A 57,671-nucleotide genomic window follows, 5' to 3' on the forward strand; every position below is an offset into this window, starting at 1 on the left:
GGCCCCTGGCCGAGGTGGGCACGGCGCACCGGTTCCAGGGGCGGGAGTTCGACGTCGTCATCTTCGACACCGTGGAGGGGGCGGACAGCAGGGAGCTGTGGATGGCCCTCGCCCACCGGCAGCCCGGAGCCGACGAGTGGAGGCGCAACGGCGTACGGCTCTTCAACGTAGCCGTCACCCGGGTCAAGACCCGGCTCTACATCATCGGCAGCTGGGAACGTATCCGCGGGGCCAAGGCGGGAACCGCCCTCGCGCAGCTGGCCGGGATGATCGGCACCCCGGGCGTCCGACGCCTCCAGGCCAAGCACCTGGTCACCCCACCGCACGCGCCCACCACGTACCGGGGCGAGTTCGGGGCCGCGCTCGCCGAGGTGCTGAGCCGGCACGTGGAGGTGACGGGGATCGACGACGAGCGGGACTTCTACCGGGCCTTCACGGACCAGATCCGGCAGGCGCGTGAGTCGCTGTGGTTGTGGGCCCCGTGGGTGGCGAACCGGCTCCGCTCCCTGCTGCCCGAACTGCGGGACGCTGTCGGCCGCGGAGTCCGCGTCACCGTCTTCATCCGCGACGACACGGACAAGCTCCAGCGTCAGGACAACAACCAGTCGCTCATCGCGGACCTGCGTGCCGTGGTCCACACGGTCGTCCCGATGTACGTGATGCACCAGAAGATCGCGGTGATCGACGAGCGCACGGTCATGCTCGGCAGCCTCAACGTGCTCTCGCAGCACGACACACGGGAGGTGATGCTGACGATGCGGGGCTCCCACTTCGCCCGGAAGCTGCTGGAGCACGAGCACGCGGAGGTGTTCGCCCGCCCGCCGAAGTGCGGTCGGTGCAAGGGCACGGAGATCGAGATCCGCCGCTACAAGCAGCGCAACTGGATCTGGCGCTGCTATGCCACCGCCTGCAAGACCACCGCGAAGGGCAGCTCGAACGCCTGGACCCAGGACATCCGGCTGCCGGGCTCGCGCTGAGCACGTGTTCAGTGGAGGTACGGCTGCTCCAGGCGCAGGGGGCAGTCGGCCCACACGGTCTTGCCCGGCCCGACCCGGTCCCGTACGCCCCACCGGAGCGCGAGGGCGTCGACGATCACCAGACCCCGGCCGCCGTCCTCGCCGGGAACGGGTGGGTGCTCGGCGGGCGGCGCCTCCGGCCGACGGGGGTGCGTGTCGGACACCTCGACGCGTACGGCGCTGCCGCCGGGGGCGAGCAGGAGCCGCAGCTCGAAGTCCCGCCCCGGAACCCGGCCGTGCAGCCCGGAGTTGGAGGCGAGCTCGGCGACGACGAGCGTGAGCGCGTCGAAGGCCGCCGAGCCACGCGGAATGCCCCAGGCGACGGCCTCGACCTCGGCCAGCATCCGGGCGAGTCGCGCGCCGCGGCGGGTGGCGGAGAAGCGCTGGGTGAACGTACGTACGGTGACGGGAGCTTGGGTGTGAGGAGCGGTCATGGGCCTCAGCGTTCCGGCCGTCGGCGCCGCTCGGCAGGGACGACACTGGTACAGATCGCTCTGTACTGGTTCACCCGCTGGACTGGGCGGGTAACCGTCCGTGACCATGGGTCGGTCGGGCGGGTGCGCGTGCGGAGGGGCGGCTGTGTGATGAACGAGGACCACGGCGGCGGTACCAACAATGAACCAGAACTCTCGGACAGCCTCAAGACCTTCGGGGCGGTGCTCAAGGTCCTGAGGGAGGAAGCAGGCCTCACCCAGGAGGAGTTCGCCCCTCGGGTGCGGTACTCGGCGCACTACATCGCCAAGATCGAGCAGGGCAAACGCTTCCCGCCGGGCGATCTGTCGGAGCGGGCGGAGGAACCTCTGGGGGTGGTCGCGACGAAGGTGCTGGCGGCGGCTGCGCGGAGCCTGACGCGGAAGGCGGGACTGGCGTCGCGGTTCCATCAGTGGGCGGGCATCGAGGAAGAGGCGGTGTCGCTGTACGCGTACGAGTGCCGGGTGATTCCGGGGTTGTTGCAGCCGGAGCCGTACATCCGGGCGGTCTTCCAGCGACACCTCCCACCACTTACGGAGGACCATTTCGAGCGCCAGGTCGCCGCTCGACTGGCCAGGCAACGACTACTGACCGAACGCCCGAACACCGCCTTCTGCTTCATGATCGAGCATGCCTTGCTCGAACGCCGATTGGGTGGTGTTGAGGTCACGAGGGCTCTGGTGGACTGCCTGCTGGAACAAGGCCGTCTCCGCAACGTGGAGATCCTGATCATGCCCCTACGCCAGGAGGATCACTCGGGCTTCGAGGGGTCGATGTACCTCGCCGAAACTCCACGCAACCAGTGGCTCGGCTACGTCGAAGGGCACGACAGCAGCACAGTCATCAGCGACCCCAAACAGGTCAGCCCCATGCTTCAGCGCTATGGCAAGATGCGCTCACAGGCTCTGAGCCGTCAGGATACCGCGAGCCTGTTGGAGCAGATGCGAGGAGCGCTATGAGCACCACTGAACTGACCTGGTTCAAGAGCAGCTACAGCGGCGGCGGCGGCGACAACTGCGTCGAGGTCGCGCTGTGTCCCGAAGCCATCCTCGTCCGGGATTCCAAGGACACCCACCTGCGACCGCTGGCCGTATCACCCGACGCATGGTCAGCCTTCGCGGCACACGCAGCTGACGCCCACTTCTGAGACAGACCAACCGGGTGGCGGCGTGGACACCGCCACCCGGTTGCCGGGCCCTACTCGTCGTCCAGCGCCGCCTGCCGGGCAGGCTTGCGCCCCCGCGACTTCTTCACCGGTCGCCAGGCGATCAGCTCCGCCGCACCGACCTGATGCTTGCGCAGCTGTTCCTCGTACTCGGCCACCAGCTCCTCCGCCGGGACGTCGCCCCACTCGTCGTCGTACTCACCGTGCCACTGAACGACCCACGGCATGACCTCACGCAGGCCGGCCAGCAGCGGAACGATCCGCTCGGTGTCCCAGCCGTCCCGGGTAGTACGCGCCTTGAGCAGGTCGAACAGCGCTTGCGCCTGATCTTTGTGGTCCCACCCGGCCCACCCCAGCATCAGCGTCGAGTCGGCGTCCGGACCGGCCTCGGGATACGAGATGAACCGCTCCTTGGGCACGTCGAGCTTGCCGCGGTTCGACCAGTAGGAGGCGCGCAGGAAGTCCGAGGACTTGTACTTGGCCGGCGGATCGATGTCGAGCCGCTCCCCCGTCCGGTCCTCCTTGCGCTGCAGCTCCCAGACGTCTTCCCACTCCTTGCGCGTGCGCAGACCGGAGTCCTTGTAGCGCATCGCGGCGAGGTAGGGCACGTGCTCGTCCGCGACAGCCTCGGACAGCACCTGCGCGAGAGGCAGATCGGGCTTGCCGAGGTGGTCGGCCGCATAGAGCGCGGCGACGGAGGTGAAGTCCTCGTCCGTGCTGAGCTGGTCGGCGAGGTTGTTGACGGTCATAGGACGAGGACGCCGGAGCCCATCACGGACCTCGAACCAGAGGTCCGTGTTCTCCATCCGGTCCAGCAGCCAACTCCGCAGCGCGGCGCGTTCTTTCTTTTCCCACGGCTCGGCCGCCCAGCGCCGCTTATGCTCGGGCCGCTCGATGAGACCGATGCCCTTGGGCTGTCGGTTGATGAGGTCGATCCGGGCCTGGACGATGTCGCGGTACCAGTCGGGCCAGCGGGCGGGGATCTCGGTGACGGGGGTAGATCCGTGACGCTTGAACCAGGCGGTCTCGGCCTCTCCGGCTTCCACCTTGCGCGCGAGCACGATCTCAAAGGCACGCTCGCCGAGGCGCACCTCCGGGGTGGCATCGCGCTTGTCCTCAGGCACGGTAGTCCGCGCGACCTCGCCATTAGTGAGCAGCCCATAGAGGCCATATACCTGCCAGTCCAGGTTCTCTTGTAGGGCGATCATCCGCTGCCGAATGCAGGAGTGCTGGCCGCGTGTCTCATCGAGATCCGATCGGCTAGGCACCGTGGATTTCACTACGCCACTGGGCTCATTCCCAACTAGCTGCTCAGCCAGCAAGCCGATCTCTCGCCCGAGTACGAGTGGCAGTTTGTTCGGGAGGGGAAGCTCCTGGAGCTTGGTGCCGGTGAACTCATAGCGCTCCTCCCAGCTCTCATCTTGCACCCCGCGACCCAGGCCGCTACCACCCTTTCCCTGACTAACCTGCTTCAGCCAGAAGCAGGCTGTCGAGGAGTTGAGGGCCCCGAGGAGCTGAAGGTACCCATCCTCCTCACTCTCTTTCAGCTTGATCACAGGAGCCGAACGATTGAATACCTTGCCACCGCGATCCAATACGAAGTGGTTGTGCGTCGAAACGAAAGCGAATGCTAGTGACAAGGGGGACCGGAAGCGTCGGGGAAAAAACATGCCATGATCGAACCATCGCAACCCACGCTGCTCCGGCGTCTCACCGAAATCTACCCGCTCACGCAGCACTGTTCTATTAGGCCATAGAAACCTCTGCTCGGCCACGCTGATCTCGCGAATTTCAGCCGTTTCGGAATACGGAAAGAAGGTGCTATCCGGCGCCGAAAGAACATAATCGCGCAGGCCATCCCCCAGAACCGCCGGGACAGTGCCGTCTTCAAATCCTCTGGTCCTCGCAGCCTTTTGGGGTAGGAAGAAGGCGTCATCTAGGCCTGTGTGCGTAGTTCGACCACTCTCAAACAGGTGGTCGATCAATCTCGCCTCCTGCTTTTCCAGGCTGGCCAACAGTGCGCCTGCGCCACCACCCGACAGTGACCACGGATGCGCCGCGAAGGCGTGCGCCACTGAGTTCTCGACAGACACCCAGTCCGACTCACTCCCCGGCGAATCCACTTGACGAAGAATAGCCCGCCACACGGCCCCTTCTGCTGCAACCGCCGGCTGCCCCGGCTCCCCCCTGACTCCCAACACAGAACGAACCATTCGATCCGGGTTTGGAATCCTATTCCGGCCCACCAGAATCACTGTGGGGGTGCCATGCCCAGGAATAAAGGCACCCGAGCTATCAATGACGTGCGACAGCTCGACCCGGTTCCGAAAGACCACCTGAATCAACTTCTTACCGAACTCCCTCTTCATAAAGGAATTCGATGTAATCTGACCAACGAATCCGCCCCCACCTCGACGACCGCCCGCCCCTTTCGCTGCGAGTTCAAATAGACGTTGCGCGAATGGGACGGAAAGGGCATATGCGCCGGAGCACGCGTCGTACGCCGCCCGGTAGTTCTCGTTCTCCTGCTTGTCCTTCACCGTGATATACGGCGGATTCCCCACCACCACGTGGTACGACCCCCGCCCCAGTAGGTCCACCCGCTTCGCGTAGTCCCACACGTCCTCCGTCGAGTACGCGAAGGCACCCTCCTCGCGCCCCACCGACATCTCCGCGAACAGCGTGTCCAGGTCCGTCTGGATACCCGCCGCATCCCGCCCGTGCAGCAGCGAATCCCCCACCGCCACGTTGATCGGGAACGACGGCGCGTCCACCAGCCGCCGCGAGTCGGCAGCCCGCATCGCCGCCACCAGCAGCCGGAACCGCGCGATGCTCACCGCGAACGGGTTCTTGTCGCACCCGTGCACGGACTCCAGCGAGCGGCGAACCAACGTCCAGACGTCCGTGCCCGGTTCAGCCGCGCGCCACTTGTCCATCAGGCGGTGGAAGATGCCCAGCAGGAAGTGGCCCGACCCGCACGCCGGGTCGATGGTCCGCAGGCCCCGCCGCTCCTCACCATCCGGGCCGGTCCATACCGGGTCGAGGCCGAACTCGTACTCCGAGACCGCCGGCTCAAGGGTGAGGTCGAGGATGAACTCCTCGACGAACTCCGGGGTCTGGAGCAGCGCGTACGTCTTGCGGGCGTGCTCGCTCAGGTCCTGGTAGAGGTCGCCCAGGAAGCGGGTGTCCCACTCCGGGTCGGTGAAGTCGTAGCGGATCTCGCCGCCCGCACCCCACCGGCGCCAGAAGGACAGCAACTCGGTCGCCGCCTCGTACCCGGGCATGATGTCCCACAGCGGGTTGTGGTCGCGGTCGAAGAGGCCGGCGGCGGTGGTGTTCGACTTGGCGAGGTGGTCGAAGGCCGCGAGCAGCCAGTCGCGGTTGTTGAGCCTCGGGTTCTCGCGGAAGAACGCCTCGTGGCGGGCCTCGGCCACGGCCAGCCGGTCGCCGGGGCCGGCGATGAATGGCTCGTCGATCAGGCCGTTGTCCTCGCAGAAGCGGACGAACACGCAGGCCAGCACCCAAGCCGCAGCGGACTGCGTGACACGCTCGTCGCGCCAGGACTCGTACCGGGCCGCCGTGCGACGGGACTCCTGAGCCTGCCGGTACTCCGTCTCCAGGCGGGTGCGGATCTCGTCCTCGGACTCTGTGCGCGCCCGCAGGTCGTCCTCCAGAAGCAGGACCTGCCGCTTCAGATCCTTGACCAGATCCTTCAGGCGTTCCGCCCGGTCCGCACCGGCCGTGGTGTCCGTCACTGTTCGCTTCCTTCTCGCCGCACTGCGTCATCCGCCGCATGGCCTGCGGCTGAGGTACTCAATCCTGCCAGCCTACGGACCGCTGTCGGAGCCCCACGGCCCCCGCAAAACCCCCACCAGGTCCTTGATCATCCGGATAAAGTGATCGTCGTGACGGCTCCGACCACCCCGACGCGCCCCCGGCACACCTTCCTCAAGGCGGGCCACGACCTCTACAAGGCTGCGCTCCAGCTCTCGAACGGCGGCGCGCTCCCCGGCCCCACCGATCACCTGGCCGGACTGGCCGCGGAATGTGTGGCCAAGGCGATGCTCATCGACTTCTTCGGTTCGGTGCAGGAAAGGCCCACCGCCAAGCCGTACAGCCCGACGATCGAGAACATGCCGGGGATGGACAAGTTCAAGGCAGCACACGGCCACATGCCCGGCGCGTGGGAGCACCTGATGATGGTGCTGGACGGTCGGAGAGGGGCCGAGATCCGTAAACACATCCCGCGGCAGAACCCGTTCAAGACGCCACACGACAAATGGCACGAGGGGCACCGCTATGTTGATGGCGACACCCTGTCCCCCGAGCGCGTCGCCAGGCATCTCGCAGCCACGCTCAGCCTGATCACCGCGTACGACCATGCGAAGTAGAGAAACGACCTGACCTGATGACCTCACTTCCTCGTTTCGACGAAGCCTGGGAAGCCGCGTGCGATCTCGCCCGCCTTGCCGCCCGGGACGGACGGGACGTCGTACTCGTCCGTGATCTGTCCGGTCAGTCCACTCTCCTGGTCGACGACCGCGCCGATGCCGAGCCGCTGGACCCCGAATCCGAAGCGGTCGTGTCGCTCCGCGAGGGGTTCGCCTCCAAGGTCCGCCCCTTCGCCGGGGACGATCCTGTCCAGACGGCCAGCTCGCTCTTCGTCCCGGAGATGTTCTTCGGCGCGGCCGAGCTCATCGTGCTGGAGGAACGGGAGCAGGACGGCCCCGGCCAGGTCGCCGTACTCGAACGCACCGTCGTCGGCGGGGACTGGGCAGCCGTGGGCGCCGAGGTCGAGCAGCAGCCGGCTCGCCAAACCCGCCGCCTCGCCTTCTACGGATTCAAGGGCGGCGTCGGCCGCTCCACCGCCACCACCGTCCTCGCCCGCAACCTCGCCGAGCGCGGCCACTGCGTACTCGTCGTGGACCTTGACCTGGAATCCCCCGGGGTGTCCAACCTGCTCGCCGAGCCGGGGGCCACTCCCCCGCACGGCATCGTGGACCACCTGGTGGAGTCGGCCGTCGGGAACGCCGATGGTCTTGAGCTCGTCAGCCGTTCCTCCATCCTCCCGCCCGAGCAGGGCAACGGCGAGGTGTGGCTGGCTCCGGCTGCCGGGACTCCGCTCGCCGGACGGCCGTACGACTACCTCGCCAAGCTGAACCGCATCTACAGCGACCTTCCCGCAGACGAGCCGGGAGGCACGCCCCGCCCCTTCGCCCAGCGGCTGGAGGACGCCATCGCCGCATGCGAGGCACAGGTGGAGGAGAAGGGTCGCCGCCCCGACGTGGTGTTGCTCGACAGCCGCGCCGGCATCCACGACATCGCGGCCGTCACCCTGACCAAACTCTGCGACCAGGCCCTGCTCTTCGCGGTGGACAACCCGTCCACTTGGGACGGCTACCGGATGCTCCTGTCCCAGTGGAAGCTGCGGCCCGATCGTGCCCGCGCCCTGCGCGACCGGGTCCGGGTCGTGGCCGCCATGTTCCACTCCGCAGGAGACATAGACCGTCTCAACACCCTGCGGCGGCATGCCTACGACGTCTTCATGGACACGCTCTACAACCTGCCCGACGACGAGTACGAGGAACCTTTCCTCCCCGTCAAGGGCGAGGTGGACGACAAGCCCTACGCCCCCATCCCCATCCTCTTCGGCAACGATCTGGTGGGGCTGGACCCGCTGCGCAGCCGCAACTGGCCCGAGCTGCCGTTCGTCAGGGCCGCCTACCGCGAGTTCGTCGACACGGTGGAGAAGCTGGTGCTGGACCCGTACGAGGACAAGTCATGAACGACCCCGCCATCCAGGCGACCCGCACCCTGCTGATCGACGCGCTCAGCTCCGCCCCCGACGCGGACACCAGCACCCCCGACCTCCGAACGATGTTCACGCCCTCCTCGCACCGGCTCGCGCTGGACCCGGACGTGACAGTCGTCCGCGGAGCCCGCGGCACCGGAAAGACGTACTGGGCCAAAGCCCTGACCGACCCCGAGCTTCGCGAGGTCGCCTCGGCCTCCTACATGATGCCGAGGCTGGGCCGGATCGAAGTGATCACCGGGTTCGCCCAGGGCGGTGGCGACGACCCGGTGTTCCCCGGGAAGCGAGCGCTGGCCGCCCTGGTCTCCCAGGGTGTCGACGCCAAGGACCTGTGGTCAGCGGTAGTCCTCATGGCGCTCAAGGTGCCCGAGATCCTCGCCTTCGAGTCATGGTCGGAACGCATCGAGTGGGTCGGCCGGAACGGCGAGAAGTACGAGGCCGCACTGCGTCGCGCCGATCGCGAGACACGGGAGCGGGGCAAGACCCTCGTCCTGCTCTTCGACACGCTCGATCACCTGCACAACGACCGCGGCCAGCTCGACCGACTGTTGTCCGGACTCTTCGAGGTGGCTCTGGAGCTCCGGCTCACCACCGGAACGCTGCGCGCCAAGATCTTCGTACGGCCGGACCTCTACGAAAGTGCCCCCAAGGCTTTCGCGGACGCCTCGAAGCTCGGTGCGAACGCCACCGACCTCAGCTGGAGTCGGGAGAACCTGTACGGGCTCCTCTTCCACCAATTGGGCAATCACACCAGCGAGCAGGCGACGGCTTTCCGCAAGGCGACCGGTCAGTGGCGACCGGAGGGCGAGGGCCGCTTCATAGCTCCGGTCGATGTCATCGCCGACCAGAAGCGGCAGGAAGAGGTCTTCGTGACGCTGGCCGGCCCCTTCATGGGCACGGACCGCCGTAAGGGCCACACCTACACCTGGGTGCCGAACCATCTTCAGGACGGCCTCGGCCGGGTCAGCCCCCGCACGTGGCTGCACGCGCTCCTCCGGTCGGCACAGCTGACCGGAGAGCGATACGCCGGCCATTCGCTGCCCCTGCACTACGACGCGATCCGCGAGAGCCTGAGCAGCGCCTCCAAGAACCGTGTCGAGGAGCTGACGGACGACATCGGCTGGGCAGCACTCGCCGTGGAACTGCTCGAAGGCAGCCAGGTTCCCATGGAGCCCTCAGCCGTGCGCTTCGCGTGGGAGTCCAACCGGCTGTCGGCCAGGATCGCGGAGCTGCTGGAAGACGTGAAGCAGGGCAGCGGCCCGCGCAACGCCGAAAGTCCCTCAGCGATCCTTCAGGAGCTACTCGATCTGGGCGTCATGACCGAGCGCAGCAACAAGGCCATCGACCTGCCGGACATCTACCGGCTCAACTTCGACATCCGGCGCAAGGGCGGGGTTGCCCGTAAGCCGGTGATCTGAACCGCTCGGTGAGGGCGGGGTGCCGTCATCGGCCCGGGCCGGAAGCAGCACCCCGCCCTCACACCTTCGCCAGCGTCTCCAGGAACGCCCCGTCCAGGTGCGCCTGCTCCCCGTCCCCGCCGATCACCTCGACCGTCCGGCCGTCCAGGTGCGGCAGCTGCGACCGGGTCTCCACCGGGCACAGCAGCCACAGCCCGTGCGGGTTCTCGACCGGGCGTCGGGCCGCGCCCTGGAGGCCGACGAGGAAGGCGTGGCCGCCCTCGTCCCAGTAGCGGGCGATCAGGCCGGCGTCGTGCAGGAACAGGACCGTGCGGGGCAGGGCACAGCGGGTCTGGAGGTCCTCCCCGACGCGCTGCCAGACGGCGCGTACGAAGGTGGCCAGGCCCGGCTTGATCCGGCCGGGTGCGGAGGCGCTGTCCGCGCGCAGCACCGTCTGCCAGTCCTGGCCCTTCTCCTCCACCAGTTTCCGGAACTCCGCCAGGAAGACGGCGCCCACGTCGACGGGCAGGACCGGGAAGGCAGCCGCCACGGCGTCCGCGACGCCGGGCAGCCGGACGCCCTTCACGGTCAGGGCGAGGAAGCCGCCGCGCTTGGCACTTGCCATGAGGCGTTCACGGACTGCTCCGTGCGGGTCCTCCCGCTCCAGGCGCGTGACACGGCGCGGCGGCAGGAGACTGGTCAGGCCGCCGGAAGCCGTCACGGGGTGGGCTGTCCTGGCGGCGGGCAGCTGGAAGGTGTCGGAGTCGAGGTCGTAGCGGAGGTCGAACCGGGCCGCCTGCAGGGCGTCCTCCAGCTCGACGTGGGTAGGCTCACGGCCGCCCGCGAGCACCTGGAGTTCGGGGAAGCGTGCCTTGACCCGTGCCACCAGCTCGGCCGGGTTGATGCCCCGGTCGGCCCGTACGCCCGCGCCGGCCTGGGAGATGCGCAGCGCGCGCTCCAGTCCGAGGTCCCGCGGGTACAGCTCCAGACGCGGCGTGACCTCGACGACCGGGGCGATGGCCGCGGCGAGCGCGACGAGACGGGTGTCGGCGAGGGGTGCGAACCCCTCCGGCGTCGGTACGGCCCTCAGCTCACGGACCACCTCCGCTCGGCCCGGGAGCGGCTCCTGCCGGGCCAGGCGTTCGGCGGTGGCGCCGAGCGCCGACGCGTAGTCGGCCAGTTCCCGTGGGCTGGGGTCGTCGGTGCCCGGCAGGGACTCCGAGGCGAGAAGGACCGTGTCGCCACGCCGGTGGACGGCGAGCCTGGGCTCGTGTCCGTCCGTCTCGTCGCCGGTCTCCGCCTCCGCTGCGGCGCGTACGACGGCCAGCGAGCGCGCGAGGGTCCGCTGGGGGGTGTCGTCGTCGGCCCCGTGGCGGGCACGCAGTTCGACCGCCGCCTCGGGGGCGGTCATCACACGGCCCGAGCTCTCCAGGATGTCCGCGAGCTCCGAGCGGACCGGTGCCAGCCATTCCGCTTCCGCCCACTGCTTGATCTCGATGCGGTGGTGGCGGGAGACCGGCGGCTGCTTGATCTTCAGGTGATCGGCGATGCGGGCCTGCACGGGCCAAGGACCCAGCGGGGAGAGACCGCCGTCCTCGGGCGGGAGCCCCAGGGTGAGCCGTACGACCTGTTCCCGGTGGGAACCCTTGCGGCCGGCCGCGGGAGTCAGCAGCGCCGCCATGTCGTCTATCGAGAGGATGCGGGCCAACTCCGCACCTGGAGCGTCGGCGTGCCCCTCGGTCTGCCCGGCGGTCCGGGTCGGGGACGGTGCCGCGTTGCCCGGCTTGCCCCGGAGGGCGGCCGCCCACTGCTTGCGGCGCCGGTTGAGTTCCTTGCGGACGAGGGCGCCCGCCCCGCGAGCCTTGGAGATGGCGTACGGCTGGATCTCCAGCAGCTGGCCGACGGTCGTCGCACCGAGGCCGTTGGCGACGGAGACCGCGCGGGGGGACAGGCCCGCGGCTTCCAGCACAGTGGTGGCCTCGGCCGCCGCGGCCGCGCTGTCGCGTGCCTCTTCGGCGTCCTCGGCCACGGTCCCGACAGTGGAGGGAGTGGTAGTGGGACGCGTCGCGTCCGCGGCGCGGAAGACCTCCTGCCAGGCATCCCTCATCTGTCGCAGGGTGTCGAAGCGCTGCTCGATCTCACGGTGCAGCGCCCGTTCGAAGAAGGCCCGGAAGCCTTCCGCCAGTGCGGGTTCGAACAGCTCGCTCGCGATGTGGAGTTCGGCTGATTCGTTGGTGAGCGGATCATAGAGACCGTCGCCCCACAACGGGCGTTCGCCGCTGGCCATCTCGTGCAGGGTGACGGCTGCCGCGTAGTACTCGGCGTGATCGTCGTAGTGGCTGCGGCGCACCGAACCCAGGAAGGGATCGAGGTAGCCGCGGGTGCCCGCCTTCACATCCCGGTCCGAGGCGTCGGTCAGGGAGAAGTCGAAGAGCTTCAGCTGCCAGGTTCGGTCCTTGCGGCGCTGGATACCGAAGTTGTCGGGCTTGATGTCGCGGTGGCGCACCCCGTGGCCGGCGAGCTGGTCGAGCGCCTGGAAGAGGTCCTCGCCGAATCGCTCCAGCTCGTGGTAGGTGAGCTGTCCCTTGCCGCGGAGGCGAGCGCCGAGCGACTGTTCGCCGGCGTACTCCAGCTCGAGGATCGTCCGCCCGCCGATCTCGCGCAGCTCCTCGCCGCGCAACTGCACCACGGCTCCGCCGCCGACGAGTTTCAGAGCGCGGGCCTCGGCGCGCAGCCGCTCCGCCTTCTCCTCGTCCAGCGCCACCTTGAAGACGTGCTCGTCGATGCGGACGTTGCCGTCCTCGTCCTCGACCGCCCGCTCCACGAGGAGGGCACGCGCCGTGGCTCCGGTGCCGAGGACCCGGCGTACCGACCATTCGGCATCGATCGCCTGGCCTGGCATCGCCTCCAGCGGGTCGGCTGCGGCTGCTTCCGGGGAGTCGGGCAGGACACCGGCCCGTTCCGCCTCGTCGAGCAGGTCCAGGAATGCTTCGGCGGAGCTCAGCCGGTCGTTCACATCGGAACGGGTCGCCTGGTAGACCAGTGCGTCCAGTGCCTCCGAGACACCGTCGGCGACGGCGAACAGGTGCAGGCCGGAGTCGGCGCGCAGGCGCTCGGTCAGCACGCTGCGCTGCGGTGCGGGCGGCTGACCGGTCAGGATGAGATGGGCGACCGCGCCCAGACCGAAGATGTCGAGATCCGCCGGATCGGCGTACGGCTGGTCCGTCTCCGGTGCCAGGTAGACACGGGCCTCGTCCTCGATCAGGGCGGCATCGAGCGCCGAACCGCCGATCGAGCGGAAGAAGGTGGCATTGCTGTCGAAGTCGCGTGCGGCGGTCTGCCAGTCCGTGATCCGGAGCTCGGGGGCGGCGCCTTCGCTGCGGAAGGAGACGTAGACCGACCGCGCGGCCAGCGCTCGGTGGTAGAGGGACCGGTTGTGGGCGTAGCGGACGGCTTCGGCGAGCTGGCGGACCAGGTCGAGACGCATCTCGGGGGTGAGCTTGCCACCGTAGGTGTCCAGGTACTGGTCCAGGCGCAGATCGCTCTGCCGGTGGCGGAAGAGGATGGCCGGGCCGCCCTCGTGCTCCCGGAACTCGACGGCGTCGACGATGCCGCGGTGGTTGATGCCCTGCAGTACCTGGTACTCGCGGCGGGCGGCACGCTCCGTGGACCTGCGGGCCGCTTCGGTCGCCCCCTGACTGACCAGATAGATCCGGACCCGGCCCTCTTCCTGTACGAGGCCGTCGTCGCGAACGGCGAGACGGTCCTCCCAGGTGGCACCGGCATCGAGCGGATGCGGGCGGAGCTTCCAGGCATCACCGAACCGCAGGTGCCCGGTGGACTGCCGGATCCCGATGGTCCGCAGCAGCTGCGGCAGGGTCTGCCGGGCGAACTCGGGCGTGATCCGCCGCTCCGGCCGGTCGGGGGGCAGACCCAGGAAGTCCTGCCAGATGCGGTCAAGGCCGCTGCCGCCGTCGTCCCGCCCGTACACGCGGATGCGCTGGACCTCGTCCAGGTGGCTGACGAGGTCGGGCGCCGACAGGAACACGGCGGGCTCGATCCGCGGGACGATCCGCTCATCCATGCCGAGCTTGCGGGCGGCCCAACGCAGTTGGCTCCGGAGCTCCTTCGACTTGAGGTCGTTGAAGTGCAGCGGGTTGTTGATGGTCCGCGTGCGGTCGCTGCCGCGGAAGTTCCAGGTGGAGCCGGTGTTGTGCAGTTCTCCGGGGTGGCTCTTGATCTCGATCAGGAACAGACCAGCCGGGACCGCGACGAGAAGATCGCACTCATTGATCCGCCCCGAGTGCGCGGTGAAGGAGAAGGTGGCCCAGGCCCGGTAGGGCTCGGCAGCGGGCAGCAGTCTCCGTACGTGGTCCAGGGCCTCCTGCTCCCAGGCATAGGGGGAGGGCCGATCCTGGAACCACTGCTGGACGGGCTTCGGCGGGCCGGGCTTGGGTACCGGCCTTCCTCCCGCTGCTGTCACTTTCCGGCCTCCATCGCACCCCGCGCCCAACCAGACGGGCAAACCACCTGGTAGAGCCTATCGCGCGCCTACTCGAAGCCATGCGGTGTACATGGTCATGCACCCATCCCTTCGATCAGGTGCTGTCATCGCTCATCAGCTGCTCGATGGCCGCCAGCACCTGGCCCAGCGCCTCTGGCTGAGTGGCCAGTGCCGCAAGCGAAACCGACGGCCAGCCCTTGAAGCCCTTCGCCCGTTGCGCCGCGAGCCTCTGCTCAAGTCCGTCCACGGCCGGCAGGGCGTCCGCGAAGGCCGAAGTCGCGTCGCTTCCCAGGTGGTGGGTGATCGCCCCGAAGCTGAAGGCGAGATCGTCCTTCTCCGGATCCTCGCGCAGTGACAGCGTCCAGACGGGGACCTCCCTGCCCGAGGCCGGAAAGTAGACGGAGAAACTGGGGTACCCCGCTCTATTGCCGACGAGGCGCCCTGCCGACTCCGCGTGCTCAAGCAGCGCGAGGGCGACCTGCCGTTTCTCCGTGCTGCGGCTCTCCAGTGCCACGTCCATGTCGGCCCGCGTCCACTTCCGGCCCGCCTGGCCGGACCTTGACTGTGTCTTGTTGGCTGTGGCCACCTCGCCGTGGACCCTCGGGACGAGCACACGGTGATCACCGCTGCCCCGGTACTGGGTCAGCTCGACGGCATAGACATCCGTCTGGCGCAGCTGACGGTTCAGAAACTCGACGATGGCCCTCAGTTCCAGAGGTATCCGGTCTGCCACGAAGAGCAGCCGCATCCGTCCGGCCGCGAGCCGCTCCTCGACTGTCGCCCAGAACTCCTCGGGCGACTGGCCGCCCAGCAGCTCCTGGTACGCGTCCTCGAGAGGCCGCCCGTCCACCGCACACGTTTCCTCGAAGGTCCGCCGAAGCAGCGCGGCAGGCCAGTAACGCGCCCCGTTGGCGGCGTAGTCGAGCATCTGGCCCACGACTTCCCGTCGTATGCGGGTGTCGGCCGCCCGCTTGACCTCCACCAGGGTCGGCACACCGTCTGCGTCCACGAACAGGTGGTCCAGCCAGTACGCAGAGCCGCTCTCGTTACTGGTGGGGACTCTCATCTCGCGCGCCACGAGAACGAGCCGAAGGGGTCGGCCGTCAGCGAGCGAACCGAAGTCCAGGATCCGGGGATGGCGTGCGAGCAGCGCCTGGAACTCGGCCTCGGTATCGAAAGGGGCAGGCTCCAAAGCGTTCAGTCCCTCGCCCAGCAGAAACACCGGTTGTTCGGCCACTTCCGCCCCCATCCCCCTGAACGTCGATCACCACTGCCGACAGGCTTATCAAACTGCACTGACAACCGAGCAGGGATCGGTCGTGGCCACAGGTCGGTACCGTCGTCACGCAAGGTCGGACAGCAGTACGTCGAGGCCCGTCTCTTCCTCGACGCGGACAGCGAGTTCCAAGAGAGCCTGCTGTAGATCCGGGTCCCAGAAAGCCACGGCCCGCTGCCCTGCGAGTGGCGGCCCGTCAGGCCTCGCGAGCGCCGCGGCGCGGTAGTCGGCTGCCGTGTAGCGCCAGGGCCGCCGCGATGCAACAGTGCGGATGCAATACGGAGCCCGCCCCAGTCGAAGTCTCCGTGGTAGAGCAGTGCGGCCCCACGCTCGTGCAGGTGGCCTAGGAGGCAGCGCCGACCAGCCGGGCCGCGAAGGCGGGAAGCGAGACGAGCGGGCCTGCGGAGGGACACTCAGGTCAGTGGCCACTTGGCTGAAGAGGCCTTGAGCTGTGGCAGGTGCGTCGACGAGCGATGCACCAGGCCGTAGCCGCGAAGCCGGTCGGCTGCCCTCAGCACCGAGGCTACATCTCCGTCCGCGTACGCCAGTAATACCGTCTTCACTCCCCTGCGCCGCACGCAATCTGGAGTCACTGACACCTGAGCCGTAAGCAAAACGACCGAAGTTCTCAGAAGTGGCCAGCAAGTGAACGCTCGTCCGCTCAGGTCAGAGCCGCCACCCGCCCACCAAGCACCTTCTACATGCATGGTCACGCGCCAAGGCTTCATTAGGGGCGGTCTCCGGCATGCCAGCCGTCTCGTTCGAGCAAATACATGTGGAAGCGGCCTCCATCGACGGCCGAAGCTGACAGCATCTAGGCGCCGAACGTCCAAGGTGAGTTGGAGGCGGGCCATTGGAGCGGCAGGTCAATGAGCGTCAGCTTGCGGTACTGGAGTGGGTGGGAACAGGGTGCCCTGCTGGTGTTTGGGAGACAACCTCCTACAAGACCACGTGCCAGGCACTGCAGAACCGGGGCTTGGTCACGGTCTCGCGGAAGGGTGGGCAGTGGAGCGTCGTCCTGACAAGCGCCGGCCGGCACTATCTGGCGCACGGCACATACCCTCCCAATGGGTCACGCTCTCGGAAGGCCCGAGCCACAGTTGCGCAACCCCCGCCCATCCAAACGCAAGAAGCCCCAGCCACTACGCGAAAGCCAGGTTTTTCCCCACAGCCTCGCATGACCTTCTCGGAGCAGCTGCTGCAAGAGCTCGCGGAGGCGGGCGGCCGAATCGTGAAGAGCGGCAGCGGTCCGGAGTTGGAGAAGTGGCCCTCCCGCGTTGCCGCGGCGCGCAGATCCGGAAGGATCCCGGAGACGAAGGAGCTGTTCGGGGGCTGGTGCCGTGGCGGGTACGAGATCAAGCTCGTCGAGATCCCCGCCTGGCGCCTGGTGGCCCTCCAGCCCGTCCCCGTGCCCTCGCGGCTCACGCGGCCTCACACCGTGGTCCGGGCCATGCAGGACAAACCCCAGCCGCTGGGCCTGACCAAGCCCGTCCAAGGACGTGCCCTCCGGCTCATCCAGGCGCTGATCATCACTGCCGAGAACGAAGGACACTCCGCATCGGCAGGACAGACCGGCTCCGCGCCCCCGCCCCATCGCCGCCGCAGGGCAGACCCCCACTTCACCATCACCGCACAAGGACAGACGGTGGGGTTCCTCGTCCTCCAGGAACAGGACCGGACCGAGCACGTCGCCACCGACAAGGAGCTCACCGAGGCCAAGAAGAACTCCTGGATCAGGATCCCCCGCTTCGACTACACCCCGTCCGAACGGCTCCGCTTCGTCCTCAGTGGCGGCCAGCCGCACCGGGCGAGCGAATGGACCGACACCCCCAACCGTCCCCTCGAAGACCAGCTCGCCGAGATCGCGCAGGAGGTCACGCTTCGCGGCGAAGCCGCCGAACGCAGACGTCTCGACGAGATCGAAGCAGCCCGCCAGAAGCGCATCCGCTGGGAAGCCGCCATGAAAGAAGCGCGCGTCCAGTACGCCGAGGCTTACCGCTTCAGACACTTCGAAGCGCAGGAAGCGGCATGGCGCCACGCCACCCGACTCGCAGAGTACGTGAGCGCCGTACGCACCCGGGTCGAGACCATGCCCCCAGGCCAGACCAGGACCGAAGCCGAAACATGGATCGACTGGGCAGCAGCCCGCGTGGAGCATCTCGACCCTCTGAACACACCGCCCCGACTGCCCGACATCCCCGAACCACGAGCCGACGACCTCAGGCCCTTTCTCGGGCACTGGAGTCCCTACGGCCCCTGACACAACACGCACCGGACACCTCACCTAGCCTCACGGAACGTCACTACCGAGAAGCGGATGGGGCAGGGGCAGCCGACAGCTCGGCAGCCAGCGCCCCAGCCACCTCAACGCGCCTACAACCACACAGCTGAGGACTCCATTCGACGGTCGCCAATCACGCATGACGACCCATCAGAAACCGCGCCGTCCGTGCGTCAAACGTGCGTCACGTGCGTCAGATATGCGTCAAGATATCGCCCGTAACGCATGTAACGCCCATAACGCACACTCGGGGAAATGCCAGGTCAGCGGCCCTTTTCGGCGGGCTCAAGGATCGCGACGCACTCGACATGATGGGTCATCGGGAACAGGTCGAACGCCCTCAGCGTCCGGACCTTGTAGCCGCGTTCCGCGAAGTACGCCAGGTCTCGGGCCAGGGCTGCCGGGTCGCAGGCCACGTAGGCGATGCGGCGGGCGCCGAGGCCCGCCAGGTGGTGGACCGTCTGCTTGCCGGCGCCGGCGCGCGGGGGGTCCAGGACGATGAGGTCGACCTCCGTGATGCCGGTGCGCGGGAGGACCGCCTCGACCTTGCCCTGTTCGATGCGGACGCGCGGGAACCCTGCCAGGTTGTGGCGGGCGTCCTCGACGGCGCGCTTGCCGGACTCGATGCCGAGGACCGCGCCCTGCTCGCCGACGCGGTCGGCGATGGCGCCGGCGAAGAGGCCGACGCCGCAGTAGAGGTCGAGGGCCGTTTCGCCCTTGCGGGGGGTGAGGCCCTGCATGACGGCGAGCATCAGGGTCTGCGCGGCCTTCGGGTGGACCTGCCAGAAGCCGCCGTTGCCGACGCGGTAGGTGCGGTCGTCGGCGCGCTCGCGGACGAAGGCGCGGCCGTGGACGCGGTGGACTCCGCCGTCCTTCTCGTCGACGCGGAGGACGGAGACCGGCTTGTCCAGTTCGACCAGCGGGAGGCGGCCGCCTGGCTTCGGGGTCAGGATGACCTGGCGGTCGTTCGAGCCGGAGGCGGCGATGGCCTCGACCGAGGCCATGTTCTCCCAGTCGCGCTTCTCGATGCCCAGTTCCGAGACGCCCGGCGCCGCGATCATGCAGTGGTCGATCACCTCGACCTCGTGCGAGCGGTGCTTGCGCAGGCCCGCCTGGCCGTCCGCGTCGATCGCGTACTGGACGCGGGTCCGCCACTGCGGGACCTCGCCCTGCGGGAGCTTGTCGCCCTCGGCCGGCATGACCGTGCCGTCCCAGCCGGCCTCCTCGGGGGTCAGGCCGGCGAGCCGCAGGAGCTGCTCGGCGATGACCTCGCCCTTGAGGCGGCGCTGGGCGCCGGGCTTGGCGTGCTGCCAGTCGCAGCCGCCGCACTTGCCCGGGCCCGCGAAGGGGCAGGGGGCTTCGACGCGGTCCTTGGACGGGTCGAGGATGGTGATCGCGTCCGCGCGCAGGAAGCGGGAGGTCTCCTCGCCCTCGGTGACGCGGGCGACGACCCGCTCGCCGGGCAGCGCGTGGCGGACGAAGAGGACACGGCCCGCCTCGGTGCGGGCGATGCAGTGGCCGCCGTGCGCGACCGGACCGACCTCGACCTCGTACTCTTCCCCGACCAACGACGAAACAGGGGTGTTCTGCATGGTGGGGAAGCTCCAAGGGGACGCGACGGTGGGCTGCCGTTTGGACGGCAGCCCACCAGTCTAGTTGTTCTTTTCGAGTTGTTCTTTGCGCCCGGTATGCGGCGGCGCTAGTTGTTCTTCGCCGCCGGTTCCTTGTGGCCCTTCTCCACCGGGCCGCGGCGGACCGAGCCCGGCGCGTTCCACTCCTGGCGCTTCCTGGCCCGCTTCTTGGCGGCCTCGGAGGACTGGAGCTGGTAGGGGACGGAGGTCACCATGACGCCGGGCGTGAAGAGCAGCCTGCCCTTGAGGCGGAGCGCGGACTGGTTGTGGAGCAGGTGCTCGTACCAGTGCCCGACGACGTACTCCGGGATGTAGACGGAGACGGCGTCGCGCGGGCTCTCCCGGCGGATGTTCTTGACGTACTCGATCACCGGGCGGGTGATCTCGCGGTACGGGGAGTCGAGGATCTTGAGCGGGACGTTGATGCCGCGCCGCTCCCACTCCTCCCTGAGTGCCTTCGTCTCGACCGGGTCGACGTTGACGGTCAGCGCCTCAAGCTCGTTCGCGTGCATGAGCTTGGCGTAGGCCAGTGCGCGGAGGGTGGGCTTGTGGAGCTTGGAGACGAGGACGATGGAGCGGACCCGGGAGGGGCGCACGTACTCGTCGGGGCGTTCCTCGGCGGCGGCGATCTCGGCCGCGACCGAGTCGTAGTGCCGACGGATCGCGGACATCGTCCCGTAGAAGATCACCATGCCGAGCAGGGCGACCCAGGCGCCGTGGGTGAACTTGGTGGCGAGGACGACGACGAGGACGAGGCCGGTGAAGAAGGCGCCGAAGGCGTTGATCGCGCGGGAGCGGATCATGTGGCGGCGCTTGGCCGGGTCCCGCTCGGTCTTCAGGTGCCGGTTCCAGTGCCGGACCATGCCGGTCTGGCTGAGGGTGAAGGAGACGAAGACGCCGACGATGTACAGCTGGATCAGCTTGGTCGAGTCGGCCCCGTAGACCCAGACGAGCAGGGCGGCGGCACCGGCGAGGAGCACGATGCCGTTGGAGAACGTGAGGCGGTCGCCGCGGGTGTGCAGCTGGCGCGGCAGGTACCGGTCCTGGGCGAGGATCGAGCCGAGGAGCGGGAAGCCGTTGTACGCGGTGTTGGCGGCCAGGAAGAGGACGAGCGCGGTGGCGGCGGCGAGCAGGATGAAGAAGAACGTTCCGTCGCCGAAGACGGCGGCCGCGACCTGGGAGATGACCGGGTCCTGGACGTAGCCTTCGCCGACCGGCTGGCCGTTGACCAGCAGGTCCTGCGCCGGCTTCTCGGCCATCCGGACGTCGGTGGCCATGGCCAGGAAGATGATGCCGCAGAACATCGTGACGGCCAGGCCGCCCATGAGGGCGAGCGTGGTGGCGGCGTTCTTCGACTTGGGCTTGCGGAAGGCGGGGACACCGTTGGAGATGGCCTCGACGCCGGTGAGCGCGGCACAGCCGGAGGAGAACGCGCGGAGCAGCAGGAAGACGAGCGCGAAGCCCGCGAGTCCCTCGTGCTCGGGCTTGATCTCGAAGTCGGCGGTGGGCGCCCTCATGGTCTCGTCGAGGACGATCCCCTTGTACGCGCCCCAGGCGATCATGATGAAGACGCCGGCGACGAAGACGTACGTCGGGATCGCGAAGAGCGATCCCGATTCCTTCACGCCGCGCAGGTTCATCACCGTGAGCAGCACGATCACGCCGACGGCGCAGGCCACCTTGTGCTCGACGACGAAGGGGATCGCGGAGCCGAGGTTCTCGATGCCCGAGGAGATCGACACGGCGACGGTCAGGACGTAGTCGACGAGCAGGGCGCTCGCGACGGTCAGTCCGGCCTTCGGCCCGAGGTTGGTGTTGGCGACCTCGTAGTCGCCGCCGCCGCTCGGGTACGCGTGGACGTTCTGCCGGTACGAGGCGACGACCGTGAACATCAGGACGACGACCGCGAGCGCGATCCACGGGCTGAAGTGGTAGGCCGACAGACCGGCCACGGACAGAACGAGCAGCACCTCGCCCGGTGCGTACGCCACCGAGGACAGCGGGTCGGAGGCGAAGACGGGGAGGGCGATCCGCTTGGAGAGGAGGGTCTCTCCGAGCTTGTCGCTGCGCAGGGCCCGCCCGATCAGGATCCGTTTGGGAAGGTCGGTCAGTTTGGACACGGAGAGGATCGTAAGCGTTCGAAAACAGCCACGCGCACCGGCACCCCCGATAGGCACGGAATCTCCCTGACTACCACCTCGGATGCGGTCCCGGCCAACGTTGCCGCTTAAGCTCGGACCGGGTGACCCGGCAGGGTGTCGCCCGCCGCGACCCGGGCGCATCGGGTGAGGAAAGTTGTGAGCAGGGTGTTTTCGCAGGTCAGTAAGACGATCAGGAGTGCGGGGTAAGGGGACGTGCACATCGTCATCATGGGCTGCGGGCGAGTGGGAGCCGCTCTCGCGCAGACCCTGGAGCAGCAGGGGCACACCGTCGCGGTCGTGGACCAGGACCCGACGGCTTTCCGTCGTCTGGGGTCGGGTTTCGGCGGTCGGCGCGTCACGGGCGTGGGCTTCGACCAGGACACGCTGCGTGAGGCCGGCATCGAGGACGCGGGGGCGTTCGCCGCGGTGAGCAGCGGCGACAACTCGAACATCATCGCGGCGCGGGTCGCCCGCGAGATGTTCGGCATCGAGAACGTGGCGGCGCGGATCTACGACCCGCGGCGCGCCGAGGTCTACCAGCGCCTCGGCATCCCGACGGTCGCGACGGTCCGCTGGACCGCCGACCAGATGCTGCGGCGGCTGCTGCCCTCGGGCGCGGAACCGCTGTGGCGCGACCCGAGCGGGGGCGTGCAGCTCGCGGAGGTGCACACCTCTCCGGCCTGGATCGGCCACAAGGTGAGCCGGCTCCAGGAGGAGACCGGAGTCCGCGTCGCCTTCCTCACCCGGCTGGGCGAAGCGATTCTGCCGACCTCGCAGACGGTGCTCCAGGAAGGTGATCTGGTGCACGTGATGATGCGTACGGACGAGATCGCGAAGGTCGAGGAGGCCTTCGCCGAGGGTCCCGAGGAGGGCGGTCACTGATGCGTGTCGCTATTGCGGGCGCGGGTGCGGTGGGCCGTTCCATCGCGGGCGAGCTGCTGGAGAACGGTCACGAGGTCCTGCTGATCGACAAGGCGCCGACCGCCATCTCGGTGGAGCGGGTGCCGCAGGCGGAGTGGCTGCTCGCCGACGCCTGTGAGATCACCTCGCTCGACGAGGCGGCGCTCCAGCGCTGCAACGTGGTGATCGCGGCGACCGGCGACGACAAGGTGAACCTGGTCGTCTCGCTGCTCGCCAAGACCGAGTACGGCGTGCCGCGGGTCGTCGCCCGGGTGAACAACCCGAAGAACGAGTGGCTGTTCAACGAGGCCTGGGGCGTGGACGTGGCCGTCTCGACCCCGCGTCTCATGTCGGCCCTGGTGGAGGAGGCGGTGAGCGTCGGCGACCTCGTCCGGCTGCTGCGCTTCAGCCACGGCGACGCGAACCTGGTCGAGCTGACGCTCCCGCCGGAGTCGGCGGTCGCCGGCACTGCGGTCGGGGACGTGGCCTGGCCGCAGGACACCTCGCTGGTGACGATCATCCGCGGTTCGCGGGTGCTCACGCCGAGCGCCGAGGAGACCCTTGAGGCCGGCGACGAGCTGCTGTTCGTGGCCGCGCAGGCCCGCGAGGAGCAGCTGGAGGACCTGCTGCAGGTCCGCCGCGAGCCGACGGAGTCCTGAGCACCGGCCCGTACGCGGGCCCGAGTGGCGGGTGTACGAGGAGGGGCCCGGACCTGTTCGCCAGGTCCGGGCCCCTCCTCGTGCCGTCTCAGGCCTCCGGGTGGCTCTGCGCCGCGGCGGCGGCCGCCTTGCGCTCCTTCTCGGCGAGCTCCTCGGCCTCCATCTCGGCGAAGACGTCGATCGGCGGCGGAGCCTTCGCGAGGAACACCCAGGTGAGGTAGACCGCGAGCAGGAACGGCGGGATCTTCAGGGCGACGAGCACCCAGCCGAACTTGGTCGTGTCGGCCCACCAGTACATCGGGAAGAGGATCGCGCACTTGCCGAGCAGGATCAGGCCCCAGGCCCAGCTCGCCTTCGTGTACGCCTTCTTCCGGCCCGGGTTACGGGTCCGCCAGGAGAGGTTCTCCTTGAAGACCGGGCCCAGGATCAGGCCGATCAGCGGGACCCCGGCGAGCGCGGTGACGATGTACGCGAGGGCGAGGCCCAGGGTGTACAGCATGCCCGGCAGGTAGAAGTCCTTGGCGTTGCCCGTCATCATCGCGAAGACGACACCGAAGGCGACACCGAAGACGCCGCTGAAGGCGTGCTTCACGGTGTCCCGTCGGATGAGCCGGACGGCGACCAGGACCAGCGACACCGCGAGGGCGGCGATCGCGGAGATCTGCACGTTCTTGTTGATCGTGAAGATCGTGACGAACAGCAGGCCCGGCACGACCGTCTCGACCATGCCCCGCAGGCCGCCGAAGGCCTCGAACAGCGCGGCCTCGGTGACCTCCTTCGACGCCTGGGCGTCCTGATCCGTGGTGGTCGGCTTGTCGAGGGACGTCACCGGCTACTCCTGTCCGAGCGGTCGGAGCTCGTATTTGGGGTTGAAGAGGACCCGCCGGCCGTGGCTCATGGAGATCCGGCCGGAGGCGATCAGCTTGCGGCCCGGCTCGATGCCCACGATGGAGCGCCGGCCGAGCCACACGACGTCGAGCGGTGCGGTGCCGTCGAAGAGTTCGGCCTCCAGCGCGGGCACACCGGCGCGGGGACGCAGCGTGACCGTGCGCAAGGTACCAGTCACCTTGACTATCTGGCGGTCGGAGCAGTCGCAGATACGCGTGCACCCCGACGCCTCGGCGTCCTCCTGGAGCTCCTCCGACTCCAGGTCCTCCGGCGAGGAGGAGAGCCGGTCGAGCATCCGGCGGAACCTACCGGCCGGCTTCTCTGTACGTGGTGCAGCACTCATACAGAAAGCGTACCGGCCACCGCCCTCACCGGGACCTGACCCCGAACGGCCGCCGGTTCAGCGTTCGAAGCGGTAGCCCATGCCCGGTTCGGTGACGAAATGCCGCGGGTGGGAGGGATCGCTCTCCAGCTTGCGGCGGAGCTGCGCCATGTACACCCGGAGGTAATTGGTCTCCGTGCCGTACGAGGGCCCCCAGACCTCCTGGAGCAGCTGCTTCTGGCTGACCAGCCGGCCGCTGTTGCGGACCAGGACTTCGAGCAGGTGCCACTCGGTGGGGGTGAGCCGGACGTCCCGGCCGTCGCGGTGGACCTTCTTCGCCGCGAGGTCGACGGTGAAGCCCTCGGTCTCGACGACCACGACCCCGTCCTCGGCGCCGCCGACGGGCTCGGCGCGGCGGACGGCGGCGCGCAGCCGGGCGAGCAGCTCGTCCATGCCGAAGGGCTTGGTGACGTAGTCGTCGGCGCCGGCGTCGAGCGCCTCGACCTTCTCGTCGGAGGTCTGCCGGGCCGAGAGGACCAGGATCGGCACCCGGGTCCAGCCGCGCAGGCCCTTGATGACCTCGACGCCGTCCATGTCGGGGAGACCGAGGTCGAGCACGACGACGTCGGGGTGGCGTTCGGCGGCGAGCCGGAGGGCGGTGGCACCGTCGTGCGCGGCGTCGACCTCGTACTTCCGTGCCTTGAGGTTGATCACCAGGGCACGGACGATCTGCGGCTCGTCGTCGACCACGAGAACCCGGGTCATGGAGGGGGACCTTCCTTCTTCGGTCGCCCGTGCGGGCGGGAGCAAGACAGTACGGGAGCGGAGGGGGCGGCGCGCGGGGTACGGGAACGAACCGGGACGCCCTTCGGGACGGAGTCGGGTGGCGCGCCTCGGGGCGGGGGCGGGTGGTGCGCCTCGGGGCGGCCGGTTCAGGTCACGGCGTGCGCCGGGAGGTCGGGGGCCGATGCCGGCGGTCCGCCCCGCGCGGCCCTGAGGGTGAGCACCATGGTCAGGCCGCCGCCCGGGGTGTCCTCGGCGCCGAGCGTCCCGCCCATGGCCTCGACGAAGCCGCGGGCGACCGCGAGGCCCAGGCCGACGCCGGAGCCGCGCGGGGCGTCGCCGAAGCGCTGGAAGGGCTCGAAGATGCCGTCCTTGGCCTCGTCGGGGACACCGGGGCCGCGGTCCACGACCCGGAGCTCGACGCGGTCGCCGAGGGTGCTGGCGGCGACGGCCACGGGTATGCCCCCGGGGCTGTACTTGACGGCGTTCTCGACGATGTTGGCGACGGCCCGCTCCAGGAGGCCCTTGTCGACCTCGACCATGGGCAGTGTCTCGGGGATGTCGAGCTCGGCGCTTCCGTCGGGCACTCCCCCGAGCGCCATCGGGACGACCTCGTCGAGGTCGACGGTACGGATCAGCGGGGTGACGGTGCCGGTCTGGAGGCGGGACATGTCGAGGAGGTTGCCCACCAGGTGGTCGAGGCGGTCGGCGCCGGCCTCGATGCCCTCCAGGAGTTCGGCGCGGTCCTGTTCGGACCATTCGACGTCGTCGGAGCGGAGGGAGGAGACGGAGGCCTTGATGCCGGCGAGGGGGGTCCGCAGGTCGTGGCTGACGGCGGCGAGCAGGGAGGTGCGGATCTTGTTGCCCTCGGCCTGCTTACGGGCCTCCTCCGCCTCGCCCACGAGCCGCTGGCGGTCGAGGACGACCGCGGCCTGGGCGGCGAAGGCGCCGAGGACGCGCCGGTCCTCGGCGGGCAGCACCCGGCCGGACAGGGCGAGGGCCAGGTGGTCGCCGACCGGCATGTCCACGTCCGCGTCCTCGGGCCGGGCCGCCGGGTGGGGGCCGACGCTGGCGGCCCGTGTCCAGGGCTCGACGTCGTCCACCCGCTCCAGGAGGGCGACGGATTCCATGGAGAAGGTCTCGCGGACCCGTTCGAGGAGGGCGTCGAGGCTGGTCTCGCCGCGCAGCACGCTGCCGGCGAGATAGGAGAGCACCTCGGACTCGGCGCGCAGCCGGGCGGCCTGGTGGGTGCGCCGGGCGGCCAGGTCGACCACGGAGGCGACCGACATGGCGACGCCGAGGAAGACGGCGATGGCCACGATGTTCTTGGGGTCGGCGATGGTGAGCCGGTGGACGGGCGGGGTGAAGAACCAGTTGAGGAGGAGGGAGCCGGCCGCGGCGGAGGCGAGCGCCGGCAGGAATCCGCCGAGCAGGGCCGCCGCGACAGTGAGGGCCAGGAAGAGCAGCATGTCGTTGGCGAGACCGAGGTCGGCGTCGACATGGGTGAGGAGCAGGGCGAGGAGGACGGGTCCGGCGACGCCGACCGCCCAGCCGCCGATGATCCGGGAGCGGCCGAGGCGGGCACCCCGGGCGACCGGGAGGCCACGGCCTTTGGCGACCTCGCCGTGGGTGACGATGTGGACGTCGAGGTCGGGCCCGGACTCCCGGGCCACGGTCTGGCCGACACCGGGGCCGAGCATGTACTGCCAGGTGCGGCGGCGGCTGGAGCCGAGGACGATCTGCGTGGCGTTGACCCCGCGGGCGAACTCCAGGAGTGCGGAGGGGATGTCGTCGCCGATGACATGGTGGAACGTTCCGCCCAGGTCCTCGACCAGGGTGCGCTGGACGGCCAGCTCCTTGGGCGAGGCGGCCGTGAGGCCGTCGCTGCGGGCGATGTAGACGGCGAGGACCTCGCCTCCCGCGCCCTTCTCGGCCAGCCGGGTGGCGCGCCGTATGAGGGTGCGGCCCTCGGGACCGCCGGTCAGGCCGACGACGATGCGCTCACGGGCCTGCCAGGTGGAGCGGATGTTGTGCTCGCCCCGGTACTGCTGGAGGTACTCGTCGACCCGGTCGGCGGTCCAGAGCAGCGCCAGCTCGCGCAGGGCGGTGAGGTTGCCGGGGCGGAAGTAGTTGGAGAGGGCCGCGTCGACCTTGTCCGAGGTGTAGACGTTGCCGTGGGCCATCCGGCGGCGCAGGGCCTCCGGCGACATGTCGACCAGCTCGATCTGGTCGGCCCGGCGCACCACCTCGTCGGGGACGGTCTCCCGCTGCCGTACGCCGGTGATCGCCTCGACCACGTCGCCCAGCGACTCCAGGTGCTGGATGTTGACGGTCGATATGACGTCGATGCCGGCCGCGAGCAGCTCGGCGACGTCCTGCCACCGCTTGCGATTGCGGGAGCCGGGCACGTTCGTGTGGGCGAGCTCGTCGACGAGCGCGACGGCGGGACGCCGCTCCAGGACGGCGTCGATGTCCATCTCGGTGAAGGCGGTCCCCCGGTACTCCAGGGTGCGGCGCGGCACCTGCTCCAGGCCGTGCAGCATGACCTCGGTGCGCGGCCGTCCGTGATGCTCCACGAACGCCACGACGCAGTCCGTGCCGCGCTCCACCCGCCGGTGCCCCTCGGAGAGCATGGCGTAGGTCTTGCCGACGCCCGGCGCAGCGCCGAGGTATATCCGAAGCTTGCCGCGTCCCATGGCACGACCATACGTCCAGCCAATCGGACATTCCGTACGCGGGGAGGGGGCCGGAGCGGTCTTGACGTGTTTCTGATGTCGGACCGCACCGGCCGCCGCGGCAGGGACCGGCCGTGCCGCGTCAGTGCTCGATGATCTCGCCGTCGCTGAGTTCGAGAACCCGGTCCGCCAGGCCAAGGAGCTGCGGGTCGTGGGTGGCGACCAGGGCCGTACAGCCCTCGCTGCGCACCACCGCGCGCAGCAGCTGCATGACGGCGAGGCCGGTCTCCTGGTCCAGCTGTCCGGTCGGTTCGTCGGCTATGAGCAGCGCCGGCTTGTTGGCGAGGGCGCGGGCGATGGCGACGCGCTGCTGCTGCCCGCCGGAGAGCTCGCCGGGCCGCTGGTTCGCGTGGTCGGCGAGGCCCACCAGGCCGAGGAGCAGGGCCACCCGCTCCTCGCGCTCCTTCGGGTCCGCCTTGCGCAGCCGCATGGGTACGCCCACGTTCTCGGCGGCGGAGAGGATCGGGAGCAGCCCGAAGGACTGGAAGATGAAGCCGATCCGGTCGCGGCGCAGCTCCAGGAGTCCGTTCTCGCCGAGGGTGGCGAGGTCGACGCCGTCGATGACGATCGACCCGCCGTCCGCGCTGTCGAGGCCGCCGACCAGGTTGAGCAGCGTCGTCTTGCCGGAGCCGGAGCGGCCCTTGAGCGCGACGAGCTCGCCGCGCGGGATGTCGAAGGAGACCCCGCGCAGGGCGTGGACGGCTGCTTCCCCGGTGCCGTACGAACGGCGCAGGTTCTCCACGCGGACCATCGGCAGGCCGGCCGGGTCCTCGGCGACGGCCGTCGCGGACCGCGTGCTGCTCTCACTCACCCTGTGCTCCCCCTCCTCGAACATGTGCCCGCCAGTATGGTCCGCGGCCGGGTCCCAGGGCCAGGGCCCGTGGGCGGAACCTGTGGAAAACGACCGATGGGCCGCTTCCCGTACGTGTCGTACGGAAAGCGGCCCATCGGCCCTGGCGAGTGCGCGGCGTGCCCTGAGGCCCACCGGTCCTACGAGGTGTTCCTGCGATCAGGCCGCACACCCCGGAGCAGGGTGTCCCGGCGATCAGGCCGTACACCCCCGAGCGCGTACTAGCGGATCTCGGAGATCTCCGGACCGCGCTGGAGCTGACCCATGCCGCCGGAGAAGCGGGAGCTCTCCTGCTCCTCCTGCTGCACGCCGTCCGGCACCATCTGCGCGTCGTTCGGCAGCTTGAGGACGATCGGGTCGCGCGGGGCCATCGGGCCGTCGCCGCGGACGACCACGGTGTCCCGGACGATCTGCTCCAGGAGACCGGCCGCCTCGGGCTGGACCGCACCCTGCCCGGAGATCACTCCGCGCAGGAACCAGCGGGGTCCGTCGACACCCACGAAGCGGACCAGCTGCACACCGCGGTTGCCGTCCGGCAGCTGGACGGGGACCTGCGCGCGCAGCTCCCAGCCAAGCGGACCCTCGACCTCGTCGATGACCCCGCCCTGCTGGACGATGCCCGTGGCGATCTCGTCGCGGACCTCGCCCCAGATGCCCTCGTTCTTGGGGGCGGCGAAGGCCTGCAGCTGCACGGCGCTGTCACGCAGGACGACGGTGGCCGCGACGATCGCGTCGCCCGCCACCTCCACCCGCAGCTCCATGCCCTCGACCCCGGGGACGAAGACGCCGCCCAGGTCGACACGGCCGTCCTCGGGCTTGCCGACCTCGGAGATGTCCCAGGGTCCGTCGGGCCGGGGCGCCGGCGGAAGGTTCACACGGCGCGGGGCCGCGTCGTCCGCGTCCTCGCCGTCCACCGCGTCGACGACCTGCTCGGCCTCGCCCGCCGCGTCCTCTGCGGCACCGCTCTTCTTGCGACGTCCGAACACGTCACTGTCCTTCCCGGTCGGATACGACCGAAGCGTATCGATTCCCACCCGTTGTGCCGTCCACGGCGGCATGACCGCCGGTGGACCCGAAGCCCCCCTCGGCCCGCGCCGAGCCGGGAAGCTCCGCCACCTCGTGGAAGCGCACCTTCTCGACCTGTTGGACGACAAGTTGGGCAATCCGATCGAATCGTTCGAACCGCACACTCTCGCGCGGGTCGAGATTGACCACGATCACCTTGATCTCTCCACGGTACCCGGCATCCACCGTCCCCGGGGCATTCACGAGCGCCACTCCGCAGCGGGCGGCGAGTCCGGAGCGCGGGTGCACGAAGGCCGCGTACCCGTCCGGGAGCGCGATGGAGATCCCGGTGGGCAGCACGGCGCGCTCCCCGGGGGCCAGCACGACGGCCTCCGTGGTGACCAGGTCCGCCCCGGCGTCACCGGGGTGGCCGTAGGCCGGGATCGGCACGTCCGGGTCCACACGCCGGATCAGTACGTCGACAGGGTTGCTCATCAGGGGTTCACCTCGAAGGCGCGGGCGCGCCGGACCTGGTCGGGGTCGGACATGGCGGCCTGGATCTCCTCCGGGCGGCCGTTGTCGATGAAGTGGTCGACCTTGACCTCTATGAAGAGTGCCTCGGCGCGGACGGCGACGGGGCCCTCGGGCCCGCCGATCCGGCCGACGGCGGTCGAGAAGATCTTGCGGCCGCGCACGGCGGTCACCGCGGCCTCCAGGTGGAGCACGGTGCCCACCGGGACGGGCCGGACGAAGTCGGTCTCGAGCCGTCCGGTCACGGCGATGACCCGCAGCAGCCAGTTCAGGGAGCCGAGGGTCTCGTCGAGCGCGGTGGCGAGCACGCCGCCGTGCGCGAGGCCGGGGGCGCCCTGGTGGTCGGGGGTCACCGTGAACTCGGCGGTGACGGTCACGCCCTCACCCGCGCGCGCCTCCAGGTGGAGGCCGTGGGGCTGCCCGCCGCCGCACCCGAAGCAGTACTCGTAGTGCGAACCGAGCAGCTCGCCGGGGGCCGGCGCGTCGGGGTGGCGTACCGGCGGTATGGCGTCGGCCGGCGGGGTGAGGGCGGCAGATGTTCCAGTCACAGCCGCAGACCTTACCCGCGCGGATGGGCGCAGGTCGCGCCGTGCCAAGCTTGGACGCATGCAGCCTTCCGCATCGTCCCCCGCCCCCTCCCCCGCCCCCTCCGCCGCACCGCTCTTCGACGAGCGGCTGACGGCGCCCCGCTCCTGGTGGTTCATCGCGGGTCTGCTCGGTCTCTCCGGCGGCCTGATCATGGTCCCGCTGGGTACGGTCCCGATGCTGGGCGGTCTGATCGTGGTGGCGGTGCTCGCCGGTGCGGCGGTGTCCTCGTACGGCTCCGCCCGGATCCGGGTGGTGGCCGGTTCGCTCGTGGCGGGCGACGCGCGGATCCCGGTCTCGGCGCTGGGCGAGGCCGAGGCGCTCGACGCGGAGGAGGCGCGCGCGTGGCGCACGTACAAGGCCGACCCGCGCGCGTTCATGCTGATGCGCGGCTATGTGACCCGGGCGGTGCGCGTCGAGGTGACGGACCCGTCGGACCCGACGCCGTACGTGTACCTCTCCAGCCGTGAGCCGGAGGCGCTGGTGGCGGCCCTGGACGCCGTCCGTGCGGACGCCCAGGACTGAGCGGGCCGAGGAGGCCGGCTAGAACCCGAGTTCCTTCGGGTTCTCCGGCTGTTCCAGCGGGGGCAGCTCCCGGAGGGAGTCCCAGGGGACCTGGCGGTTGCGCAGGTCCTTGCGGATGTGGCCCGCGAGCTTCTTGGTGTCGCGGCGGTTCATGACCGCGCCGACCGCCGCGCCGACCATGAAGGGCGTGAGGTTCGGCAGGTTGCGCACCATGCGCTTCATGATCTGCTGGCGCAGCTCGCGCTTGAGCTGTCCGCCGAGCGCCGCGTTGACGGTGGTGGGCTTGGTGGGGTCGATGCCCCGCTCCTCGGCCCAGGAGGTCAGATAGGCCGCCGAACGCTGGGTGAGCCGGCCGGGGGGCCGCAGCCCGTAGACCTCGTGCAGTTCGGCGATGAGTTTGAGTTCCACGGCGGCGACGCCGGTGATCTCGGCCGCGAGCTCCGCCGGCATGGCCGGGGGTACGGGGAGCATGGCGGCGGCACCGATGCTGGCACCCACGGTCGAGCTCGCGTTCGCCGCACCCGCGACGAGCTTGTCGGCGAGCTCCTCGGGGCCGAGCCCGGGAAACTGCTTGCGCAGGGTCGCCAGATCGCGGACGGGGATCCGCGGGGCGAGGTCGATCAACCGGTCGGCCAGATGGCCGATGCCGGCCTTGGCGCTGTCTCCGCCGCGCTTCACGCCCTGGCGGACGCCCTGCGCGACGCCGCGCCGGACGGCGTCGATCCGGTCGGAGTCGATCTTGATCCTGTCGAGCTGGGCGCGCGCGGGATTGGCGAGCCGCTTGACGGCGCCGAAGCGCCCGTCCCGCTGTGTCTCGTCGTTCCCCGCTTCGTCCAGCGCGTCGCTCCGTCCCGCTTCCCGCACCACCGGCAGCTGCGCCGGGTCCGGCTCGGTGACGGCCTCGAGCGAGGCCGGGAGGCCTCGCTCGTCGTCACGTACGCCGAGGGAGGGCGGGGAGGCGGCGTGCTCGGCTTCAGGGGCCTCCTGGGCACCCTCTGCCGGGCCCGAGCCGCCCTTGTACGTCTTCGGGCTCCCAGGGAGCCTCAGACGCCGCTTCCGGGACGGTGTGTCGCCTGCCACGACCGAGGGTCTCAGTCGCAGTCGCGGCAGATGGGCTGGCCGTTCTTCTCCCTGGCCAGCTGGCTGCGGTGGTGCACGAGGAAGCAGCTCATGCAGGTGAACTCATCGGCCTGCTTGGGCAGGACCCGGACGGCCAGCTCCTCGTTCGAGAGGTCGGCGCCGGGAAGCTCCAGGCCTTCGGCGGCCTCGAACTCGTCGACGTCGACGGTCGAGGTCGACTTGTCGTTCCGGCGGGCCTTCAGTTCCTCAAGGCTGTCCGAATCGACGTCGTCGTCGGTCTTGCGTGGGGTGTCGTAGTCCGTTGCCATGTCGCTCTCCCCCTCTGGGTGGTTGCGGTGTCTCCAGCGCACGTAACGCGTGAGAGGTCGGACTTGTGCCCGACCTGAGGCGGAGATTTTGCCTCACATCAAGGTCTGTTACTCAATCGACACCCGTTCCGTCCTCTCGCGAGTGATCGGCTTCGGGTGGCGAACCGGACCGTACACGGTCCGACGGGCGCCCCTTGCAGGCGCCACCCCGTGTACTTCCCGTCAATCCACGCCCGGGAAACCCGGACTTTTCCGGGTTTTCACGGGGATTTCTCCGTTACGGAGAGTGGATGTCCGGACACCCTCTCCTGTGATCGATCACACATGAGCGTCTCAGAATCGGGCCCACGGAATTCCGCGCAAAGCGAACGGAACCGGGTCGGCTCGTGCAGTGTGTCAGATCGGCAGAGTGACGCGCATCACGAGACCGCCTCCTTCGCGGGGCTCCGCGATGATACGGCCGCCGTGGGCACGGGCCACGGACCGCGCGATCGACAGGCCGAGGCCGACGCCCTTGTCGCTGCCGGTCCGCTCCTGCCGGAGCCGCCGGAACGGCTCGAAAAGGTTGTCGATCTCGTACGCGGGGACCACGGGACCCGTGTTCGAGACGGTCAGGATCGCCTGGCCGTGCTCGGTCTCGGTCGTCACCTCCACCCAGCCTCCCTCCGCCACGTTGTACCGGACGGCGTTCTGGAGCAGGTTCAGCGTGATCCGCTCCAGCAGGACGCCGTTGCCCTGGACGACCGCCGGCGCGCGCTCGCCCCGGATCTCGACGCCCTTGGCCTCCGCCTCGGCGTGGACCTGGTCGACGCCCCGCTCGGCGACCTCGGCGAGGTCGACGGACTTGCGCTCGATGATCTGGTTGTCGCTCCGGGCGAGCAGCAGCAGACCCTCGACGAGCTGCTCGCTGCGTTCGTTGGTGGCCAGCAGCGTCTTGCCGAGCTGCTGGAGTTCCACCGGCGCGCCCGGGTCGGAGAGGTGCACCTCCAGGAGGGTGCGGTTGATCGCGAGCGGGGTCCGCAGCTCGTGCGAGGCGTTCGCGACGAACCGCTGCTGGGCGGTGAAGGCCCGCTCCAGGCGCTCCAGCATCTCGTCGAAGGTGTCGGCGAGCTCCTTGAGCTCGTCGTCGGGGCCGTCCAGCTCGATCCGCCGGGACAGATCGGAGCCGGCCACCTGGCGGGCGGTCCGGGTGATCCGGCCGAGCGGCGAGAGCACCCGTCCCGCCATGGCGTAGCCGAAGGCGAAGGCGATGATGCTCAGTCCGAGCAGGGCGAAGAGCGAACGGCGCAGGAGGTCCTCCAGGGCCCGGTCGCTCTGGTACCGGAGGCAGACGGAGACCGCCTGGTTGAGCTGCTCCCCGGTGCCCTGCGCGGGCAGATCGCACCACGAGGTGGTGGGCTGGACCTCGCCCCGGACGACCTTGAAGGGCAGTTCGGAGACGCTGTGGGTGAGCGCCTGCGCGGTGAACAGGTAGATGATCGAGAGCAGCAGGATGCCCGCGATCAGGAACATCCCGCCGTACAGCAGCGTGAGACGTATCCGGATGGTCGGGCGCAGCAGGGGCCTGACCGGGTCCCTGGGGTCCCAGGCGGGCTTCGGGGGCGCGTGGGGGTGAGGCACTGCGGTGGCGGGCATCGCGTTCAGATCCGGTACCCGGAGCCGGGGACCGTCACGATGACGGGCGGCTCGCCGAGCTTGCGTCGCAGGGTCATGACGGTGACGCGGACGACGTTGGTGAACGGGTCGGTGTTCTCGTCCCAGGCCTTCTCCAGAAGCTGCTCGGCCGAGACGACGGCGCCCTCGCTGCGCATGAGGACCTCCAGGACGGCGAACTCCTTCGGCGCGAGCTGGACCTCCTTGCCCTCGCGGAAGACCTCGCGGCGGTTCGGGTCGAGCTTGATGCCGGCGCGCTCCAGGACGGGCGGGAGCGGCACGCTGGTCCGCCGGCCGAGGGCGCGCACGCGCGCGGTGAGCTCGGTGAAGGCGAAGGGCTTGGGCAGGTAGTCGTCCGCGCCGAGCTCGAGGCCCTCGACCCGGTCACTGACGTCGCCGGAGGCGGTGAGCATCAGCACGCGAGTGGGCATGCCCAGCTCCACGATCTTGCGGCAGACGTCGTCACCGTGGACGAGGGGAAGGTCGCGGTCGAGGACGACGACGTCGTAGTCGTTCACCCCGACGCGCTCCAGGGCCGCGGCGCCGTCGTACACGACGTCGACGGCCATGGCCTCCCGGCGCAGTCCGGTGGCCACCGCATCGGCGAGCAGCTGCTCGTCCTCGACGACGAGTACGCGCACGTCGTACATCCTTCCCGTTGAGCTGTGGTCCTGAGGCGGACCGGCTGAAAACCAGAGCACTGACTGTGCGTGTCCATCCTGCCCCGTACGCGCGTAAACCGGCTGTAAGGCGGCGGTGCGGGGGCTCCGGGCGGGCGGGGGGTCCGCGATCGCGCGAGACGGGGCGCGGGGCCGGATCGAAGAATTCACCGGATTCTCGGGCCAGTTGAGGTTTCTCTGAGGAAGGGGCTGGGGAAGACGACTGCACACCCCGTGATCACGCCCTGTATGTGGCGCGCCACCTACCGCTCTCTGTCCCCCAGAGACCGCAGTGTGTGATCCACCCACCCTCGGCACACCCCCGTGCCACCGGACCCATGACGAGGGGGCGCACGATGGACGCTTTCACCGCAGGCCTGCTGCACCGCATCAGGACCACGCAGACGGACCTCACGCGGGCTCGTGAGACGGGCGACGACTACCTGGCGGAGGTGGAGCAGGCGGAGCTCGAGGACCTGCACCGGCTGGCCGCCGAGCACGGCGTGGAGGTAGCCGTGCCGGGCGTCTGACCCGACCGACCCGCTGTCCGACCCGACCCCGACCGACCCGCAGCCCAGCCCGTTCCACCGATCCGACCCGTACACACGTGAGGGCCCCGGCGCCGTTCCCGGCACCGGGGCCCTCACGCGTCCGTCAGTCGTGCCAGGCGCCCAGGTCCTCCAGGATCTCCTGGAGGGGCTCGAAGAGGCCCGGAGACGCCGCCAGGGCCAGTTCGCCGGACTCCGGCTCCCCGGGGCGCCCACCGGTCAGCGCGCCCGCCTCGCGGGCGATCAGGGCGCCGGCGGCGAGGTCCCAGGGGTTGAGGCCCCGCTCGTAGTAGGCGTCCAGGCGGCCGGCGGCCACGTCGCAGAGGTCGATCGCGGCCGAGCCGCCGCGCCGGATGTCGCGTACGCGCGGGATCACCCGCTGGGCGACGTCCGCCTGGTGGGCCCGCCGGGCCTGGATGTACCCGAAGCCGGTGCCGAGGAGGGCCTGGTCGAGCGGGGGCGAGGGACGGACGGCGAGGCGCCGCTCGTCCGCCCGGGCGCGGCCGTCCGCGTAGGCGCCGCCGCCGAGGACCGCCCGGTAGGTCTCGCCGCGCATCGGGGCCTCGACGACGCCGACCACGGTCTCGCCGTCCCGTTCGGCCGCGATCGAGACCGCCCAGGTGGGCAGTCCGTAGAGGTAGTTCACGGTGCCGTCGAGCGGGTCGATCACCCAGCGGACCCCGCTGGTGCCGGGGCTCGACGCGCCCTCCTCGCCGAGGAGACCGTCCTGTGGGCGGTGGTCGGCGAGGAAGCCGGTGATCAGCTTCTCGGCGGCGATGTCCATCTCGGTGACGACGTCGATGGGGCTCGTCTTGGTCTGCGCCACGGCCAGGTCGTCCGGCCTGCCGTCGCGCAGCAGCGCTCCGGCCCGCCGTGCGGCCTCCACGGCGAGGTCGAGCAGTTCGGTGAGCAGCGGGTCGGTCACGTCGGTCCTTTCGGTCACGTCGTCGGCCATCTCGGTCGCGGGAGTCTCTTACGCGTACGGGCTGTCGGCGCCGGCCGCCGCCGGGCGCTCCGCCCTGGCCGGGCAGCAACCGATCGGGCACAGGTCGTGGGAGGGGCCAAGGGCGCCCAGCGCGCACCGCTCGGCCCGTGCGCCCCGCTCGTGTGCGGCCCGTTCCAGGAGGAGTTCACGGACGGCGGCCGCGAAGCGCGGGTCGGCGCCGACGGTGGCCGAGCGCCGGACGGGCAGGCCGAGTTCGGCGGCCTTGGCGGTGGCCTCGGTGTCAAGGTCGTAGAGGACCTCCATGTGGTCGGAGACGAAGCCGATGGGGACCATGACGGCCGCGGGCGCCCCGGCCACGTGCAGCGCCTCCAGGTGGTCGCAGATGTCGGGCTCCAGCCACGGGATGTGGGGGGCTCCGCTGCGGGACTGGTAGACGAGCTCCCAGGGGTGGTCGTTCCCGGTCCGCTCGCGGACGGCGTCGGCGATCACCCGGGCGACGTCGAGGTGCTGGCGGACGTAGGACCCGCCGTCGCCGTGCTCGGTGACCGGCCCCGAGGAGTCGGCGGCGGAGTCGGGGATGGAGTGGGTGGTGAAGGCGAGGTGGGCCCCGGCGCGGAGGGCCGGGTCGAGTTCGGCGAGGGAGGCGAGGACGCCCTCGATCATGGGCTCGACGAAGCCGGGGTGGTTGAAGTAGTGCCGGAGCTTGTCGACGCGGGGCAGCGGGAGCCCCTCCGCTTCGAGGGTGGCGAGCGCGTCGGCGAGGTTCTCGCGGTACTGCCGGCAGCCGGAGTAAGAGGCGTACGCGCTGGTCGTGAGGACGGCGATATGGCGTCGGCCGTCGGTGACCATCTCGCGGAGGGTGTCGGTGAGGTACGGGGCCCAGTTCCGGTTTCCCCAGTGGACGGGAATCCCCAGGCCGGCGGCGGCGAAGTCCGTCCGCAGCGCGTCGAGGAGCGCGCGGTTCTGGTCGTTGATCGGGGAGACGCCGCCGAAGAGGAAGTAGTGCTGCCCCACTTCCTTGAGCCGTTCCTTCGGGATGCCGCGGCCGCGCGTCACGTTCTCCAGGAACGGGACCACGTCGTCCGGGCCCTCGGGGCCGCCGAACGAGAGCAGCAGCAGGGCGTCGTACGGGGCGGGATCGTGCTGATCGGACATGGCACCGATCCTCCCACCCGCCCCCGGCACGGAACGGCGCGGCCCGTCCGAGGCGCTCGACCGGAGGTCACGTCCGGCGGCCACGGGCGGTGGTCACGGGCAGCGGGTCCCGTCCGGCGGTCACGTCCCGGCGCCGGTCCGAAAAGAGGGATGACCCATCGAGTTCAACACCGTAGGCTTTAGCTATTAATTACACGTGTTGAGTCGTCGCGCGGAGCCTGCTCCGAAGCACGGAGATCCGGAGAGCCTCTTGCCCAGTCCCTACCGCGCGATCTTCAAGGCGCCAGGCACCACGTCGTTCTCCGTCGCCGGGTTCTTCGGCCGGATGCCCCTGTCCATGATGGGCATCGGCATCGTGACCATGATCTCGCAGGTCACCGGCCGGTACGGGCTGGCCGGCGCGCTCTCCGCGACGCTCGCGGCGTCCGCCGCGGTCCTCGGCCCGCTGGTCTCCCGGCTCGTCGACCGGCACGGGCAGCGCCGGGTGCTCCGCCCGGTGACGCTGGTCTCGCTCGTGGCCGCCGCCGGCCTCCTCGTCTGCGTACAGCAGCGGGCCCCCGACTGGACGCTCTTCGCCTTCACCGCCGTGATCGGCTGTGTGCCGAGCGTCGGCGCGATGACCCGGGCCCGCTGGGCGGAGATCTACCGCGGCGACGAGCGCCGTCTGCACACGGCGTACTCCTGGGAGTCGATCGTCGACGAGGTGTGCTTCATCTTCGGCCCGATCCTCTCGATCGGACTGTCGACGACCTGGTTCCCCGAGGCCGGCCCGCTGTTCGCCGGGGTGTTCCTGACCGTCGGCGTCTTCTGGCTGACCTCGCAGCGTGCCACCGAGCCCGTCCCGCACCCCCAGCAGGGCGCCAGGACCGGTTCCGCGCTCCGCTCCCCCGGCCTCCAGGTGCTCGCCCTCGCGTTCGTCGCCACCGGCGCCATCTTCGGCTCGGTCGACGTGGTGACCGTGGCCTTCGCCGAGGAGCAGGGCCACAAGGCCGCCGCCAGTCTCGTGCTGGCCGTCTACGCGCTGGGTTCCGGTCTGGCCGGCGCCGTCTTCGGACTGCTCCACCTGAAGAGCGAGCCGTCCCGTCGCTGGCTCCTGGGCATCTGCGCGATGGCCGTGAGTATGATCCCCCTCCTACTGGCCGGGAACTTGCCGTTGCTGGCCGTGGCGCTCTTTGTCGCGGGCCTGTCCATCGCACCGACGATGGTGACCACCATGGCCCTCGTCGAAGCGCACGTACCGCGCACCAAGCTGACCGAGGGCATGACCTGGACGGGTACGGGCCTCGCGATCGGTGTGGCGCTCGGCTCCTCGGCCGCCGGCTGGGTGGTCGACGCGTCGGGGGCAGAGGCGGGGTACGTGGTGCCCGTCGTCTCGGGCGCGCTCGCGGTCGCGGTGGGTCTCCTCGGACACCGCCGGCTGCGCAGGCCGGCGCCGAACCGGGAGGGGCAGCGTGAGCGGGACGACGACAGCGGGGTCGGGCAGCGTCAGGACGGCGGACAGCCCGTGGCGTAACTGGGCGGGGAACGTCACCTCCCGCCCGGTGCGGGAGGTGAGCCCGGCCTCGGCCGAGGAGCTCGCCGAGGCGGTGCGCCGGGCGGCCGAGGACGGGCTGCGGGTGAAGACGGTCGGTACCGGCCACTCCTTCACCTCGATCGCGGCCACCGACGGCGTTCTGATCCGGCCGGGTCTGCTGACCGGGATCCGGCGGATCGACCGCGAGTCGATGACGGTGACGGTCGAGTCCGGCACCCCGCTCAAGCGGCTCAACGTGGCGCTGGCCCGGGAGGGCCTGTCGCTCACGAACATGGGCGACATCATGGAGCAGACCGTCGCCGGCGCCACCTCCACCGGGACGCACGGCACGGGCCGTGACTCGGCCTCGATAGCCGAGCAGATCCGCGAGCTGGAGCTGGTGACGGCCTCGGGCGAGCTCCTCACCTGCTCGGCGAAGGAGAATCCGGAGGTCTTCGCGGCCGCCCGGATCGGACTCGGCGCCCTCGGCGTGGTCACGGCGATCACCTTCGCGGTCGAGCCGGTCTTCCTGCTCACCGCCCGCGAGGAGCCGATGACCTTCGACCGGGTCACCTCGGAGTTCGACGCGCTGCACGCGGAGAACGAGCACTTCGAGTTCTACTGGTTCCCCCACACGGACAACTGCAACACCAAGCGCAACAACCGCAGCGCGGGCCCCGCCGCTCCCCCCGGCCGGGTCAGCAGCTGGGTCGAGGACGAACTGCTCTCCAACGGGCTCTTCCAGGTGGCGTGCTCGCTGGGCCGCGCGGTGCCGCCGGTCATTCCCTCGATCGCCAAGCTCTCCAGCCGGGCGCTGTCGGCCCGTACGTACACCGACATCCCGTACAAGGTCTTCACCTCGCCGCGCCGGGTGCGCTTCCTGGAGATGGAGTACGCCCTTCCGCGCGAGGCGGCGGTGGCCGCGCTGCGCGAGCTCAAGGCGATGGTCGAACGCTCACCGCTCAAGGTGAGCTTCCCGGTCGAGGTGCGGACGGCCCCGGCGGACGACATCGCGCTGTCCACGGCCTCGGGCCGGGAGACCGCGTACATCGCCGTCCACCTCTACAAGGGCACGCCCCACCGCGCGTACTTCACGGCGGTGGAGCGCATCATGACGGCGCACGGGGGCCGCCCCCACTGGGGCAAGGTGCACACCCGTGACGCCGCCTACTTCTCCGGGGTCTATCCGCGCTTCGCCGAGTTCACGGCGCTGCGGGACCGGCTCGACCCGGACCGGCTCTTCGCCAACGACTACCTGCGCCGGGTCCTGGGCGACTGACGGTCACTCGGCTTCCGCCCCGGCACCCGCCGGGGCGGGGGCCGACGGGGTCTCCGGCGTGACCGTCCCGGTGGTCGGCTCCTGGGTCGGGGCGGTCGGTTCCGTCGTCGGGGCCGTGGGCGTCGGGGTGGGCGTCGGCTCGCCGCCGGCAGGGTCCGAGGGCGTCGGCTCGGGCGAGGGGGTCGCGGTGCCGTTCTGCCCGTCGCCCCGGTCGCCCGGGGCCGGGGTGGCGCCCGTCGAGGGGCTGCCGGTGCCGTCGGCCGGCCGATCGGTGCCGTCGGCGGATCCGGAGGGCGTGGTCGGGCGGTCCTCGCCCCCGGCCGGCGGTGCCTCCCGGTCCGACCCGCCACCGCCTCGGACGACGGATCCGAACGTGGTGGTGCCCTGCTTGCCGCTGAAGTCCTGCCCCGAGACGAGCTCGTAGGTGGTGATGCCGCCCATGGTGACGCCGAAGACGAGCGCGGCGGCGATCGCCGGGCGCTTCCAGCCGCGGACCCGGGTGCCGTGGGTGGTCGCCGTGCCGAACTCCCCGCCGAGCTCCTCGGCGTACGGGGCGGGCGCCCGGACCGTCCCCAGCATCAGGGTGCGGTCGTCCCGCGGCCCCGCCGCGAGCGGCACCTGACGGGCCTTCGGCTTGTGGGCGACTGTCGCGTCGCGGACCTGCTCGCCGGTGCGCCGGAACAGGTGCTGGAAGAGCGGACCGCCGCAGGTGGCGATGACACTGATCACACCGGCGCCGAGGATGGTGCCGTACACGCCGAGGGTGGAGGCGAGTTTGGCGGCGATGACCGCGGCCAGGGCGCTGCCCGAGACCTGAGCCACACTCAGGTCGATCCTTCTCCTCCCGCTCTCCGTCTCCTCCGGCTCGTCCGTGTCGGTATCCGGCCTGTGGCGCATCTCCAACCCCTGATCCAGCCCCTGATGGCTCATCCGTTCACCTTGCACCCAGAAGGGACAAATGGGCGAAGGGAATAGTTCCGTTTCTGCTCTTTCTGTGAAGAGCGACACGTAAGGGGGAAGATCGCGGAGACTCAACTCCCGTACCGCCCGAGAAGTTGGGCGGCGCGCCGGTCCACCCAGGTGGCCCGAATGGAGTACATTGACGAACCCTGGGTCCGGACGCCTTCACGGGTGCCCGGGATCAAGGGGAGGGGGCCGGACACGGCGCTCGACCGGCGGCGCCGCGGCATCGCACGGGAACCGACTGCACAGAGTGACCGCCTGTCACTCCGGGTAGTCAACAGGTAACCGTGTCATAACGGCGTTCCAGGGTCCACGCCCGACACGCCGGGCAACTCGGCAAGGTAGTGGCAGGCTGCACCCGGGCAGGCCACACTCGACTAGCGGAAGCAGCGACGCACGTGACGTCGGCAGGCACCACCCGGGAGGTCCCCATGCCCGAACTGCGTGTCGTGGCCGTCTCCAACGACGGCACACGACTGGTGCTGAAGGCTGCTGACAGCACGGAGTACACACTTCCGATCGACGAGCGGCTTCGCGCCGCCGTGCGCAACGACCGCGCGCGCCTCGGCCAGATCGAGATCGAGGTGGAGAGCCACCTCCGCCCCCGCGACATCCAGGCACGGATACGAGCCGGTGCCTCCGCGGAGGAGGTCGCCCAGATGGCCGGGATCCCCGTCGACCGCGTGCGGCGCTTCGAGGGCCCCGTGCTCGCCGAGCGCGCCTTCATGGCGGAGCGGGCCCGCAAGACCCCGGTCCGCAGGCCCGGCGAGAACAGCGGCCCCCAGCTCGGCGAGGCGGTGCAGGAGCGGCTGCTGCTGCGCGGCGCCGAGAAGGACACCGTGCAGTGGGACTCCTGGCGCCGCGACGACGGCACCTGGGAGGTGCTGCTCGTCTACCGCGTCGCCGGCGAGGTCCACACGGCCAGCTGGACGTACGACCCGCCCCGGCGGCTCGTCCAGGCCGTCGACGACGAGGCCCGTGCCCTGATCGGCGAGACGGACGACACGATCGCCGCCGCGCCGGAGCCGAGCTTCCCGTTCGTGCCGCGCATCGCCCGGCTGCCCCGGGACAGGCCGCTCGACCGCGCCCTGGACCGTCAGCTCGACCACCGCCAGCTGGAGCGGGCGTCCGCGTCCGCCGAGCCGGAGGAGGAACGGGACTCCCTGACGAGCCTCCTGGAGGCCGTGCCGAGCTTCCGCGGCGACATGGTCGTGCCCGAGCAGCCGGACTCGGAGCCCTCGGAAGAGGTCGAGGCGGAGGAGCCGCCGGCCCCGGCCGCTTCGGCGGGCGCCGGCTCCGCGTACGCCGACGTCCTCATGCCCCGCGCGGTCTCGGGCCACCGGGACCGGCTCACCGGCACCACCGACCGCCAGGCCGAGGCGGACGGCGTCCGCCCGGGCCGCCGCGCGGCGGTGCCGAGCTGGGACGAGATCGTCTTCGGCACCCGCAGGAAGAAGCAGGACTGACGGCTGCGGCCGTACGAGGGGAGGGCCCGCGCCGGATCGGCGCGGGCCCTCCCCCCGTGTGCGGAGGAACGGTGCGGTCCCCGGGTGCGGGGCACCACTGCGGATCCCGGGTTACGGAGGGACTGCCGTGGGTGGCGCCTACTGAGCACCACCCCGGGTCCCGGGTTACGGAAGGACTGCCGTGGGTGGCGCCTACGGAGCACCACCCCGGGTCCCGGGTACGGAGAACCACCCCGGGTCCCGGGCACGGAGCACCACCCCGGGTCCCTGGTACGGAGAACCACCCCGGGTCCCGGGCACGGAGAACCACTGCGGATCCGGGGTTACGGAGAGACGGCCGTGGGTTCCTTGTGCGGAGGGCTACTGCGGGTCCGGTCCCGTGGCCACCGGACGCGCGGGATCGGCGGACCACTCCGACCACGAGCCCGCGTAGAGCGCGGCCGGGATGCCCGCGATCTCCAGGGCGAGGATCTCGTGGGCCCCGGAGACGCCCGATCCGCAGTAGACCGCGACCGGGGTCCCCTCGGCGGCGCCGAGCGAGGCGAAACGGTCCCGCAGGGTGTCGGCGCCCAGGAAACGACCCTCCGCGTCCACGTTCTCCGTCGTCGGGGCCGAGACCGCGCCCGGGATGTGCCCGCCGACCCGGTCGATCGGCTCCACGTCCCCGCGGTAGCGCTCGGCGGCCCGCGCGTCCAGGAGCAGCCCCGAGCGGGCGAACGCCGCCGCCCCGTCGGCGTCGAGCAGCCCGAGCGTGCCCGGCTCCGGCCGGAAGTCGCCCGGCTGCGGTGTGGGTACCTTCTCCGTGAGCTCCCCCGTCCAGGCAGCGAGGCCCCCGTCCAGGACCCTGACGTCCGGGTGGCCGGCCCAGCGGAGCAGCCACCAGGCCCGGGCCGCGGCCCAGCCGAGGCCGCCGTCGTAGACCACGACCGGTGTCTCCGCGGAGACGCCCGCCCGGCGCATCGCGGCCCCGAAGGCCTCCGGGTCGGGCAGCGGGTGGCGCCCGCCGTTGCCGGGCGGGCCCGCGAGTTCCGTGTCCAGGTCGACGTAGACCGCGCCGGGGAGGTGTCCGGCCTCGTACGCCGGACGTCCGGGCGGGCCTCCCAGCGTCCAGCGGACGTCCAGGAGAACCGGCGGCCGGGCCCCGGCCGACTCGCTCAGCAGTTCGCTAACGACGATGATGGGGTTCATGGGTGCCATCCTCGCGCAGCCGCGCGGCCGCGGGGGCGAGCCCGGCGTCCTCCCCGCGTCGTCGCGGCGGGATCGCGCCACTCTTTGGTGCGACCGGGGCGCGCCGCGGCCCCGTCGGTGACACCATCGGACGGGGAGCACGGGCACGACGACGGTCCGAGGAGAGAGTCACGATGACCGAGGCGACTCGGCGCACACCCGGCACACCCTGCTGGGTGAGCTTGATGGTGCACGGGCTTGAGGCCACGCAGGAGTTCTACAACGCACTCTTCGACTGGGAGTTCGAGCCCGGTCCCCAGCATCTCGGTCCGTACGTGCGCGCGCTGCTCGACGGCAAGGAGGTGGCGGGCATCGGCCAGCTGCCCCCCGACCGGCATCTGCCGATCGCCTGGACCCCTTATCTGGCCACCGTCGACGCCGACGAGACCGCCGAGAGCATCCGCTGCTGCGGCGGCACCGTGGCCGTGGGCCCGCTGGACGCGGGCGAGGCCGGCCGGATGGCGGTCTGCTCCGACCCGGTGGGCGCGGTCTTCGGCGTCTGGCAGGCGGAGGCGCACCACGGCACGGCGACGGCGGGACCGCCCGGGACCCCCGTGTGGAACGAGCTCCTCACCTACGAGACGTCCTCGGTCGGGAAGTTCTACCGGACGGTCTTCGGCTTCGAGGTGGAGCCGGTCGTGTCCGCCGACCACGACTACGCCACGCTCCTGGTGGACGGGGCTCCGGTGGCCTCGCTGCACGGCGTCGGCAACGCGCTGCCCCGGGACCGGGGCCCGCACTGGATGACGTACTTCGAGGTCGCCGACACGGACGCGGCCGCCCGGCTCGTCCTGCAGCTCGGCGGCCATGTCCTGCGGCCGCCGCGCGATGCCACGGCGGGGCGATCGGCCCTGGTGACGGACCCGGAGGGCGCGGTCTTCACCCTCGTCAAGTCCCCCTCCGAGTGATCCGGGGAGACCGCCGCTTGCACGGCTGACACGGCGGCGCCGCCCGCGCGGCTGACACGGCTGCGGCCGCGCCGGTGGACCGGGATCGGCCCCGCCGGGGCCGGGCCGGACGGGATCGGCCCCGCCGACACCGGGTCGGACGGATCGGCCCCGTCGAGACCCGACCGTTTCAGCCCCGTCGGGCCCGGGCGAGGCTCCGGCGGAGGGACTGCATGCCACCCCTCCGCCCCGGCGTCTCCGTGCCGCCCGGCAGGCCGAGCTGGGTCAGCCGCTCGGCGTCGAAGTGGTGCGCGATCCCCGGGTCGCCGTGGTGCTCGGCCAGGAAGAGGGTGGCCTCCCCGCGCATTCCCGGGTGGCTCTTGTGCCGCATGCAGTAGCCGACGGCGCGGACGAGCGGGGTGAGCGAGTCCGGCGCCGCTCCGGGGACGGCGGGCTCCTCGCCCTGCTCCAGGTCGGCGACCAGGTGGTCGACGACGGTGAGCGGGATCCGGTTGCTGTTCTCGAAGGGGGTAAGCCGTTCGAGGACCTCGACCGTGCCCACGCGCGCGACGGGGACGCCGTAGTAGACGGCGGCGGTGAACAGCGCGGTCGAGAAGCAGCCGACGACGAGCCGGGGCCTGCACCGCTCGTAGAAGGTCTCGGCGAGCAGCGGTCCGTCGAGGACGGTGAGCCGTACGCCGGACCGTTCCGCCTCGTCCTGGAGCGCCGTGGAGTAGTCGGCGGGCGCGCTCGGGTGCGGCTTGAAGACCACCGAGCGGTGTCCGGCGGCCGTGACGCCGCGGAGCATCCGTACGTGCAGCTCTTCCTCCTCCTCGGCGGTGAGGAGATCGAGGGCGGCGAGGTACTGACCGAGCATCAGGGCCGTGGGCTCGGCGGCGGCGGCCCGGACGATCTCGGGATCGTCGGCCGCCTCCTCGGCGATCTCGGCGAGGACCGCACGGAAGGCGTCGTCGGGGACGAGCTCCGGCTCCACGCCGTACTCGCTCAGGAGGAGGGGGCGCAGGCCCGGCACCAGGTCGAGGTGGAGAACGCGGCGGATGCGGCAGGCGATGGACTGCGCGAGGTCGTTGCGGGTCGGGCCGTAGCTCATGAGGCCGTCCGCGTAGACGTGGAGGGCGCTCTCGGGGAAGCAGCCGGCCAGTGCCTTGGCCGGATTGACCTGGATGGATTCCACGACCAGCTCCACCGGGGCGGTACCGAGGTCCCACGCGGTGCGCATCACGCGCTGCCAGAGCGGGGCGTCCTCGGGGCGGGGGGCCCAGGCGGCGGGGTGGTACGGGTGGATCGTCTCGTTCCAGTCGAGGACGCCGTCGAAACGGGCGGCGATCCGCCCGTAGCCGGTCATCGTCTCCATCCGCAGCGCCGTCTCCGGGATCTCGGCGTTGCGCGAGATCAGCAGGAGTCGGCGATGGTCCTCACGGGGGCCGAACTGGCCGGCGTCGAGCGAGGCCGCGAGGGTGGCGGCGCCGTACAGGGTGGACACCTGGAAGATCTGGACCGGGCGGCCGTCGGTGGCCGGGTCGGGCGCCGGTGCCGTGTCGGCGGCGGGTGCGGGGGCCATGGGTCAGGCGGTCCTTACGGTGTCGCGCAGGCTCCGGAGGAGAGTGCTGCGGGTTGTGTCCATGGTGGAGAGGGTCTCTTCGAGGACCTGCTGCGGCATCCGGTGCAACGCGTCGCGCACGTCGACGCGGAGCCGTGCGGCGACGGCGGGTTCGTACGTGCCGACCTTCCCCATGTGGAAGGCGATCATCGCGCAGTAGGTGCGGACCGCCTTCGGGAGGAACCGGTGCGCCTCCGCGTCCCGGGAGACGTCGGCGAGCAGGGTGTCGTACGACGGAAGGAAGTCCAGCTGCCGGTTGTCGGTGATCTGGGTGAGCGAGGTGGTGACGCCCCGGCGGTAGAAGACACCGTGCAGGGAGAGGGCCGCGAAGGTGCGTGCCTTGAGGTGGAGGCGCCAGACCCAGAGACGGTCCTCGGCCGTTCTCAGGGACGTATCGAAACGGGATTCGCCGTTCTGGAAGAGACGGGAGCTGTAAATACCGAAGGGCACGAAGGGATAGTCCACCATCGTCACCATGCTGGCCGGCGAGATTCCGTCACGGGGGTCCATCACGGTGTCGCGGCGCTTGGCGGGGGCATAGCGGATGTTCCGCTTCCGGCCCTCCGAGAGGACGTGGTCGGTACGGGCGAAGTCGCAGTCCAGACGCTCGATTCCGGTCACCATGGCCTTCAGGTGGCCGGGCGCGTACCAGTCGTCGCCGTCGAGGAAGGTGATGTGATCCCCGCGCGCGGCGTCGATTCCCGTGTTGCGCGCCTGGGCGACACCGCTGTTCGTCTCGTGCCGGATGACGGTGGCGTTCGGAAGCCGGTCGCGCCAGCGGTCGAGGATTTCCGGGGTTTCGTCCGTCGAGCAGTCGTCGATCAGCAGGAACTCGAATTCCGGATCCGCGTTGTTCGCCAGACTGCGCAGAGTGTCGGGCGCATAGGCTCCGACATTGTGGAACGGTACGACGACGGACAGTTTCGGCACTCGTAATCCCCATACTGAATCGAACAATTAAACGCCGCTACGGCGGGTACGGTAACGCTCCACTTTTCCGGGCGAACGATCCGCGTGTGCACTCCGGGTGAACTCTTGGCGTCTCCCGTGGAACGTCCGTGCGGAAGCCGCCTCACGCGGCGGCAGGTCCCTCGGCCGGCTGGTGCGCCCGCCGCCCGGCCCGCCGGTGCAGGACCCCCGTGGCGATCAGGGCGAGGAGGGCGGTCAGACCGACGGCGCCGCCGAGCATGAGACCCGGTGGGCGGAAGGAGCAGGTGACCGTGTGCGCCCGGCCGTCGAGCGGGATCGCGACGAGGCCCTGGTAGGCGCGCGCGGGGCGCGGCTCCGCGTCGCCGGCGGCGCAGCGCCAGCCGGAGATGCGGGGCGCGGCGAGCACCGCGGTCCCGGTGCTGCCCGGGGGCAGTTGGGCCGTGACGGTGTGCCCTGTGGCGCGCACCTCGGTGGCCCCGGTGGCGGTCAGCTGCCGCACGGCCGAGTCGAGCCGGGCCCTGACCAGGCAGCCGACGGGCTGACGGGGCAGCCGGACCGTGCGCTCGGGGCTCAGCTCGATCCGCACCTCGCCGGACTCGGGCACCGTGCCCAGGGCACGCATGGGGGCCCGGACGGCGGGCGGCTTGCCCTCGAAGTCCACGCGCGGCTTCCCCGCGAGGGTCGCGCCGCCGCGGTACTCGGGGGCCCAGAACCAGGCCTGGGAGCCCGCCGGGCAGCGGGCGCCGACGGTCCGTCCCTGACGGGTGACGGGCGGCAGCTCGTACACGTCGGCGCCGAGGAGCCGTTCCTGCTCGGCGAACGCGGAGTCCCCGGGGTGGGTGGCGGGCCGCTTCATCGGACGGACGGTGACCAGCGGCGGTACGGGCGTGGTGGCGACGGACACCGTCGCCCGGGGCAGTGCGTCCTGGCGTACCGGTTCGGTGGGCACCGAGCGGACCCGGGTGCCGATGGAGAACAGGGCGTCGGTCACCGGGTTGTCGAGGGTGACCGGGTGGCGGCCCTTGGCGTAGTAGCCGAAGCCCAGGGAGGCGAGGGTGCGGGAGGTCACCTCGGCGGTGAGGCTGCTGTAGTAGTCGGCCCCCTGTCCGCCGACGATCAGGACATCGTTGCCGCCGGGGACCTCTCCGGGTTCCGTCCGGTACTTCGGCCAGGCGTCCGCGCGGGCCACCTCGTCCGCCACGGCGGTGTGCCAGGGGCCGATCCGCGGGGACCAGGCGACCTTGTCGCGCTGCTGCTCCTCGATCCGCTTCCCGGTGACGGCCGCCTCGCCGGCCTGCGCGGCGACGAGGAGGACGACGGCGAGGACGGGCAGGAGGCGGGCGGCCGGGGCGCGCGAGGGACGGACGGGTGCGGGTGGTTCGCCGGCCGTGGTCCCGCGGGTGTGCGGGAGGGCCGGCAGGGCGGCGGTGAGCGCGAGGGCCGCGGCCAGGCCGAAGGCCGGGTACGTCCAGCGGTCGATGTCGATGCTGCCGTGGGCCGCCCACCCGAGGAGCCCGATCAGGGTGCCGCCCGCGAGGAGCGCGGTCGGGCGGGGCACGCCGCGGGCGGCCGAGAACCAGCCGGCGACGACCAGCAGCCCGCACAGGACGAAGGTCTGCCGGTAAGGGCCGCCATTGGGCGAGGCGCCCGCGTGCCAGATCAGATGGGTCGGTTCCCACTGGAGGGAGAGCGTCACCAGGACGACCGCGGCCGACCAACCGGCCCGGACGCGCGGGGCGACGGCCCCGTTGAAGGGCAGGGTGAGGGCGAGCGCGAGCGCGGGCGTGCCGATGTAGAGGGCGGGGCTCGCGAGGCTCGCGGTGGCCGGCAGGAACCTGGCGAGGACCTCCGCCCAGGCGGCGGGCGCGAAGGTGGATTCGGGGGTGGGATCGGCGACCTTGGTGCCGAGGAAGACGACCACGACGAGCGGCGCGGCGAGGCCGATGCCGAGGAGCACGCCCCGCGCGGCACGCAGCGCCCCGGCGAGGCGCTGTCGCGCGCCGGACGTCTCCTCGGCGGTGAGGAGCCGTACGAGCAGGACGACCGCGGCGCCGATGGTCGCCATGTACGCCGTGTAGAAGTTGGCGGTCCAGGCCAGGGCGACCACGACGGGACCGAGGACGGGTCGGCGCCCGGTGCGGGCCCACTCGCCGACCAGGCAGAGCAGCGGGAAGGCGACGAGTCCGTCGAGCCACATCGGGACGGTGGCACCGAAGGTGAAGGTCCAGCCCGAGAGGGCGTACGCGCTGCCGAGCACGGCGGCGACCGGCCAGGGGCCGGGGCGCATCCGCAGGAGCAGCAGCGCCATCGCCGCCCCGGCCGCGGTGATCTTGACGACGGTGACGACGTACAGGGCGAGTTCGACGCGGTCCGCCGGGAAGAGCACGACGAGCAGGTCGAAGGGGCTGCTCAGATAGGTGCCGATGTCGCCGAGGAAGCCGGCACCGAAGCCGGAGTTCCAGTTGAGGAAGACATCTCCGTGGGTCTCGCCGAGGAGGAACGAGCGCCAGTACGCGTGGAACGGCAGGTACTGCTGGCCCAGGTCGACGATGTTCCTGGTCACGGGGCCGAAGGGGTAGCTGCGCGAGAGCCGGGTGGCGAGGGCGAGCAGGGCGGCGGTGAGCAGGGCGGCCGCGAGCGGACCGGCGACGGCCGGTGCGCGCAGACGGCCCCGCGGGGAGCCGGGCGGAGGCTTCGGGCCGCCCGTCCCCTCCTTGCCGTCGACCTCGTCGAGCACGGTCTCGGCGGCGGGGGGCACACGTCCTCCAGGGGGCGTACGGGACAGGAGCGCCCGGATGATCCGTCACGGGCCGACTGCCATTACCGCCGAGTCGGGCGACCCGTGACCGATCATCAGGCGGTGTTCCGGTACACCTCGGGTGAACTCCCGGTGTCGGGGGGCGGGGGCAGGGCGAGGCCGAGGCGGGGCGGAGGCGGGGGCCGCCGGACGGGACGGCACCCCTTGCCTGCCGGGAGAACCCCGTTACGCGACGAGCTCGTCGACCGTCCGGGCCACGGTGCCGAAGAGGTCGGTGATCGTGGTCAGACTCGCGGCCTGGAGCGCCTCCGACGCCGTGACGGTGCCGTCGGGGGCCTCCAGCGGGCGGGTCGCGGTGGCCTCGGCGACCACGGTCGGGCGGTAGCCGAGGTTGAAGGCGCCCTGGGCGGTGAAGAGGACGCACATGTGCGTCATGAACCCGGCGATGACCAGGTCACCGCTGACGCCGAGGTCCTTCAGGGTCTCTTCGAGGCCGGTGGCGTGGAAGGCGTTCGGGAACTGCTTGACGACGATCTTCTCGCCCTCGATCGGAGCGACCTCGTCGCTGATCGCGCCGATCTCGGCCCGGATGTCGTAGGGAGTGCCCTCGCCGCCGTCGTTGACGATGTGCACGACGGGCGCACCCGCGGCGCGGGCGGCGGCGAGCAGGCGCGCGCCGGCGGCCACGGCCTTGTCGGCCCCGTCGAGCCGCATGACGCCGGCACGGTAGGTGTTCTGGAAGTCGATCATGATCAGCGCCGACTCGCTCAGACGGGGCAGGTCCTGGGGAAGGCCGATCACATCACGGAGGGTGGTGGAGGCGGTCATGGTGGTTCCTTTCGTACGGGGCTGAGAGAGGGATCGGGCTTCAGGAGAGGTTCTTCGGGGTGCCGTCCGGCGCGAGGTCGACGAGCTCGGCCTCGATTCCCCGCTCCTCGAAGGCCCGCACGAGGGACCGCATGTCCTCGGAGTAGATGTTCCAGCTGTCGGTGTGCACCGGAACGACCTTGCGCGGGGCCAGTTCCTTCGCCACGCGGGCGGCGTTCGCCGAGGTCAGGGTCAGTGGCGCGTTGTCGAGGATCGCGGGGGTGCGGGCCGCGCCGGCGAAGAGGACGACGGTGTCGACGGGGCCGATGTCCTTCCTGACGCGGGCACCGACCTCCTGGGCGACCTTGACCGAGGCGTTGTCGCCGGAGACGTAGGTGGTGGGGACACCGTTGCCGCTGAGGACGAAGCCGGTGACCTCGCCGTCCGCGCCGCGGTCCACGCCGTCGGGGCCGTGCAGGGCGGGCACCGCGGTGACCTCGACAGCGCCGACCGCGGTTTTCAGCTCCTGGGATTCCCAGCTCTTCAGGGCGGTGACGTGGTCGCCGAGACGCTTGCGCGCTCCGGGCGTGGAGAGCACGACGGGCACGTCCTGGAGCAGGGCGCGGCCCGAGTCGTCGAGGTTGTCGTCGTGCTGGTCGTGCGAGAGCAGGACGGCGTCGATCGTGCCGAGCTCGTCGACGCCGAGGGCGGGTGCCCGGAGCTTCTCCAGGCCGCTCCGGTACTTCTTCGGCGGGTCGAAGGTCGGGTCGAGCAGGATGCGCAGGCCGCCGATCTCCAGGATCGTCGTCGGCCCGCCGACGTGCGTGGCGGTGAACGGCCGCGCCCGGTCGCCGCTTTCCTCGTCCTCGCCGCCGCAGGCGGCGAGGAGGGTCACGCCCACGGTGGCCGCCACGGCCCCTGAGGCGACGCGGCGGAACGTCGAACGGTTCATGGGGAACACCCGGCTCTCTCGTTGCGAACGGTCGGACGGCCCGGGGGCGGCGCCCGACCCCCGGGATGTTCTCAACGCTAACACAGTTCGTAATCATCGATTACGAACGGCTATGAGCGCTGATATCGTGAGAGGCATGTCGACCGCACGCGCGCGCATCCTGGAAGCCACCGAGGAACTCCTCGCCACGAAAGACGCGCCGGCGATCTCGACCCGGGCCATCTGCGACCGGGCGAAGGTCGGCATGCCCGAGATCTACCGGCAGTTCGGCGACAAGCAGGGCCTGCTCACCGCGGTCGCCGACATCGGCTTCGAGCGCTTCCTCGCCGAGAAGCGCAAGAACCCGCTCACCGACGATCCGGTGGCCGACCTGAAGACGGCCTGGGACAGCCACGTCGCCTTCGCGCTCCGCAACCCGCACCTCTACCGGCTCATGTTCTCGCCGGCCGGCGACGCCAAGCCGGGGGCCGTCAAGGAGGCTCAGGCGATCCTCCTGAAGGCGGTGGAGCGCTGCCGTGACGCCGGGCGGCTGCGGACGGCCCCGGAGCTCGCGGGGCGCTCGATCCTCTCCGCCAACGTGGGCGTGTGCATGATGGCGCTGTCGTTCCCCGACCTGTTCGGCGACTCCGACACCTCCCCGGCGGTACGGGACGCGGTGATCGGGAAGGTCACCGGCGACGAGCGCGAGGACAGCCGGATCGGCACGGCGACCGTCCTCGCCCAGGCCCTGGTCGGCACCCTCACGGGAACGGCCACCCCGAGCGGCGCCGCCCTCGACCGGCTGGCCGACGCACTGCTTCCGCCGGCGCCGCCCTCGGAGACGTGAGCGGCCGGCCCCCTCGGAGCGTTCCCGCAGGTCCCGCCCTCGGAGACGTAACCGCCGGTCGACTGCCGCCGCAAAGTTCCGGCCACGGCTCTCCACCGGCCTACGCTCGCAACTCCCATACCAGGAGGAGGAGTACGCCATGGAGAACCCGACTCGTAAGGTGGCCGCGGCCGGAGCCGCCGCACTGCTGGCCGCGGGACTCGTCGTCGCCGGTGCCGGTGCGGCGAGCGCGTCGGAGAGCGGCCCGGCCGAGCGCATCACCTCGGCCGCCCAGCTCAAGGACAGCATCCGACTCGCCGTCGCCCAGGAGGAGCAGGCCGGGGAGCAGGGACTGAGCCAGAGCGTCGGCGGCCGGGTGACGAAGGTCGCCGGCACCCAGTCCGGCACCTGCTGAGGCCGAGGTGACCACCGTGGGCGAGGACGGCTCCTCGCAGACCTGGTGCCCCAGCGGAGAGGCGCACGCGCCGGAGTCCGTCGTCCTGGGCGTACGGTCCGGGCAGGACGGGCGTGTGGTGTACCTGGCCGATCCGGTACCGGCGGCCGATGTGCTCGGCGAGGTGCCGCAGGGCGTCGAGCCGCGCCGCGTCCTGCGGTTCGCGTCGCACTGCGTCAGCGACTGCGTCAACCGCAGGGGCGGCGACTGCACGCTCGTCGAGCGGGTGCTCTCCCGGCCCGCCGCCCAGGAGGACGGCCCCGTCCCTCGGTGTCACCTCAGGGCGCGGTGCCAGTGGTGGAAGCAGACCGGGGTCGCCGCGTGCGCGCGCTGCCCCGCGGTCTCGACCCGCCATCACGCCGGCGACGTGCTGGCCGATCTGGTGGCCGATCCGGCCACGACGCAGGAGCAGCTCGACGAGTGGATCGCGGTGGCCGGCTGATCTCCGGCCGTCCGGTCACCGACTGTCGGGTGATACGCGGAAGGTCCCCGGACGATCTGTCCGGGGACCTTCCGCGTGTGCCGAGGCCGAAGCCCCTCACTCACCGACTCACTCACGACGGGGCGGGTCTCCCCTGATGTCGCGCTCCGACAGGCGGTTCACCCGGGGCGACGGAGTGGTCAGTTCGCCGTGGACGGCCACCGCCGCCGCGTAACCGCGGTCGACGGGGATGTCGAGCAGGGTCCAGCCCGCCGGCGGCAGCGTTCCGTCGGGGCTGCCCGAGCCCACGTAGTCGGCCGCCGGGTCACGGCCCAGACCGGTGCCGAGCCCCTTCAGATAGGCCTCCTTGCGGGTCCACAGCCGGGCCAGCGCCCTGGGGCGGCGCGGGGGCGGCAGCGCCTCGATCTCGCGCTGTTCGGCGGGGTGCAGCATGGCGGCGAGTTCCGCGGCGCCGCCCGGGTCCGCGACCAGGTCGACGTCCACGCCGATGGGCGCCACCGCCGTCCCGACGAGGACCAGGTCCCCGCGGTGGGAGAGCGAGAAGTGCAGCCCGCGCGAGGCGCCCAGGACGGTCGGCCGCCCGTGCGGACCACCGCAGCAGGGGCAGGTCTCACGGCCGTAGCGGATGTCCTGCGGCAGCGTGTCGAGGTACGTGCCGAGCAGCCGGCGCAGCGCCAGATGGGCGGCGGTGAAGCGGACCCGGTCCTCCGCGTGCGCCAGACCCGCGGCGCGCTGCCGCTCGGTGGCGTCCAGGACACCGGCGTCGAGGCCGGTGCCCCGGGCGTCGGAGACCCTGAGCAGCCACAGGTCCAGGGAGCCTGGTCGTGGCAGGGCGCGCGGAGGTGGCAGGGGGGCGAGCAGCAGGGTGCCGCTCGCGGAACTCCGGGGACCGCTTCTGGGATCACTCACGGGACCCCTCCTGTTCGATGACGGATGCGCGGACGCGGGTGGCCGTCGGGACGGATCAGCCTTGTTCGGGAACGGCGTACCGGAGGGCCCGCCGGTCGGCCGGATCGGGTGAATCCGACGGCTCGGGTGAATCTCCCGGCGCGGCCGGCTCCGCCCGCTCGGCCGGCGGCTGGGCCGGGGGCCGGGCGGGTGGGTGGGTCGGCGGTTCGGTGGGCAGGTCCCTGCGGGCTCGCAGGGGGCCGGCGAGCAGCAGTGCGGAGCTGACCGCGAGACCGGCGGTGAGCAGCCACAGCGCGGGCCGCAGTCCGAGCACACCGCCGAGCACACCGCCGAGCAGCGAACCCACGGGAATCGCCCCGAAGTTGGCGACGGAGACGCTCGCGGTGATCCGGCCGAGCAGCTGCGGCGGGCAGTACTGCTGGCGGAACGCGCCCTGGATGACGTTGGCGGACACGACGCCCAGGGCGAGCACGGCACCGCCGACGGGCAACAGGACGACCCGCCAGCCCGGTTCGGCCAGCGGGATGAGCAGCCCGAACGGGGCCGTGGCGAACTTGCAGAGCAGCATGCCGCGGGCGGTGCCGAAGCGGCGTGCCATGGGCGTGGCGACGACGGCCCCGAGCAGTCCGCCCACGCTGCTGCCGGCCAGCAGCCAGCCCACCGCGGCCTCGCCGACGTGGAGTTCCCGGACGAGGAACACGGTGAGGATGGCCTGGTAGCCGGTGAGCAGCAGGTTGGTGACGGTGCCGTACGTGGTCAGGACGCGCAGGTACGGGTCGCGCACGGTGTGCCGCAGGCCCTCCGCGACCTCCTTGCGCAGGGCCTGGGGCCGTTCGGGTCGCTCCGGCGCCGGTTCCTTCCCTCGGATGCCGAGCAGGCACAGGGTGGAGACCAGGAAGGTCGCGGCGTCGGCGAGGAGTCCGTTGACGGCCCCGAACGCGCCGGCGAGGACACCGCCGCCGCCGAGCCCGGCGAGCTGCGCGGCCGATTCGCTGCCCTGGAGCTTGGCGTTGGCCTCGGTGAGGTGCTCTCGGGGGACGACGAACGGCACGTACACCCGGTAGGCGATGGAGAAGAAGACGTTCGCGACCCCGGTGAGCAGGGAGACCACGACCAGCTGCGTCATGGTCAGCGCATCGAGCCAGGCGGCGGCCGGCACGCTGAGCAGGAGCAGCAGGGAGCCCACGTTGCAGACCACCATCAGCGGGCGGCGCGGCAGCCGGTCCACCCAGGCACCCGCGGGCAGCCCGAGGAGGAGCCAGGGCAGCCAGGCGGCCGCGGCCAGGGCGCTCACCCAGAAGGTGCTCGCGTCCAGGGTGACCACGGCCACCAGCGGCATGGCGACACCGGTGATGTTGCTGCCGAAACGGCTGGTGGTCTCCCCCGCCCACAGGAGCCGGAAGTCGCGCTGCCGCAGCAGCCCGTCCCGGCGCCGCGCGTTCATCGGGCGGCCACCACCCGGGCGGCGGCCTCCTCGGGCGGCACGTCGTCGGACGAGACGGCCACCACCTTGGCGGCCTCCGCCGACAGGCGCTCGGCGGCGTCGGCCCAGCGAGCGCGGCGGGCCGCCGACTCGGCGGTGAGGGCGACGAGTTCGGCCCGCGCACGGGCCAGGGCCTCGTCCGGTCCGGTGCCGCCGGGGCCACCGCCGTGGGCGCAGGCGGCGGCCACGGTCTCCGGGTCGAGCCAGTCGGCCGGGTATCCGGCGGCGGCCGCGGCCACGTCGGGCTGGGCACGGGCCGCCTCGGACAGCGGCGTACCGCTGTCGAGGGCGCCGAGGACGGTCTCCCCGACCAGGTGGTGGGCGGTGCGGAAGGGGATGCCGTCGACGACGAGGCGTTCGGCGAGGTAGGTCGCCGAGGTGAAGCCCTCCCGGGCGCGGTCCCGCATCCGTTCGCGGTCGGGTTCCGCTCCGTCGACGACGAGCCGGAGCAGGGTCACCGCCTGGGTGGTGTCGGCGAGACCGGGCCACAGATGGCGGGCGGCCTCGGTGCCGACGGCGATGGCGTTGGTGTAGCCGGCGGTGGACATGGCCGCCGCGGCGCCGGTGAACCCGGCGAGGGCGGCGGTCGAGCGGCCCTGGATGTGTTCGAGCAGGAAGGGGTTGCGCTTCTGCGGCATCATCGAGCTGGAGCCGACCAGGTCGTCGGCCATCCGGAGCAGCCCGAACTCCTCCGTCGTCCACCAGGTCAGGTCGCGGGCCACCCGGGCCATGAGGACGCCGAGGACGGCGGCGGCGGAGAGCATGCGCAGCACGAAGTCGCGGGAGGCGACCGCGTCGACCGAGTTGGGCACGGCGGCGGTGAAGCCGAGGAGGTCCGCGGTGCGGGCCGGGTCCACCGGCACGGAGGTCCCTCCGACGGCCCCCGCGCCGAGCGGGTTGACGTCGATCTCCCGCCCCGCGTCGAGCAGTCCGGCGAGCGAGCGCAGCACGCCGCCCGCGACCCCGGTCAGATAGTGGCCGTAGCTGATGGGCACGGCGGGCTGGCCGTGGGTGTACGCGGGCATGGTGACGTCGCGGTGGGCCTCCCCCTTGTCGAGCAGGACCCGCGCCAGCTCGGCCACTTCGTCCAGGAGCTGTCCGTAGGGGCCCCGGACCTTGAGTCGTACGGTGGTGGCGTTGAGGTCGTTGCGGGAGCGCCCGGTGTGCAGCACCCCGCCTGTCTCCTGCCCGAGCCGGTCGACGAGCCAGCCCTCGTAGGCCAGGTACAGGCCGCGCGGCATGGGCCGGGCCCGTACGGGGGCGAAGTCCTCGGCGCGCAGGGCGTCGACGGTGTCGAGGAGGGCCGCGGCGCGGCGCGCGTCGACGATGCCGCGCTCGGCGAGCATCAC

At 70.9% G+C, this 57,671-nt stretch carries 48 protein-coding genes and 1 pseudogene (2 of these 49 cut by a window edge); 18 read left to right on the forward strand and 31 right to left on the reverse strand.

Translation table 11 applies throughout. The annotated features are described in order from the left end of the window. Window positions 1-977 carry the end of an AAA domain-containing protein gene (locus IF00_RS0124630; RefSeq protein ID WP_030321492.1) on the forward strand. 2,311 nt of this gene lie to the left of the window's left edge, so 977 of the gene's 3,288 nt are visible here — the last part of the coding sequence; its start codon lies beyond the left edge, outside the window; it ends in the stop codon at window positions 975-977. An 8-nt stretch (window positions 978-985) separates the two neighbouring features. Here IF00_RS0124630 and IF00_RS0124635 read toward each other — a convergent pair whose 3' ends face one another. Continuing rightward, window positions 986-1,450 carry an ATP-binding protein gene (locus IF00_RS0124635; RefSeq protein ID WP_030321494.1) on the reverse strand — a complete coding sequence of 155 codons (465 nt, stop codon included), beginning with the start codon at window positions 1,448-1,450 and terminating at the stop codon, window positions 986-988. A gap of 150 nt (window positions 1,451-1,600) precedes the next feature. Between IF00_RS0124635 and IF00_RS0124640 the strand changes: the two genes are divergently transcribed. Further along, window positions 1,601-2,446, forward strand: coding sequence for a helix-turn-helix domain-containing protein (locus IF00_RS0124640; protein WP_030321496.1), 846 nt, complete (start codon window positions 1,601-1,603; stop codon window positions 2,444-2,446). Further along, complete coding sequence (locus tag IF00_RS0124645) at window positions 2,443-2,634, forward strand: DUF397 domain-containing protein (protein WP_030321498.1); 192 nt, start codon at window positions 2,443-2,445, stop codon at window positions 2,632-2,634. The genes IF00_RS0124640 and IF00_RS0124645 overlap by 4 nt, the downstream gene beginning before the upstream one ends. A 50-nt stretch (window positions 2,635-2,684) precedes the next feature. Here IF00_RS0124645 and pglX read toward each other — a convergent pair whose 3' ends face one another. Continuing rightward, window positions 2,685-6,407, reverse strand: coding sequence for a BREX-2 system adenine-specific DNA-methyltransferase PglX (pglX, locus tag IF00_RS0124650; protein ID WP_037638991.1), 3,723 nt, complete (start codon window positions 6,405-6,407; stop codon window positions 2,685-2,687). A 150-nt stretch (window positions 6,408-6,557) separates the two neighbouring features. On the opposite strand from pglX, the gene IF00_RS0124655 reads away from it, so the two are divergent. Genes IF00_RS0124655 through IF00_RS0124665 form a run of 3 tightly spaced genes read left to right on the forward strand, consistent with a single transcriptional unit; the run spans window position 6,558 to window position 9,882 of the window. Then, window positions 6,558-7,043, forward strand: a complete 486-nt coding sequence (locus tag IF00_RS0124655) for a hypothetical protein (RefSeq protein WP_063740689.1) — start codon at window positions 6,558-6,560, stop codon at window positions 7,041-7,043. A gap of 17 nt (window positions 7,044-7,060) precedes the next feature. After that, window positions 7,061-8,437, forward strand: a complete 1,377-nt coding sequence (locus IF00_RS0124660) for a KGGVGR-motif variant AAA ATPase (RefSeq protein ID WP_030321505.1) — start codon at window positions 7,061-7,063, stop codon at window positions 8,435-8,437. Next, complete coding sequence (locus IF00_RS0124665) at window positions 8,434-9,882, forward strand: hypothetical protein (RefSeq protein WP_030321506.1); 1,449 nt, start codon at window positions 8,434-8,436, stop codon at window positions 9,880-9,882. Before IF00_RS0124660 ends, IF00_RS0124665 begins: the two co-directional genes overlap by 4 nt. A 58-nt stretch (window positions 9,883-9,940) precedes the next feature. On the opposite strand, the gene pglW is transcribed toward IF00_RS0124665, so the two are convergent. From pglW to IF00_RS44005, 3 genes and pseudogenes are all read right to left on the reverse strand, one after another. Next, on the reverse strand, window positions 9,941-14,344 hold the full coding sequence (gene pglW / locus IF00_RS0124670; protein WP_030321508.1) for a BREX system serine/threonine kinase PglW: 4,404 nt from the start codon (window positions 14,342-14,344) through the stop codon (window positions 9,941-9,943). 115 nt (window positions 14,345-14,459) lie between these two features. Continuing rightward, complete coding sequence (locus IF00_RS0124675) at window positions 14,460-15,614, reverse strand: PDDEXK family nuclease (RefSeq protein WP_030321511.1); 1,155 nt, start codon at window positions 15,612-15,614, stop codon at window positions 14,460-14,462. 93 nt (window positions 15,615-15,707) lie between these two features. Next, window positions 15,708-16,054, reverse strand: a pseudogene (locus IF00_RS44005) (DUF2399 domain-containing protein). Window positions 16,055-16,818: 764 nt separating this feature from the next. Between IF00_RS44005 and IF00_RS47100 the strand changes: the two are divergent. Continuing rightward, window positions 16,819-17,901, forward strand: a complete 1,083-nt coding sequence (locus IF00_RS47100) for a hypothetical protein (protein WP_245234621.1) — start codon at window positions 16,819-16,821, stop codon at window positions 17,899-17,901. A gap of 284 nt (window positions 17,902-18,185) precedes the next feature. On the opposite strand, the gene IF00_RS0124690 is transcribed toward IF00_RS47100, so the two are convergent. Beyond that, window positions 18,186-19,514 carry a class I SAM-dependent RNA methyltransferase gene (locus IF00_RS0124690; protein WP_030321517.1) on the reverse strand — a complete coding sequence of 443 codons (1,329 nt, stop codon included), beginning with the start codon at window positions 19,512-19,514 and terminating at the stop codon, window positions 18,186-18,188. Between the two features lie 107 nt (window positions 19,515-19,621). Further along, window positions 19,622-21,673: an APC family permease gene (locus IF00_RS0124695; protein ID WP_030321518.1), complete on the reverse strand. Its 2,052-nt coding sequence runs from the start codon at window positions 21,671-21,673 to the stop codon at window positions 19,622-19,624. Between the two features lie 234 nt (window positions 21,674-21,907). On the opposite strand from IF00_RS0124695, the gene IF00_RS0124700 reads away from it, so the two are divergent. Both IF00_RS0124700 and IF00_RS0124705 read left to right on the forward strand, forming a co-directional pair. After that, window positions 21,908-22,576 (forward strand): potassium channel family protein, encoded by a 669-nt coding sequence (locus IF00_RS0124700; RefSeq protein ID WP_030321520.1) that lies wholly within the window; start codon window positions 21,908-21,910, stop codon window positions 22,574-22,576. After that, a complete protein-coding gene (locus IF00_RS0124705) occupies window positions 22,576-23,253 on the forward strand; it encodes a potassium channel family protein (protein ID WP_030321521.1) in 678 nt (225 codons plus the stop codon). Before IF00_RS0124700 ends, IF00_RS0124705 begins: the two co-directional genes overlap by 1 nt. A gap of 88 nt (window positions 23,254-23,341) precedes the next feature. Here IF00_RS0124705 and IF00_RS0124710 read toward each other — a convergent pair whose 3' ends face one another. The 8 genes from IF00_RS0124710 to IF00_RS0124745 all read right to left on the reverse strand — a co-directional run bounded on the left by IF00_RS0124710 (window position 23,342) and on the right by IF00_RS0124745 (window position 30,915). Beyond that, window positions 23,342-24,082, reverse strand: coding sequence for a DUF3159 domain-containing protein (locus tag IF00_RS0124710; protein WP_030321522.1), 741 nt, complete (start codon window positions 24,080-24,082; stop codon window positions 23,342-23,344). A 3-nt stretch (window positions 24,083-24,085) separates the two neighbouring features. Next, a complete protein-coding gene (locus IF00_RS0124715; protein ID WP_073906407.1) occupies window positions 24,086-24,484 on the reverse strand; it encodes an OB-fold nucleic acid binding domain-containing protein in 399 nt (132 codons plus the stop codon). 57 nt (window positions 24,485-24,541) lie between these two features. Next, the gene (locus tag IF00_RS0124720) at window positions 24,542-25,228 is read right to left on the reverse strand and encodes a response regulator (RefSeq protein WP_030321525.1); all 687 of its coding nucleotides are present in this window, start codon (window positions 25,226-25,228) and stop codon (window positions 24,542-24,544) included. Window positions 25,229-25,395: 167 nt separating this feature from the next. After that, the gene (locus IF00_RS0124725) at window positions 25,396-27,942 is read right to left on the reverse strand and encodes a sensor histidine kinase (protein ID WP_030321528.1); all 2,547 of its coding nucleotides are present in this window, start codon (window positions 27,940-27,942) and stop codon (window positions 25,396-25,398) included. 121 nt (window positions 27,943-28,063) lie between these two features. Further along, entirely contained in the window at window positions 28,064-28,816 is a 753-nt protein-coding gene (locus IF00_RS0124730; RefSeq protein WP_030321529.1) for an ABC transporter ATP-binding protein, read from the reverse strand. Window positions 28,817-29,052: 236 nt separating this feature from the next. After that, a complete protein-coding gene (locus IF00_RS0124735; RefSeq protein WP_030321532.1) occupies window positions 29,053-29,817 on the reverse strand; it encodes a DUF3710 domain-containing protein in 765 nt (254 codons plus the stop codon). Window position 29,818: 1 nt separating this feature from the next. Continuing rightward, window positions 29,819-30,331: a dUTP diphosphatase gene (dut, locus tag IF00_RS0124740; protein ID WP_030321535.1), complete on the reverse strand. Its 513-nt coding sequence runs from the start codon at window positions 30,329-30,331 to the stop codon at window positions 29,819-29,821. After that, on the reverse strand, window positions 30,331-30,915 hold the full coding sequence (locus tag IF00_RS0124745; RefSeq protein WP_030321537.1) for a PaaI family thioesterase: 585 nt from the start codon (window positions 30,913-30,915) through the stop codon (window positions 30,331-30,333). The genes dut and IF00_RS0124745 overlap by 1 nt, the downstream gene beginning before the upstream one ends. 58 nt (window positions 30,916-30,973) lie before the next feature. Here IF00_RS0124745 and IF00_RS0124750 point away from each other — a divergent pair, with 58 nt between their 5' ends. Continuing rightward, the gene (locus IF00_RS0124750; RefSeq protein ID WP_030321540.1) at window positions 30,974-31,477 is read left to right on the forward strand and encodes a DUF3093 domain-containing protein; all 504 of its coding nucleotides are present in this window, start codon (window positions 30,974-30,976) and stop codon (window positions 31,475-31,477) included. Window positions 31,478-31,495: 18 nt separating this feature from the next. Here IF00_RS0124750 and IF00_RS0124755 read toward each other — a convergent pair whose 3' ends face one another. The 4 genes from IF00_RS0124755 to IF00_RS0124770 all read right to left on the reverse strand — a co-directional run bounded on the left by IF00_RS0124755 (window position 31,496) and on the right by IF00_RS0124770 (window position 35,159). Continuing rightward, the gene (locus IF00_RS0124755; protein ID WP_030321541.1) at window positions 31,496-32,557 is read right to left on the reverse strand and encodes a hypothetical protein; all 1,062 of its coding nucleotides are present in this window, start codon (window positions 32,555-32,557) and stop codon (window positions 31,496-31,498) included. A gap of 11 nt (window positions 32,558-32,568) precedes the next feature. Next, on the reverse strand, window positions 32,569-32,865 hold the full coding sequence (locus IF00_RS0124760; protein WP_003955561.1) for a DUF4193 domain-containing protein: 297 nt from the start codon (window positions 32,863-32,865) through the stop codon (window positions 32,569-32,571). A 396-nt stretch (window positions 32,866-33,261) separates the two neighbouring features. Beyond that, window positions 33,262-34,500, reverse strand: coding sequence for a sensor histidine kinase (locus IF00_RS0124765; protein WP_030321543.1), 1,239 nt, complete (start codon window positions 34,498-34,500; stop codon window positions 33,262-33,264). Window positions 34,501-34,505: 5 nt separating this feature from the next. Continuing rightward, window positions 34,506-35,159: a response regulator transcription factor gene (locus IF00_RS0124770; protein WP_030146958.1), complete on the reverse strand. Its 654-nt coding sequence runs from the start codon at window positions 35,157-35,159 to the stop codon at window positions 34,506-34,508. Window positions 35,160-35,533: 374 nt separating this feature from the next. On the opposite strand from IF00_RS0124770, the gene IF00_RS46195 reads away from it, so the two are divergent. Continuing rightward, the gene (locus IF00_RS46195; RefSeq protein WP_167346881.1) at window positions 35,534-35,707 is read left to right on the forward strand and encodes a hypothetical protein; all 174 of its coding nucleotides are present in this window, start codon (window positions 35,534-35,536) and stop codon (window positions 35,705-35,707) included. 124 nt (window positions 35,708-35,831) lie between these two features. Here the strand turns inward: IF00_RS46195 and IF00_RS0124780 are convergent, their stop codons facing one another. Together IF00_RS0124780 and IF00_RS0124785 are read right to left on the reverse strand one after the other, a co-directional pair. Beyond that, complete coding sequence (locus IF00_RS0124780) at window positions 35,832-36,650, reverse strand: inositol monophosphatase family protein (protein WP_030321545.1); 819 nt, start codon at window positions 36,648-36,650, stop codon at window positions 35,832-35,834. A gap of 48 nt (window positions 36,651-36,698) precedes the next feature. Next, the gene (locus IF00_RS0124785; RefSeq protein ID WP_030321548.1) at window positions 36,699-37,826 is read right to left on the reverse strand and encodes a ferrochelatase; all 1,128 of its coding nucleotides are present in this window, start codon (window positions 37,824-37,826) and stop codon (window positions 36,699-36,701) included. 250 nt (window positions 37,827-38,076) lie between these two features. Here IF00_RS0124785 and IF00_RS0124790 point away from each other — a divergent pair, with 250 nt between their 5' ends. After that, window positions 38,077-39,339: an MFS transporter gene (locus IF00_RS0124790; protein WP_037638996.1), complete on the forward strand. Its 1,263-nt coding sequence runs from the start codon at window positions 38,077-38,079 to the stop codon at window positions 39,337-39,339. Then, window positions 39,278-40,618, forward strand: coding sequence for a D-arabinono-1,4-lactone oxidase (locus IF00_RS0124795; RefSeq protein WP_051820600.1), 1,341 nt, complete (start codon window positions 39,278-39,280; stop codon window positions 40,616-40,618). The genes IF00_RS0124790 and IF00_RS0124795 overlap by 62 nt, the downstream gene beginning before the upstream one ends. A 3-nt stretch (window positions 40,619-40,621) precedes the next feature. Here IF00_RS0124795 and IF00_RS0124800 read toward each other — a convergent pair whose 3' ends face one another. Next, window positions 40,622-41,515, reverse strand: a complete 894-nt coding sequence (locus IF00_RS0124800; protein WP_037638998.1) for a hypothetical protein — start codon at window positions 41,513-41,515, stop codon at window positions 40,622-40,624. Between the two features lie 497 nt (window positions 41,516-42,012). Between IF00_RS0124800 and sepH the strand changes: the two genes are divergently transcribed. Beyond that, entirely contained in the window at window positions 42,013-43,047 is a 1,035-nt protein-coding gene (gene sepH, locus IF00_RS0124805; RefSeq protein WP_063740690.1) for a septation protein SepH, read from the forward strand. Between the two features lie 360 nt (window positions 43,048-43,407). On the opposite strand, the gene IF00_RS0124810 is transcribed toward sepH, so the two are convergent. Continuing rightward, window positions 43,408-44,235, reverse strand: coding sequence for a sulfurtransferase (locus IF00_RS0124810; RefSeq protein WP_030321559.1), 828 nt, complete (start codon window positions 44,233-44,235; stop codon window positions 43,408-43,410). A gap of 173 nt (window positions 44,236-44,408) precedes the next feature. Here IF00_RS0124810 and IF00_RS0124815 point away from each other — a divergent pair, with 173 nt between their 5' ends. Beyond that, window positions 44,409-45,182: a VOC family protein gene (locus IF00_RS0124815; RefSeq protein WP_030321560.1), complete on the forward strand. Its 774-nt coding sequence runs from the start codon at window positions 44,409-44,411 to the stop codon at window positions 45,180-45,182. 169 nt (window positions 45,183-45,351) lie between these two features. On the opposite strand, the gene IF00_RS0124820 is transcribed toward IF00_RS0124815, so the two are convergent. The 5 genes from IF00_RS0124820 to IF00_RS0124840 form a co-directional block, all read right to left on the reverse strand. Beyond that, complete coding sequence (locus tag IF00_RS0124820; protein ID WP_106975875.1) at window positions 45,352-46,743, reverse strand: polysialyltransferase family glycosyltransferase; 1,392 nt, start codon at window positions 46,741-46,743, stop codon at window positions 45,352-45,354. 3 nt (window positions 46,744-46,746) lie between these two features. Then, complete coding sequence (locus IF00_RS0124825) at window positions 46,747-47,712, reverse strand: glycosyltransferase family 2 protein (RefSeq protein WP_030321566.1); 966 nt, start codon at window positions 47,710-47,712, stop codon at window positions 46,747-46,749. Window positions 47,713-47,854: 142 nt separating this feature from the next. Then, the gene (locus tag IF00_RS0124830) at window positions 47,855-50,470 is read right to left on the reverse strand and encodes a YfhO family protein (RefSeq protein WP_037638999.1); all 2,616 of its coding nucleotides are present in this window, start codon (window positions 50,468-50,470) and stop codon (window positions 47,855-47,857) included. 225 nt (window positions 50,471-50,695) lie between these two features. Further along, entirely contained in the window at window positions 50,696-51,298 is a 603-nt protein-coding gene (locus IF00_RS0124835; protein WP_030321570.1) for an isochorismatase family protein, read from the reverse strand. Between the two features lie 40 nt (window positions 51,299-51,338). Next, on the reverse strand, window positions 51,339-52,229 hold the full coding sequence (locus IF00_RS0124840; protein ID WP_030321572.1) for an MBL fold metallo-hydrolase: 891 nt from the start codon (window positions 52,227-52,229) through the stop codon (window positions 51,339-51,341). 136 nt (window positions 52,230-52,365) lie between these two features. On the opposite strand from IF00_RS0124840, the gene IF00_RS0124845 reads away from it, so the two are divergent. The 3 genes from IF00_RS0124845 to IF00_RS0124855 all read left to right on the forward strand — a co-directional run bounded on the left by IF00_RS0124845 (window position 52,366) and on the right by IF00_RS0124855 (window position 53,930). Then, window positions 52,366-53,055, forward strand: a complete 690-nt coding sequence (locus tag IF00_RS0124845; protein ID WP_030321574.1) for a TetR/AcrR family transcriptional regulator — start codon at window positions 52,366-52,368, stop codon at window positions 53,053-53,055. Window positions 53,056-53,194: 139 nt separating this feature from the next. Continuing rightward, a complete protein-coding gene (locus IF00_RS0124850; RefSeq protein ID WP_051820601.1) occupies window positions 53,195-53,449 on the forward strand; it encodes a hypothetical protein in 255 nt (84 codons plus the stop codon). Between the two features lie 7 nt (window positions 53,450-53,456). Next, window positions 53,457-53,930, forward strand: coding sequence for a hypothetical protein (locus tag IF00_RS0124855; RefSeq protein WP_245234623.1), 474 nt, complete (start codon window positions 53,457-53,459; stop codon window positions 53,928-53,930). Window positions 53,931-54,038: 108 nt separating this feature from the next. Here IF00_RS0124855 and IF00_RS0124860 read toward each other — a convergent pair whose 3' ends face one another. The 3 genes in view from IF00_RS0124860 to argH are tightly spaced (at most 55 nt apart) and all read right to left on the reverse strand, a layout consistent with a single transcriptional unit that may run on beyond the window. Continuing rightward, window positions 54,039-54,839 (reverse strand): 4'-phosphopantetheinyl transferase family protein, encoded by an 801-nt coding sequence (locus tag IF00_RS0124860; protein ID WP_063740685.1) that lies wholly within the window; start codon window positions 54,837-54,839, stop codon window positions 54,039-54,041. A 55-nt stretch (window positions 54,840-54,894) separates the two neighbouring features. Continuing rightward, on the reverse strand, window positions 54,895-56,283 hold the full coding sequence (locus tag IF00_RS0124865; RefSeq protein ID WP_063740686.1) for an MFS transporter: 1,389 nt from the start codon (window positions 56,281-56,283) through the stop codon (window positions 54,895-54,897). Then, window positions 56,280-57,671 carry the 3' portion of an argininosuccinate lyase gene (argH, locus tag IF00_RS41550; RefSeq protein WP_051820602.1) on the reverse strand. 180 nt of this gene lie beyond the right edge of the window, so the window shows 1,392 of its 1,572 coding nt (coding positions 181-1,572); its start codon lies off the right edge, out of view; its stop codon occupies window positions 56,280-56,282. The genes IF00_RS0124865 and argH overlap by 4 nt, the downstream gene beginning before the upstream one ends.

Source organism: Streptomyces flavochromogenes (assembly GCF_000717595.1).
GTDB classification, from domain to species: Bacteria; Actinomycetota; Actinomycetes; order Streptomycetales; family Streptomycetaceae; genus Streptomyces; species Streptomyces flavochromogenes.

Bases quoted from the DNA above. Each gene is read 5' to 3' on its own strand.
- IF00_RS47100 (WP_245234621.1), top strand. From the start codon at position 16,819: ATGACCTTCTCGGAGCAGCTGCTGCAAGAGCTCGCGGAGGCGGGCGGC.
- dut (WP_030321535.1), bottom strand. From the start codon at position 30,331: ATGAGCAACCCTGTCGACGTACTGATCCGGCGTGTGGACCCGGACGTG.
- IF00_RS0124835 (WP_030321570.1), bottom strand. From the start codon at position 51,298: ATGACCGCCTCCACCACCCTCCGTGATGTGATCGGCCTTCCCCAGGAC.
- IF00_RS0124760 (WP_003955561.1), bottom strand. From the start codon at position 32,865: ATGGCAACGGACTACGACACCCCACGCAAGACCGACGACGACGTCGAT.
- IF00_RS0124705 (WP_030321521.1), top strand. From the start codon at position 22,576: ATGCGTGTCGCTATTGCGGGCGCGGGTGCGGTGGGCCGTTCCATCGCG.
- IF00_RS0124840 (WP_030321572.1), bottom strand. From the start codon at position 52,229: ATGAACCGTTCGACGTTCCGCCGCGTCGCCTCAGGGGCCGTGGCGGCC.
- IF00_RS0124690 (WP_030321517.1), bottom strand. From the start codon at position 19,514: ATGCAGAACACCCCTGTTTCGTCGTTGGTCGGGGAAGAGTACGAGGTC.
- IF00_RS46195 (WP_167346881.1), top strand. From the start codon at position 35,534: ATGGACGCTTTCACCGCAGGCCTGCTGCACCGCATCAGGACCACGCAG.
- IF00_RS0124675 (WP_030321511.1), bottom strand. From the start codon at position 15,614: ATGGGGGCGGAAGTGGCCGAACAACCGGTGTTTCTGCTGGGCGAGGGA.
- IF00_RS0124640 (WP_030321496.1), top strand. From the start codon at position 1,601: ATGAACGAGGACCACGGCGGCGGTACCAACAATGAACCAGAACTCTCG.
- IF00_RS0124725 (WP_030321528.1), bottom strand. From the start codon at position 27,942: ATGGGACGCGGCAAGCTTCGGATATACCTCGGCGCTGCGCCGGGCGTC.
- IF00_RS0124845 (WP_030321574.1), top strand. From the start codon at position 52,366: ATGTCGACCGCACGCGCGCGCATCCTGGAAGCCACCGAGGAACTCCTC.
- IF00_RS0124720 (WP_030321525.1), bottom strand. From the start codon at position 25,228: ATGACCCGGGTTCTCGTGGTCGACGACGAGCCGCAGATCGTCCGTGCC.
- IF00_RS0124730 (WP_030321529.1), bottom strand. From the start codon at position 28,816: ATGTTCGAGGAGGGGGAGCACAGGGTGAGTGAGAGCAGCACGCGGTCC.
- IF00_RS0124765 (WP_030321543.1), bottom strand. From the start codon at position 34,500: ATGCCCGCCACCGCAGTGCCTCACCCCCACGCGCCCCCGAAGCCCGCC.
- IF00_RS0124635 (WP_030321494.1), bottom strand. From the start codon at position 1,450: ATGACCGCTCCTCACACCCAAGCTCCCGTCACCGTACGTACGTTCACC.
- IF00_RS0124665 (WP_030321506.1), top strand. From the start codon at position 8,434: ATGAACGACCCCGCCATCCAGGCGACCCGCACCCTGCTGATCGACGCG.
- IF00_RS0124750 (WP_030321540.1), top strand. From the start codon at position 30,974: ATGCAGCCTTCCGCATCGTCCCCCGCCCCCTCCCCCGCCCCCTCCGCC.
- IF00_RS0124815 (WP_030321560.1), top strand. From the start codon at position 44,409: ATGACCGAGGCGACTCGGCGCACACCCGGCACACCCTGCTGGGTGAGC.
- IF00_RS0124800 (WP_037638998.1), bottom strand. From the start codon at position 41,515: ATGCGCCACAGGCCGGATACCGACACGGACGAGCCGGAGGAGACGGAG.
- sepH (WP_063740690.1), top strand. From the start codon at position 42,013: ATGCCCGAACTGCGTGTCGTGGCCGTCTCCAACGACGGCACACGACTG.
- IF00_RS0124820 (WP_106975875.1), bottom strand. From the start codon at position 46,743: ATGGCCCCCGCACCCGCCGCCGACACGGCACCGGCGCCCGACCCGGCC.
- IF00_RS0124645 (WP_030321498.1), top strand. From the start codon at position 2,443: ATGAGCACCACTGAACTGACCTGGTTCAAGAGCAGCTACAGCGGCGGC.
- IF00_RS0124785 (WP_030321548.1), bottom strand. From the start codon at position 37,826: ATGTCCGATCAGCACGATCCCGCCCCGTACGACGCCCTGCTGCTGCTC.
- IF00_RS0124850 (WP_051820601.1), top strand. From the start codon at position 53,195: ATGGAGAACCCGACTCGTAAGGTGGCCGCGGCCGGAGCCGCCGCACTG.
- IF00_RS0124715 (WP_073906407.1), bottom strand. From the start codon at position 24,484: ATGAGTGCTGCACCACGTACAGAGAAGCCGGCCGGTAGGTTCCGCCGG.
- IF00_RS0124865 (WP_063740686.1), bottom strand. From the start codon at position 56,283: ATGAACGCGCGGCGCCGGGACGGGCTGCTGCGGCAGCGCGACTTCCGG.
- IF00_RS0124810 (WP_030321559.1), bottom strand. From the start codon at position 44,235: ATGAACCCCATCATCGTCGTTAGCGAACTGCTGAGCGAGTCGGCCGGG.
- IF00_RS0124660 (WP_030321505.1), top strand. From the start codon at position 7,061: ATGACCTCACTTCCTCGTTTCGACGAAGCCTGGGAAGCCGCGTGCGAT.